General features: G+C 65.3%; 52 protein-coding genes and 2 pseudogenes (2 of these 54 only partly in view). 26 read left to right on the top strand and 28 right to left on the bottom strand.

The window, feature by feature from the left end:
* From ACW2Q0_RS16260 to ACW2Q0_RS16230, 7 genes are all read left to right on the top strand, one after another.
* A protein-coding gene (locus ACW2Q0_RS16260; RefSeq protein WP_457190857.1) for a carboxyl transferase domain-containing protein crosses the window boundary here: on the top strand, positions 1 to 176 show its 3' portion. It extends 1,426 nt beyond the left edge of the window; 176 of the gene's 1,602 nt are visible here — the last part of the coding sequence; the start codon falls outside the window, past its left edge; the stop codon is at positions 174 to 176.
* Positions 177 to 181: 5 nt separating this feature from the next.
* Entirely contained in the window at positions 182 to 2,215 is a 2,034-nt protein-coding gene (locus tag ACW2Q0_RS16255; protein WP_457190856.1) for an acetyl/propionyl/methylcrotonyl-CoA carboxylase subunit alpha, read from the top strand.
* Positions 2,212 to 3,372 carry an acyl-CoA dehydrogenase family protein gene (locus tag ACW2Q0_RS16250; RefSeq protein WP_457190854.1) on the top strand — a complete coding sequence of 387 codons (1,161 nt, stop codon included), beginning with the start codon at positions 2,212 to 2,214 and terminating at the stop codon, positions 3,370 to 3,372. The genes ACW2Q0_RS16255 and ACW2Q0_RS16250 overlap by 4 nt, the downstream gene beginning before the upstream one ends.
* Positions 3,369 to 3,863 (top strand): MaoC family dehydratase, encoded by a 495-nt coding sequence (locus tag ACW2Q0_RS16245; RefSeq protein WP_457190852.1) that lies wholly within the window; start codon positions 3,369 to 3,371, stop codon positions 3,861 to 3,863. Before ACW2Q0_RS16250 ends, ACW2Q0_RS16245 begins: the two co-directional genes overlap by 4 nt.
* The gene (locus ACW2Q0_RS16240; RefSeq protein ID WP_457190850.1) at positions 3,860 to 4,672 is read left to right on the top strand and encodes an HpcH/HpaI aldolase/citrate lyase family protein; all 813 of its coding nucleotides are present in this window, start codon (positions 3,860 to 3,862) and stop codon (positions 4,670 to 4,672) included. The genes ACW2Q0_RS16245 and ACW2Q0_RS16240 overlap by 4 nt, the downstream gene beginning before the upstream one ends.
* A 30-nt stretch (positions 4,673 to 4,702) precedes the next feature.
* Positions 4,703 to 6,643 carry an acetoacetate--CoA ligase gene (locus ACW2Q0_RS16235; RefSeq protein WP_457190848.1) on the top strand — a complete coding sequence of 647 codons (1,941 nt, stop codon included), beginning with the start codon at positions 4,703 to 4,705 and terminating at the stop codon, positions 6,641 to 6,643.
* 148 nt (positions 6,644 to 6,791) lie between these two features.
* The gene (locus tag ACW2Q0_RS16230) at positions 6,792 to 8,078 is read left to right on the top strand and encodes a TetR/AcrR family transcriptional regulator (protein WP_457190846.1); all 1,287 of its coding nucleotides are present in this window, start codon (positions 6,792 to 6,794) and stop codon (positions 8,076 to 8,078) included.
* A gap of 84 nt (positions 8,079 to 8,162) precedes the next feature.
* Here ACW2Q0_RS16230 and ACW2Q0_RS16225 read toward each other — a convergent pair whose 3' ends face one another.
* The 8 genes and pseudogenes from ACW2Q0_RS16225 to mftA form a co-directional block, all read right to left on the bottom strand.
* Positions 8,163 to 9,365, bottom strand: coding sequence for a lipase family protein (locus ACW2Q0_RS16225; protein WP_457190905.1), 1,203 nt, complete (start codon positions 9,363 to 9,365; stop codon positions 8,163 to 8,165).
* A gap of 393 nt (positions 9,366 to 9,758) precedes the next feature.
* On the bottom strand, positions 9,759 to 11,420 hold the full coding sequence (locus tag ACW2Q0_RS16220) for an amino acid adenylation domain-containing protein (protein WP_457190844.1): 1,662 nt from the start codon (positions 11,418 to 11,420) through the stop codon (positions 9,759 to 9,761).
* Positions 11,420 to 11,845, bottom strand: coding sequence for a hypothetical protein (locus tag ACW2Q0_RS16215; protein ID WP_457190842.1), 426 nt, complete (start codon positions 11,843 to 11,845; stop codon positions 11,420 to 11,422). The genes ACW2Q0_RS16220 and ACW2Q0_RS16215 overlap by 1 nt, the downstream gene beginning before the upstream one ends.
* 125 nt (positions 11,846 to 11,970) lie before the next feature.
* A pseudogene (locus ACW2Q0_RS16210) lies at positions 11,971 to 12,663 on the bottom strand (AMP-binding protein); the annotation flags it as partial.
* A gap of 404 nt (positions 12,664 to 13,067) precedes the next feature.
* Positions 13,068 to 14,495, bottom strand: coding sequence for a mycofactocin dehydrogenase MftG (gene mftG / locus ACW2Q0_RS16205; RefSeq protein WP_457190840.1), 1,428 nt, complete (start codon positions 14,493 to 14,495; stop codon positions 13,068 to 13,070).
* 42 nt (positions 14,496 to 14,537) lie between these two features.
* Entirely contained in the window at positions 14,538 to 15,938 is a 1,401-nt protein-coding gene (gene mftF / locus ACW2Q0_RS16200) for a mycofactocin biosynthesis glycosyltransferase MftF (protein WP_457190838.1), read from the bottom strand.
* A 229-nt stretch (positions 15,939 to 16,167) separates the two neighbouring features.
* A complete protein-coding gene (gene mftC / locus ACW2Q0_RS16195; RefSeq protein ID WP_457190836.1) occupies positions 16,168 to 17,694 on the bottom strand; it encodes a mycofactocin radical SAM maturase in 1,527 nt (508 codons plus the stop codon).
* Between the two features lie 14 nt (positions 17,695 to 17,708).
* Positions 17,709 to 17,807 carry a mycofactocin precursor MftA gene (gene mftA / locus ACW2Q0_RS16190; protein ID WP_364395564.1) on the bottom strand — a complete coding sequence of 33 codons (99 nt, stop codon included), beginning with the start codon at positions 17,805 to 17,807 and terminating at the stop codon, positions 17,709 to 17,711.
* A gap of 351 nt (positions 17,808 to 18,158) precedes the next feature.
* On the opposite strand from mftA, the gene mftR2 reads away from it, so the two are divergent.
* Together mftR2 and ACW2Q0_RS16180 are read left to right on the top strand one after the other, a co-directional pair.
* On the top strand, positions 18,159 to 18,797 hold the full coding sequence (gene mftR2 / locus ACW2Q0_RS16185) for a mycofactocin system transcriptional regulator MftR2 (protein ID WP_457190834.1): 639 nt from the start codon (positions 18,159 to 18,161) through the stop codon (positions 18,795 to 18,797).
* Positions 18,798 to 18,891: 94 nt separating this feature from the next.
* The gene (locus ACW2Q0_RS16180) at positions 18,892 to 19,947 is read left to right on the top strand and encodes a 2Fe-2S iron-sulfur cluster-binding protein (RefSeq protein WP_457190902.1); all 1,056 of its coding nucleotides are present in this window, start codon (positions 18,892 to 18,894) and stop codon (positions 19,945 to 19,947) included.
* Between the two features lie 19 nt (positions 19,948 to 19,966).
* Here the strand turns inward: ACW2Q0_RS16180 and ACW2Q0_RS16175 are convergent, their stop codons facing one another.
* Complete coding sequence (locus ACW2Q0_RS16175; protein WP_457190832.1) at positions 19,967 to 20,728, bottom strand: glutamate racemase; 762 nt, start codon at positions 20,726 to 20,728, stop codon at positions 19,967 to 19,969.
* 79 nt (positions 20,729 to 20,807) lie between these two features.
* The gene (locus ACW2Q0_RS16170; RefSeq protein ID WP_457190829.1) at positions 20,808 to 22,007 is read right to left on the bottom strand and encodes an NAD(P)/FAD-dependent oxidoreductase; all 1,200 of its coding nucleotides are present in this window, start codon (positions 22,005 to 22,007) and stop codon (positions 20,808 to 20,810) included.
* A gap of 234 nt (positions 22,008 to 22,241) precedes the next feature.
* Here ACW2Q0_RS16170 and ACW2Q0_RS16165 point away from each other — a divergent pair, with 234 nt between their 5' ends.
* Entirely contained in the window at positions 22,242 to 22,598 is a 357-nt protein-coding gene (locus ACW2Q0_RS16165; protein WP_457190827.1) for an SPW repeat domain-containing protein, read from the top strand.
* Between the two features lie 5 nt (positions 22,599 to 22,603).
* Positions 22,604 to 23,227, top strand: coding sequence for a TetR/AcrR family transcriptional regulator (locus ACW2Q0_RS16160; protein ID WP_457190825.1), 624 nt, complete (start codon positions 22,604 to 22,606; stop codon positions 23,225 to 23,227).
* 68 nt (positions 23,228 to 23,295) lie between these two features.
* Here ACW2Q0_RS16160 and ACW2Q0_RS16155 read toward each other — a convergent pair whose 3' ends face one another.
* The 8 genes from ACW2Q0_RS16155 to hppD form a co-directional block, all read right to left on the bottom strand.
* The gene (locus ACW2Q0_RS16155; protein ID WP_457190823.1) at positions 23,296 to 24,105 is read right to left on the bottom strand and encodes an alpha/beta fold hydrolase; all 810 of its coding nucleotides are present in this window, start codon (positions 24,103 to 24,105) and stop codon (positions 23,296 to 23,298) included.
* Between the two features lie 134 nt (positions 24,106 to 24,239).
* Complete coding sequence (tuf, locus tag ACW2Q0_RS16150) at positions 24,240 to 25,430, bottom strand: elongation factor Tu (RefSeq protein ID WP_457190821.1); 1,191 nt, start codon at positions 25,428 to 25,430, stop codon at positions 24,240 to 24,242.
* Between the two features lie 115 nt (positions 25,431 to 25,545).
* Positions 25,546 to 27,648 carry an elongation factor G gene (fusA, locus tag ACW2Q0_RS16145; protein WP_457190818.1) on the bottom strand — a complete coding sequence of 701 codons (2,103 nt, stop codon included), beginning with the start codon at positions 27,646 to 27,648 and terminating at the stop codon, positions 25,546 to 25,548.
* Positions 27,649 to 27,788: 140 nt separating this feature from the next.
* Positions 27,789 to 28,259 (bottom strand): 30S ribosomal protein S7, encoded by a 471-nt coding sequence (gene rpsG / locus ACW2Q0_RS16140; RefSeq protein ID WP_014353063.1) that lies wholly within the window; start codon positions 28,257 to 28,259, stop codon positions 27,789 to 27,791.
* A 1-nt stretch (position 28,260) separates the two neighbouring features.
* Positions 28,261 to 28,635 (bottom strand): 30S ribosomal protein S12, encoded by a 375-nt coding sequence (rpsL, locus tag ACW2Q0_RS16135; RefSeq protein WP_014353064.1) that lies wholly within the window; start codon positions 28,633 to 28,635, stop codon positions 28,261 to 28,263.
* Between the two features lie 449 nt (positions 28,636 to 29,084).
* Entirely contained in the window at positions 29,085 to 29,642 is a 558-nt protein-coding gene (locus tag ACW2Q0_RS16130; RefSeq protein WP_457190816.1) for a DUF3558 domain-containing protein, read from the bottom strand.
* 11 nt (positions 29,643 to 29,653) lie between these two features.
* Positions 29,654 to 30,181, bottom strand: a complete 528-nt coding sequence (locus tag ACW2Q0_RS16125) for a DUF3558 domain-containing protein (protein ID WP_457190814.1) — start codon at positions 30,179 to 30,181, stop codon at positions 29,654 to 29,656.
* 186 nt (positions 30,182 to 30,367) lie between these two features.
* Positions 30,368 to 31,576 (bottom strand): 4-hydroxyphenylpyruvate dioxygenase, encoded by a 1,209-nt coding sequence (hppD, locus tag ACW2Q0_RS16120; protein WP_457190812.1) that lies wholly within the window; start codon positions 31,574 to 31,576, stop codon positions 30,368 to 30,370.
* 159 nt (positions 31,577 to 31,735) lie between these two features.
* Between hppD and ACW2Q0_RS16115 the strand changes: the two genes are divergently transcribed.
* A complete protein-coding gene (locus ACW2Q0_RS16115) occupies positions 31,736 to 32,260 on the top strand; it encodes an Lrp/AsnC family transcriptional regulator (protein WP_457190810.1) in 525 nt (174 codons plus the stop codon).
* 419 nt (positions 32,261 to 32,679) lie between these two features.
* On the opposite strand, the gene ACW2Q0_RS16110 is transcribed toward ACW2Q0_RS16115, so the two are convergent.
* Entirely contained in the window at positions 32,680 to 33,654 is a 975-nt protein-coding gene (locus ACW2Q0_RS16110) for an NADPH:quinone oxidoreductase family protein (protein ID WP_457190808.1), read from the bottom strand.
* A 145-nt stretch (positions 33,655 to 33,799) separates the two neighbouring features.
* Here ACW2Q0_RS16110 and ACW2Q0_RS16105 point away from each other — a divergent pair, with 145 nt between their 5' ends.
* Both ACW2Q0_RS16105 and ACW2Q0_RS16100 read left to right on the top strand, forming a co-directional pair.
* Entirely contained in the window at positions 33,800 to 34,123 is a 324-nt protein-coding gene (locus ACW2Q0_RS16105) for a type VII secretion target (protein ID WP_457190806.1), read from the top strand.
* 17 nt (positions 34,124 to 34,140) lie between these two features.
* On the top strand, positions 34,141 to 35,271 hold the full coding sequence (locus ACW2Q0_RS16100) for a transglycosylase SLT domain-containing protein (RefSeq protein WP_457190804.1): 1,131 nt from the start codon (positions 34,141 to 34,143) through the stop codon (positions 35,269 to 35,271).
* 584 nt (positions 35,272 to 35,855) lie between these two features.
* Here ACW2Q0_RS16100 and ACW2Q0_RS16095 read toward each other — a convergent pair.
* Positions 35,856 to 36,053 (bottom strand): hypothetical protein, encoded by a 198-nt coding sequence (locus ACW2Q0_RS16095; RefSeq protein WP_457190802.1) that lies wholly within the window; start codon positions 36,051 to 36,053, stop codon positions 35,856 to 35,858.
* A 131-nt stretch (positions 36,054 to 36,184) separates the two neighbouring features.
* Here ACW2Q0_RS16095 and ACW2Q0_RS16090 point away from each other — a divergent pair, with 131 nt between their 5' ends.
* Positions 36,185 to 36,952, top strand: a complete 768-nt coding sequence (locus tag ACW2Q0_RS16090; RefSeq protein WP_457190800.1) for an acyl-[acyl-carrier-protein] thioesterase — start codon at positions 36,185 to 36,187, stop codon at positions 36,950 to 36,952.
* 42 nt (positions 36,953 to 36,994) lie between these two features.
* Here ACW2Q0_RS16090 and ACW2Q0_RS16085 read toward each other — a convergent pair whose 3' ends face one another.
* Positions 36,995 to 38,665, bottom strand: a complete 1,671-nt coding sequence (locus ACW2Q0_RS16085) for an FAD-dependent oxidoreductase (RefSeq protein WP_457190798.1) — start codon at positions 38,663 to 38,665, stop codon at positions 36,995 to 36,997.
* Between the two features lie 136 nt (positions 38,666 to 38,801).
* Here ACW2Q0_RS16085 and ACW2Q0_RS16080 point away from each other — a divergent pair, with 136 nt between their 5' ends.
* A complete protein-coding gene (locus tag ACW2Q0_RS16080) occupies positions 38,802 to 39,293 on the top strand; it encodes a SixA phosphatase family protein (RefSeq protein ID WP_457190796.1) in 492 nt (163 codons plus the stop codon).
* A 12-nt stretch (positions 39,294 to 39,305) separates the two neighbouring features.
* Here ACW2Q0_RS16080 and ACW2Q0_RS16075 read toward each other — a convergent pair whose 3' ends face one another.
* Positions 39,306 to 39,509 carry a hypothetical protein gene (locus ACW2Q0_RS16075; protein ID WP_364396495.1) on the bottom strand — a complete coding sequence of 68 codons (204 nt, stop codon included), beginning with the start codon at positions 39,507 to 39,509 and terminating at the stop codon, positions 39,306 to 39,308.
* A gap of 60 nt (positions 39,510 to 39,569) precedes the next feature.
* Between ACW2Q0_RS16075 and ACW2Q0_RS16070 the strand changes: the two genes are divergently transcribed.
* The 8 genes and pseudogenes from ACW2Q0_RS16070 to ACW2Q0_RS16035 all read left to right on the top strand — a co-directional run bounded on the left by ACW2Q0_RS16070 (position 39,570) and on the right by ACW2Q0_RS16035 (position 44,641).
* Entirely contained in the window at positions 39,570 to 39,938 is a 369-nt protein-coding gene (locus ACW2Q0_RS16070) for a VOC family protein (RefSeq protein WP_457190793.1), read from the top strand.
* Positions 39,939 to 40,259: 321 nt separating this feature from the next.
* Positions 40,260 to 40,679, top strand: coding sequence for a MerR family transcriptional regulator (locus ACW2Q0_RS16065; protein ID WP_457190791.1), 420 nt, complete (start codon positions 40,260 to 40,262; stop codon positions 40,677 to 40,679).
* Positions 40,676 to 41,683 (top strand): aldo/keto reductase, encoded by a 1,008-nt coding sequence (locus ACW2Q0_RS16060; RefSeq protein WP_457190789.1) that lies wholly within the window; start codon positions 40,676 to 40,678, stop codon positions 41,681 to 41,683. Before ACW2Q0_RS16065 ends, ACW2Q0_RS16060 begins: the two co-directional genes overlap by 4 nt.
* Before the next feature lie 29 nt (positions 41,684 to 41,712).
* Positions 41,713 to 42,006 carry a putative quinol monooxygenase gene (locus ACW2Q0_RS16055; RefSeq protein WP_457190787.1) on the top strand — a complete coding sequence of 98 codons (294 nt, stop codon included), beginning with the start codon at positions 41,713 to 41,715 and terminating at the stop codon, positions 42,004 to 42,006.
* Positions 42,007 to 42,078: 72 nt separating this feature from the next.
* Positions 42,079 to 42,537 (top strand): annotated as a pseudogene (locus tag ACW2Q0_RS16050) (carboxymuconolactone decarboxylase family protein); the annotation flags it as partial.
* 18 nt (positions 42,538 to 42,555) lie between these two features.
* Entirely contained in the window at positions 42,556 to 42,867 is a 312-nt protein-coding gene (locus ACW2Q0_RS16045) for a GNAT family N-acetyltransferase (protein WP_457190900.1), read from the top strand.
* Positions 42,864 to 43,853, top strand: a complete 990-nt coding sequence (locus ACW2Q0_RS16040; RefSeq protein WP_457190785.1) for a pirin family protein — start codon at positions 42,864 to 42,866, stop codon at positions 43,851 to 43,853. The genes ACW2Q0_RS16045 and ACW2Q0_RS16040 overlap by 4 nt, the downstream gene beginning before the upstream one ends.
* Positions 43,854 to 43,996: 143 nt before the next feature.
* Entirely contained in the window at positions 43,997 to 44,641 is a 645-nt protein-coding gene (locus ACW2Q0_RS16035; protein ID WP_457190783.1) for a hypothetical protein, read from the top strand.
* Here the strand turns inward: ACW2Q0_RS16035 and ACW2Q0_RS16030 are convergent.
* Positions 44,631 to 45,488, bottom strand: coding sequence for a helix-turn-helix transcriptional regulator (locus ACW2Q0_RS16030; protein WP_457190781.1), 858 nt, complete (start codon positions 45,486 to 45,488; stop codon positions 44,631 to 44,633). The two genes, ACW2Q0_RS16035 and ACW2Q0_RS16030, sit on opposite strands and share 11 nt — an antisense overlap.
* A gap of 100 nt (positions 45,489 to 45,588) precedes the next feature.
* On the opposite strand from ACW2Q0_RS16030, the gene ACW2Q0_RS16025 reads away from it, so the two are divergent.
* A complete protein-coding gene (locus ACW2Q0_RS16025) occupies positions 45,589 to 46,596 on the top strand; it encodes an aldo/keto reductase (protein WP_457190779.1) in 1,008 nt (335 codons plus the stop codon).
* Between the two features lie 14 nt (positions 46,597 to 46,610).
* On the opposite strand, the gene ACW2Q0_RS16020 is transcribed toward ACW2Q0_RS16025, so the two are convergent.
* Complete coding sequence (locus ACW2Q0_RS16020) at positions 46,611 to 46,928, bottom strand: CD225/dispanin family protein (protein ID WP_457190777.1); 318 nt, start codon at positions 46,926 to 46,928, stop codon at positions 46,611 to 46,613.
* A 229-nt stretch (positions 46,929 to 47,157) separates the two neighbouring features.
* Between ACW2Q0_RS16020 and ACW2Q0_RS16015 the strand changes: the two genes are divergently transcribed.
* Positions 47,158 to 47,844, top strand: coding sequence for a hypothetical protein (locus ACW2Q0_RS16015; RefSeq protein ID WP_457190775.1), 687 nt, complete (start codon positions 47,158 to 47,160; stop codon positions 47,842 to 47,844).
* Here the strand turns inward: ACW2Q0_RS16015 and ACW2Q0_RS16010 are convergent.
* The 4 genes from ACW2Q0_RS16010 to ACW2Q0_RS15995 form a co-directional block, all read right to left on the bottom strand.
* Positions 47,835 to 48,887 (bottom strand): glycerophosphodiester phosphodiesterase family protein, encoded by a 1,053-nt coding sequence (locus ACW2Q0_RS16010; protein ID WP_457190773.1) that lies wholly within the window; start codon positions 48,885 to 48,887, stop codon positions 47,835 to 47,837. The genes ACW2Q0_RS16015 and ACW2Q0_RS16010 overlap by 10 nt on opposite strands.
* A gap of 129 nt (positions 48,888 to 49,016) precedes the next feature.
* Positions 49,017 to 52,970: a DNA-directed RNA polymerase subunit beta' gene (locus ACW2Q0_RS16005; RefSeq protein ID WP_457190771.1), complete on the bottom strand. Its 3,954-nt coding sequence runs from the start codon at positions 52,968 to 52,970 to the stop codon at positions 49,017 to 49,019.
* 105 nt (positions 52,971 to 53,075) lie between these two features.
* Positions 53,076 to 56,603: a DNA-directed RNA polymerase subunit beta gene (gene rpoB, locus ACW2Q0_RS16000; RefSeq protein ID WP_457190769.1), complete on the bottom strand. Its 3,528-nt coding sequence runs from the start codon at positions 56,601 to 56,603 to the stop codon at positions 53,076 to 53,078.
* A 422-nt stretch (positions 56,604 to 57,025) separates the two neighbouring features.
* A protein-coding gene (locus ACW2Q0_RS15995; RefSeq protein WP_457190767.1) for a hypothetical protein crosses the window boundary here: on the bottom strand, positions 57,026 to 57,671 show its 3' portion. The gene runs 74 nt beyond the window's last position; only the last 646 of its 720 coding nucleotides appear in the window; the start codon falls outside the window, past its right edge — the gene reads right to left on this strand; it ends in the stop codon at positions 57,026 to 57,028.

Here is a 57,671-nt window from a genome sequence, read left to right as displayed (position 1 = left end):
AGGCGCCGATTCGACAACAGTACGAACATCAGGGCAATCCGTACTACTCGACCGCGCGGCTCTGGGACGACGGCGTCATCGACCCTGCCGATACCAGAACCATACTCGGACTTGCCCTTTCGGTGTGTGCGCAGGCACCGCTCGAACCGGTTTCCTACGGCGTCTTCCGGATGTGATCGCGATGATGAACAAATCCCATCCCATCGAATTCGACACCGTGCTCGTCGCCAATCGCGGCGAGATCGCGGTGCGGGTCATTCGCACGTTGCGCGCCATGGGGATTCGCTCCGTCGCGGTCTACAGCGATGCGGATGCGCAGGCCAGGCACGTGCGCGAGGCCGATACCGCGGTGCGCCTCGGACCGGCTCCGGCCCGGGAGAGTTATCTCGATATCACAAAGGTCGTCGACGCGGCGGTGCGTACCGGCGCCAAGGCCGTGCATCCGGGCTACGGATTCCTTTCCGAGAATGCCGCTTTCGCCTCCGCGCTCGCCGAGGCGGGCATTGTCTTCCTCGGACCGCCCGCCGAGGCGATCGAGATCATGGGCGACAAGATCGCGGCGAAGAACACCGTCGCCGCCTTCGATGTGCCCGTCGTCCCTGGTATCGCGCGTCCGGGCCTCACCGACGCCGAATTGATCGACGCCGCAACCGATATCGGCTATCCGGTGCTGGTCAAGCCGTCGGCGGGCGGCGGCGGTAAAGGTATGCGGCTGGTCGAGCAACCATCGGCATTGCCCGCCGCCCTGGCCGGTGCCCGGCGTGAGGCGGCCGCGGCATTCGGTGACGACACCCTGTTCCTGGAGCGGTTCGTCACCCGGCCACGCCATATCGAGGTGCAGATCCTCGCCGATCAATTCGGCCATGTGATCCACCTCGGTGAACGTGAGTGCAGCTTGCAACGGCGGCATCAAAAGGTCATCGAAGAGGCGCCGTCGCCACTGCTGGACGCCGCGACCCGGGCGCGCATCGGCGCGGCCGCGTGCAATACCGCACGCAGCGTCGACTACGTCGGTGCGGGCACGGTCGAATTCATCGTGTCCGCCGATCGGCCGGACGAGTTCTTCTTCATGGAGATGAATACCCGGCTGCAGGTGGAACATCCGGTCACCGAGCTGGTCACCGGGATCGACCTGGTGGAGTGCCAGGTGCGGATCGCGGCCGGGCAGAAGCTCGCGGTCGACCAGGATGAGCTGCGGCTCGTCGGGCACGCGATCGAGGCACGCGTTTATGCCGAGGATCCCGGTCGCGGCTTCCTGCCCACCGGTGGCACGGTGCTCGATCTGTCCGAACCCGAAGGCGCCGGCGTCCGGGTGGATTCGGGTCTGCGTATCGGTACTGTCGTCGGCAGCGACTACGATCCGATGCTCTCGAAGGTCATCGTGCACGCCGCCGACCGCCATACCGCGCTCGCGAAACTCGATCGGGCACTGAGCGATACCGTGCTGCTCGGTGTCACCAGCAATATCGAGTTCCTGCGCTTCCTGCTGGCCGATCGGGATGTCGCCGCTGGGAAGCTCGATACCGGACTGCTGGATCGTCGCGTCGGCGACTTCCGACCCGCCGCGGTCGGTGCTGACGAATTCATCGCGGCCGCCGCCTATCACTGGCTGCGGCGCTGGCCCGCGGCATCGAGCGATCCGTGGGATATCCCATCCGGGTGGCGCATCGGCGCACCGGCGCCGACCGCCATCCGGCTCGCCGGCGGTGACCGCACCGAGCACGTCTACCTGACCGGCTCCCCCGCTGCCGCCGCGGCGCACCTCGACAGCAGCGAATCGGTGTCGCTCACTGCCGACTTCACCGACGGAAGGCTCGTCCTGACACTGGACGGCCTGCGCCGGGAGTACCGCGTCGCCGAACACGACGGACAGCTCTGGGTCGCCGGACCGTCCGGTGTCGCGGTACTGCGCGAGGTTGCCGAGGTAAATGTCCGCGGCGGTGCCGAACACGTCGGCGACGCCGAAATCCGCAGCCCCATGCCGGGTTCGGTGATCGCGGTACCGGTGACCGATGGTGCCACCGTCGCCGCCGGAGCTCCGGTCGTGGTGGTCGAGGCCATGAAGATGGAGCACACGCTCACCGCACCGGTCGCGGGCACCGTCGAAGTCCTGGTCGAACCGGGCACCCAGGTCCGCCTCGACCAGCCCTTGGTGCGCATCACCGCGGCCCGCACCGAACCCGAAACCGCCGAGCGAGAAGGAATTTCCGCATGAGTGACTTTTTGGCCACCGGCACTCTGCCCGAGGACTATCGCGACCTCGCACTGACCGTGCGCGATTTCGCCGAGTCGGTGGTCGCCCCGGTGGCCGCCGAACACGACGCGAACCATACGTTTCCGTACGAGGTCGTCGCGGGCATGGCCGATATGGGCCTGTTCGGCCTGCCGTTTCCCGAGGAGTACGGCGGTATGGGCGGCGACTACTTCGCACTGTGCCTGGCGCTGGAGGAACTCGGCAAGGTCGATCAGAGTGTGGCGATCACGCTGGAGGCCGGTGTTTCGCTGGGTGCCATGCCCATCTACCGCTTCGGCAACGATAAGCAGAAGCAGCAATGGCTGCCGAAGTTGACCAGTGGCCGCGCCCTCGCCGCCTTCGGTCTCACCGAACCCGGCGCGGGCAGTGACGCGGGCGGCACCAGGACCACCGCGGTCGCCGATAGCGGCGAATGGGTCATCAATGGCAGCAAACAGTTCATCACCAACTCCGGCACCGACATCACCGAACTCGTGACGGTGACCGCGGTGACCGGACAGTCGGGCGGCACGAAGGAGATCTCGACCATCCTCGTACCCACCGACACCCCCGGCTTCGTGGCCGAACCCGCCTACAACAAGGTCGGCTGGAATGCCTCGGATACCCATCCGCTGAGCTTCACCGACGTCCGGGTGCCGCAGGAGAATCTGCTCGGCGAGCGCGGTCGCGGCTATGCCAACTTCCTGCGCATTCTCGACGAGGGCCGCATCGCCATCGCGGCGCTGTCAGTGGGCGCGGCCCAGGGCTGCGTCGACGCGAGCGTGCGCTACGCCAAGCAGCGCGAGGCCTTCGGTCAGGCCATCGGCCGCAACCAGGCCATTGCCTTCAAAATCGCCCGCATGGAGGCGCGCGCCCACGCCGCGCGGACCGCCTACTACGACGCCGCCGCGCTCATGCTGGCGGGCAAACCCTTCAAGAAGCAAGCCTCCATCGCCAAGCTGGTGGCCAGTGAGGCGGCCATGGACAATGCCCGCGACGCCACCCAGATCTTCGGCGGCTACGGCTTCATGAACGAATACGCCGTGGCCAGGCACTATCGCGACAGCAAGATCCTGGAGATCGGCGAGGGCACAACGGAGGTGCAGCTGATGCTGATCGGACGGGAGCTGGGCCTGTGACAGAGACCGAACCCCCACGCCGGGTGGTGCAGCGCGGCCTGTGGTTCGAGGAGTTCGAGACCGGCGTGGTGTACGAGCACCGGCCGGGCCGGACTATTACCGAGGCCGATAATGTCCTGTTCACCACGCTGACCATGAATACCCAGGCACTGCACCTGGACGCGGCCTTCAGCGATCAGCTGCCACCGTTCCATCAGCGGCTGGTGAATTCGATGTTCACCCTGTCCACCCTGATCGGTCTCTCGGTCGCGCAGCTGACCCAGGGCACGATCGTCGCCAACCTGGGCTTCTCCGAGATCGCCTTCCCGAAGCCGCTGTTCCACGGCGACACCATGTACGCCGAAACCGTGGTCACCGACAAGCGCGAATCGAAGAGCCGTCCCGGCGAGGGCATCGTCACCTTTTCCCACACGGCGCGCAATCAACACGGCGATATCGTGGCCACTGCGGTACGCAAGACGCTGGTACGCAAGGAACCGAGATCGGCATGAATTGGCAAATGCCCGGACCGGCGTGGCTGTTCTGCCCGGCCGATCGTCCCGAGCGCTTCGAAAAGGCCGCCGCGGCAGCCGATGTGGTGATCATCGATCTCGAGGACGGCGTCGCGGCCGGCGATAAGTCCAGCGCACGCAAGGCGCTCGTCGAGACCCCGCTGGATCCCGACACCACTGTGGTGCGGATCAATGCCGTCGGCACCGATGAGCACGAGCTGGATCTCGCGGCCTTGGCGCGGACCGAATATCGGCGAATCATGCTGCCGAAGGCCGAATCCGCCGAACAGCTCGGCGCACTCGCCGACTACGAGGTGATCGTGCTGATCGAATCGCCGCTCGGCGCCATGGCGGTCGGACGCACGGTATCGGCGCGCAATGCGATCGGGGGCATGTGGGGTGCGGAGGATCTGGTCGCCGGGCTCGGTGGCAACTCCAGTCGCCATGCCGATGGCAGCTATCGCGATGTGGCACGCCATGTTCGGTCGACCACGCTGCTCGCGGCCAAGGCGTACGGCAAGTTCGCGCTCGACTCGGTGTACCTGGACATCCGCGATCTCGACGGATTGCGGGCCGAAGCACTGGATGCGGTCGCGATCGGCTTCGACGCCAAGGTGGCGATCCATCCCAACCAGGTGCCGGTCATCCGGCGAGCGTACGCACCGTCGGAGAACGAAATCGCCTGGGCCCGTCGGGTTCTCGATGAAGTTCCGAACCATCGGGGCGTCTTCGCGTTCGAGGGTCGCATGGTCGACGCCCCGGTGCTGCGCCATGCCGAGCAGATCGTGCGACGCGCGAACCACACCTGATTTCCGAAGACTCAACCAGGAGGTAATGCGGTGCAACCACAATGGGTGCCGACCGAATCAGACATCGCGAAGGCGCGAATCACCGACTTCGCCGGGTTCGTGGCCGCACGCACCGGAACGTCCGCGCCGGATTACCGGTCATTGTGGCAGTGGTCGGTCGACGATCTGCCCGGCTTCTGGGGTGCGCTGTGGGATTACTTCGAGCTCGGCCCGATCGCCGGCGAGGTGCTGGCAAGCGCCGAAATGCCGGGCGCGCAGTGGTTTCCGGGCACCCGGCTGAACTATGTCGATCAGGTGGTACGACAGTTCCGCACCGATCGGCCCGCCATCATCGCGGTAACCGAGGACGCCTCGATACGCGAGGTGTCTTGGAGTGAATTGATCGACAGCACAGCGGCATTCGCGCGCACCCTGCGCGCGCTCGGGGTGCGGCCCGGCGATCGGGTGGCCGGATATCTGCCGAATATTCCGGAGGCGGTGATCGCCTTTCTGGCCACCGCGAGCATCGGTGCGGTGTGGAGCGCCTGCGGTCAGGACTATTCGCCCAAGGCAGCACTGGACCGGCTCGGTCAGCTCGAACCCACCGTGCTGATCACCGCCGACGGCTACCGGTTCGGCGGCAAGACACATGACAAGCGCGACGATATCGCGGCGCTGCGGGCCGGACTCGACACCGTCGAGACGACGGTCGCCGTCTCCCAGCTGGGCCTGCCGGTTCCGGACGCACTGGCATGGACCGAGGCGGTCACCGATACCGAGGCCGTTGTCATCGAAACGGAGACGGTCGATTTCGACCATCCGCTGTGGATCGTCTTCTCCTCCGGCACCACCGGACTACCCAAGGGGATCGTGCACGGGCACGGCGGCGTGGTGCTCGAACATCTCAAAGCCGTTGCGCTGCAGGCGGATATCGGTGCCGACGACACCTTCTTCTGGTACACCAGCCCGAGCTGGATGATGTGGAACTTCCAGATCGCGGGACTGCTGGTCGGTGCGACCATTGTCTGCTACGACGGCAGTCCCACCTATCCCGCCCCGGATGCACTGTGGCACATCGCATCTCAGGTCGGCGCGACCGTCCTAGGCACCAGTCCCGGGTACGTCCTCGCCTGCATCAAGGCGGGTGCGGTGCCGCGCACCGATCACGATCTCACCGCACTCCGACAGGTCGGCATCACCGGCTCGTCACTGCCGCCCGCATCGGCGGTCTGGTTGGGCGACAATGTCGGTGACCATGTGCAGGTCGCCTCGATCAGTGGTGGCACCGATGTGGTCTCCGCCTTCATCGGCGGCGCGCGAACCGTACCCACCTGGCCCGGTGAGCTCTCCGCGCCCTATCTGGGTGTCGCGCTGGAAGCCTTCGACGCCGACGGCAAGCCGGTCCGCGACGAGGTCGGCGAACTCGTCATCACCAAACCCATGCCGTCCATGCCGGTGCGCTTCTGGCGGGACCCGGACGGAATCCGTTACCACGACGCGTATTTCGATATGTTCCCCGGCATCTGGCGGCACGGCGACTGGATCACCATCACCGACCGCGGCAGCATCGTAGTGCACGGCCGCTCCGACTCGACCCTGAACCGGCACGGCATCCGTATGGGCAGCGCAGATATCTACCAATCCGTCGAGCGCCTCCCCGAAATCACCGAGGCCCTCGTCATCGGCGCCGAACAACCCGACGGCGGCTACTGGATGCCGCTTTTCGTCACCCTCGCCCCCGACACCGATCTCACCGACGACCTCAAAACCCGCATCAACACCACCATCCGCACCGAGGTCTCCCCCCGTCACGTCCCCGACGAAATCATCGTCGCCCCCGGCATTCCCCACACCCGCACCGGCAAGAAACTCGAGGTGCCCGTCAAAAAGCTCTTCCAGGGCGCCGACCCCACCCGCGTCGTCGAACGCAGCGCGGTCGACAATCCGGACCTGCTCGATTGGTACGCCGCCGTTCGCCCGGCCCAGAACTGAACCGGCACACCGGCCGTGGATGCCAGGACAACGTGCCCGAGCCGGCTCCGGAACCGAAGCGCTCACCTCGAAACGGTTCCGGGCGCCACCTGGGAAAACAGACCGACCTAGACAGCTGGGGCGGTCGGGTTGTCGATACCATGGCGGCATGAGTGTCGACAATCGCCGTACGGCGCGTAAGGCGGTCAGCGGCGATTCGGCACCGCGCGAGATTCGGCGCAGGCCGAAGAATCGGCGGGCTCAGATCGCGGCGGCCTCGGCGGCCGCGTTCGGTGCGCTGGGCTATCACGGCGTGAGCATGGAGGACATCGCGTCCGGGCTCGGCATCAGTTCGGCGGCACTGTATCGGCACTATCCGAGCAAGTACGCGCTGTTCCGCGAGGAATTGCTGCGGGTGGGCCGGGCCATAAAGGCATCGGTCGAGCTGCCGGAGGCGGCGCAGGGCCGGGGGATGGCAGCCGAAGTCGACGGGATGGGTGAACTCCAGACGCCGCAGCGGCGGCTGCGTCAGGTGCTCGACGCGCTGATCGGCGTCACGATCGAGAATCGACCGACCGTCACCCTGGTGCGCTGGGAGGGCCGCTATCTCGAACCGGAGGATCTGGCGGTCCTCACCGACCAGCAGCTCGCCGTCGTCGGCGCGATCGGTGTCCAATTGGCCACATTGCGACCGGAACTCGCCGATGACGAGCTGCGGGTGCTGCGCGCCGCCATGCTCAGCGCGATCACCAGCATTGCCGATCACCATGCCAGCCTGCCCGCGAAATCCCTGGCCCGGCTGTTGAGTTCGGCCTGTTGGTCGATCGTGCCGGCTCAGCTGCCCGCCCTGGAAGCCGATGCCGAACTGCCGGTCGCGGCGGAGATTCCGGATTCGTTCAAACATGAGCTGTTGCTGCGCAAGGCCGTCGAGCTCTTCCACGATCGCGGCTACCCGAATGTCAGCGTCGAGGAAATCGCCACCGCCGCAGGGCTTTCCGCCGCATCGGCGGTGTACCGGTTCTATCGGGGCAAGAGCGATCTGCTCGCGGCCGCGTTCAGACGGGCCGCCGACCGGGTTTCCGGTGCCATCGGCCCGGCGGTGGCGGCGGCGGCCGATTCGGAAGCGGCGCTGACCACACTGATCGAACAGTACGTCGAGGGTTCCTTCGCCGAACCCGAGCTGACCTTCGTGTATTACACGGAGTTCCAACATGTTCCGAGCGACGAGCGCGCCGTGCTGCGAAATATCCAGCGGCTCAGCGTCGAAGAGTGGGCGCGGCTGCTGCGTGAAGTGCGGCCGGAGCTCTCACCCGCCGAGGCCCGCTTCCTGATCCACGCGGCCTTCGCGTTGGTGGTCGATCTGGGGCACACCTTCAGCACCGAACCGATCGCCTCCCCGGCCCGGGTTCGATTGCTCATGCAGCTCGTCCTGTTCGGCCGCCCGGCCCGCTCGTAGTCCGCGACCGTACTTCTGCGCCTCTTGGGCCGCTGATCGCGGTTCGGCCGCCGAGGTCTCGGACGGTCGAACCGCGGTCCCCTCTCAGCAGGCCACCGGCGCGGGCTCGCCGCGCATCCGGCCCTGCAGCCACCCCAGGACCTCGGGGGCGCCCTGTACCGCCGCGGTCAAATGCTCGGGCGCGGACACTTCCAGCGTCTGCAACCGCACCCCGGCACTGCACCAGTGGCGGTCGGTGTCGGTGATGGAGTCGACCGGAATCAGCGGGTCGGTCGGCGAATGCCACTCGAACATCGGTATTTGCGGCACCCCGGGATAGAGTTCCAGGCTGTTCTCCTCCACCACCGACCGAGCGACGCGACTGTTGACGAACGAAGTGCTGGTGACGAAATCGCCGGCACTGCCGTTGGCGCCCACGGCGAGGATTTCGTTGGTGCAGCTGTTGGCCATGGCGCCGCGGAGCGCGAGGCCGCGCTCGTTGAGATACGCGCTGGTCTGCATCTGATCCGGGTACTCCCGCTCCAGACCGATCGCCGCGGCCATGACCAGTCCGAACGCCGGGTGCGGCTGGAAGCCCAGCCCCTCCGCCAGCGATATCAGGTTCTCCGGGACGCCGCCGAGGGCCGCGCCCTGCAGCTGCAGCTCGGGCGCGTACGACGGCTGCAACAGTGCCGCCCATCCGGTCGCCAATCCGCCGCCGGAGTACCCGGCCAGCGCCACTGGGCTGTGCTGTACGGCGAGATCCGGCAGGCGTTTCACCGCCCGGATTCCGTCCAATACGATCTGGCCACCCAAACGCGCTGCGCCGAGGGCGAACTGCGGTCCGAGATGATCCGGCAGCGCGATAGTCCACCCCTGCTGCAGCACCGCATTCAACATCGACACCGACGCCCCGAGATTGAAATCGCCGCTGTAGAGCGTGTGCGATACCGCGCACTGCGTACCGAGCGAATTGATGAAATGCTGATACGACAGCAACGGCGCGTCGGGCTGATGCAGGAGTGGGGTAATTACCGTGGTGGTCGCCGCGATCGGCCCACCGTGCGAGTCGGTGGACCGGAACTTGACCAGCGTGGCGGTGGCGCCGGGGAACAGCGGCACCGGCGGCAATGCCCGCACGTCGAGTACGTCACCGGGGCTGTGCGCGCCCAGATCCGCCGGTGCGGCGTAGAACGGATCCGGATCGGGCACCGGATACAGCGGCGCCGCGGTCGCCGTCGTCGCCGACAGCAGCGCGAGTGCCACACCCCCGAATACACCGAGGGCACGGGTCCAACCGCGGCGCATGCCGCCGAGGAAAAGCAGAAATAGACGAGCCACGAGGTTGACCTCCACTGGTTGTGCGGGGCATCCGTCGACTAGCCAGGTGCATTCTTAGCAACCGGTGGCAAACTTACAGCGACATACCGTGTGGGGAGCGGAATACGACGAAAATTGGCATTGCTAATGATCAAATTCGTTCGGCTTCGGGTGCGGCGTCGTTCCGAACCGCGCCCCGAGCCACTCCTGGGCTAGGACCGGAGTGGTATGGCTAACGGGGAGCTCACCTCGTTGACGAGCCAGCGGCCGTTACCTTTGCCAAGTGCACCACCATGGAGCCATGGGTGACGCCACGCTCGCCCCCATGTAGCCGACCGATGATCGCCGCCCGCATGCCGGTGCGGCAGCGCCGCGGCCTGCTCATTTGCCCAGCAGCGCCGCTTCGACCTCGCCGTATTCGATGCGCGGCCCGCGCAGCTTCACCTGAAAGTCGATGCGGCCCAGATATTCCAATTCGTCCGGGCCGCCATTGCCATCGGTGCGCCGGCGAACCAGGTCACCGGTGCGGTACATCCGGTCACCCGGCGCGCCCTCGGGATTGGCCACGAAGCGCTCGGCCGTCAGTCCAGGACGCGCCACATAGCCGCGGGCCAACTGCACACCGGCGAGATACAGCTCACCGACCACGCCACTGGCCACCGGCCGCAGATTGTCATCCAGCACCAGCAATTCGGTGTCGTCGGCCGGCGCGCCGATGGGCACCGTCGTGCTGTCGGCGGCGGTGACTTCGTGGGCGGTGACATCGACGGCGGCCTCGGTGGGGCCGTACAGGTTGTGCAGTGTCGCGCCGCTGATATCGCGGAAGGCCGCCGCGGTAGGGGCCGGTAGCGCCGCACCGGAGGCGAATACCAGGCGCAGCGTCCGTGCCGCGGCTGCTATCCGCGGTTCGGCCGCGAGTACCGCGAGCATGGACGGCACGAAATGCGCGACGGTGACGCGACGTTCGGCGATTGTGCGCGCCAGATAGGCCGGATCACGATGACCATCCGGGGCCGCGATCACCAGCCGCGCACCGACCTGCAACGGCCAGAAGAACTCCCACACCGAGACGTCGACGGTGCACGGCGTCTTGTGTAGCACCACATCGTCGCCGCGTAGTCGATACCGCCGCTGCCGCCACCGCAGATTCGCCAGGATCGAACGATGCGATACCGCAACACCTTTCGGATGTCCCGCCGATGCGGAAGTGAAGATGACGTAGGCGGTGTTGTCCGGCGACAGCCGCGGTCGATCATCGCCGAGCGACGCCCCGGTCTCGGCGATGTCGAATTCATCTATCCGTAGTACCCGGATATCCGGTCCGAGTTCGGGCTGGTCGCGGGTCGTGGTGAGTACCAGGACCGGTGCGGCGATCTCGAGCACGTAACCGATGCGCTCGGCCGGATGCTCCGGATCGATCGGCACATAAGCGCCGCCCGCCCTGAGAATCGCGTACATGCCGACCAGCAGGTCGAACGAGCGGCGCACGGCCAGCCCGACCAGGCTGTCCGGGCCGACTCCGCGGTCGATCAACCGTCGCGCGAGGGCGTTCACCCGCGCGTCGAATTCCGCGTAGGTCAGTGTCGCACCGGCGAATTCCAAGGCCACCGCATCCGGCGTCCGACGTACCTGCTCCTCGAATTCGCTGACCAAGGTTTCCATCGGCGCGAATATCGAGGGCAGCACGTGGGCCGCCGTGGTCAGCGCATCATCGAGCAGTTGCTCGAGCGCAGCACCGAGTGTGCCGTCTTCCGACTCGAGCAGGGCGGGTAGTTGACCGGGGGCCACGACCGATACCAGTGCGTCGGCACCGAGACCGCCACCCATGGCCTCGTCCAGTGCCGTGATCTCGGTGGCCAGCCCACCGTAGGTGATCGTGGTGCCGTTGCGCCGCAGGGCGACCCGCTCCGGGTCCAATTGCGCGACCTTATCGATCAGGATGGGTAAGTCGTCGAGTCCGTATGCCCGGCGCAGAGCCGAATGATCATATGCGGCAACGCGATTGCCGAGTTCGCCGACCGCGACCGGTTCTGCCTGGGACATCAGCTATTCCTTCCGATTCGAGTTCCGACCCCGAGTTGGCGAGCACCGCCCACGCCTCGATGCGCAGGACCGCACCATCCCCCATCCACCTGTGCCGCATCGAGCGTCCGCCACACCTGCATCTCGAACGCGGCCAGCAGGGTGGCGGTGCGGCTCGACGACTCGGCGATACCGCATTCGATCGCCCGCTGCTGATCCGCCACATCCCGCAGCGGCAGATCCCCCACCGCCGGCTCGGCATCGACCACGCCTGCGCGCAGCAGGCGAACCAGCGACTCGGCACAGTCCGCGATGGTGGCTTCGTCGAATAGATCAGTGGCGTAGCTGAATTCCGCCCGGATCCCCGCCGGTGCCGGACCTTCCTCGAGTCCGGCACCGGCGAAGTCTTCGGTGACCATGAGTTGATGAAGATCGAATGTGGTCACTCCGGTCTCCAGCCTACTGGTGCAGGCCGACAAATCGGGGAGTTCGAATGCGATGTCCGCAGCATTGTCGAAAGCGAGCGATACCTGGAACAGCGGATGCCGCGCCGGCGTGCGCGGCGCGCATCGATCTGCTGCAGCACCGAATCGACGGTCCCGAGCACGGCTTCGATCGCACCGGGCTCGATCCGTAGCCCGCGCGAGGTCACCTGGAAATCGGAACGACCCAGGTACTCCAGTTCACCGTGGCTGGTCCGGCGGACCAGATCACCGGTGCGGTAAATCCTGATCGCCGACCCGAACGGGTCCGCGACGAACCGATCGGCGGTGAGCCCAGGACGGCCCAGATAACCACGGGTGAGCTGTACCCCCGACAGATACAGCTCACCCGCAGCCCCGACCGGTACCGGCCACAGCCGCGAATCGGGCGCGTAACGCCGGGTATTGAAGACCGGCGCGCCGATCGGCACGGAGAGAGTACCGGTATCGGTATCGGTCACTTCATAGAAGGTGACCTCGACCGCCGCCTCCGTACCGTACAGGTCGTGCAGCCGCACACCGGTCAGCACCCGCAGTCGCCGCGCCAGCGCGGCGGGCAGCGCCGCACCGGACGCGAGGACCGTCCGCAGTGCGATACGACCGGCGCACTCCGTCTGCGCCAGAATGACTTTCAGTATGGACGGTACGAAATATGCTGTCGTTGAACCATATTCGTCGATCTCCACCCGCAAATTGACCGGATCCCGATGACCGTCGCGCTCGGCGAGCCACCCCGACACATCGCTCGTGGCGGGCGCCTTCTGCAGCACGACATCGTCGGCTACCCCTTCCGGTCGCGCCCCACCCAACTCCGTACCGCGCACCCAGAGCCTCCTAATTCGGCGTAAGAAGCAGGCCGAACTCCTTCGGGCAGCACGAATAAGCCACTGCGGCAACACTGTTCAGTGTTGTCACATGGCTTCGACTCCACCACACGATGATTCGGCGAACGCGCGGGCAGCACGACACCCGCGCGGGATCGAAACAGATTGCGCCCCACTCGCGCCTAGCTCTTGATCGCTCCTCCAACGTCGCTGCCGCGGTGCAAGCGCCGCGGCGGTGTCAGCTACATCACACGGATGTGATCCACAGTGCGAACATTAGGCGCTTCGTTAATAAAAAGAAACTCTTTGCACTAAAAAATTTGGTCGGGCGTCCAACGCACTCAGCTGGAGTGAAGAAACACCTATGTGAGGTATTCGGCGACGCGTTCGGCAATCAATACCGCCGTCGCGTGCGGACCACGACTCAGTGGCACCGGAACAACGGAAAGATCCACCACGGACAGACCGGTCGTACCGTGCACGTTGCACCGCTCGTCGACCACCGCGCGCGCATCGTCGGCAGCACCCATTCGGCAGGTGCCCGACAGATGCTGCGAAGTAGCCGGATTCGCGAACAGCCACGCGTCATCGGGTTTCGATTCCGGCGGGCGCATCGTCGGTATCGCGTGCAATATCTCGCGCGCCGCGCCGACCGCCTCTCGTAACCGAATCCGATCCGCGGCCTCCGATAAGTAGCGGTAATCGATATGCGGCGACACGGCCGGGTCGGCGGAGCGGAGTCGGAGCACACCCGCGGAATGCGGGCGCATGAGCGCCACACCCAAACGATGGGTGTACGGGGTAAACGTTACGGCGTACGGACGGATTTCGACATCGTCGAGTTCCAGCACGTATTCCAGCGGGACGCCTTCGGCGGTCGTATACGGCGGGTCGAGGCGGAAGTCGATGCCGATCTCGGGGTGATCACTGACCCAGCCGCCGACCGGCGCGGGATGCACCACCGCAATATCCAGCGCCCGAAGCTGCTCCAGATCGCCGATACCCGAGCGCAGCAACAGCGCCGCGGATTCGATTGCGCCCGCGCACAACACGATGCGATTCGCATCGAGTGTGCCCGGCCGGCCCTCGTGCACGTAGTCCACCCCGATGGCGCGCGTGCCGTGGAAGCGGATGCGGGTCACCAGCGTCGCACCGGTCACCGTGAGATTCGGCCGCGCGAGCGCGGGCACGAGATACGCCGATCCGGTGTCGACCCGCCTGCCGTGCTCGATATTGCACGGCACCGGCCCGAAACCATCCGCGGGACCGGCACCGGGCAGTGCGTTCAAGTCAGGTATCAGTAGCAGGCCGAGTGCCGTACATGCCGAGGCGAATTCGCAGCTCACGGGGCCGGGCGCAGCCGCGCGACGCACTGGAATCGGTCCGGTCGTGCCGTGCCCTGGCCGGTCGCCGAAATCATGGTCGTGCTCGAGTCTGCGATAGGCGGGCAGGACCGCATCGAAGGACCACCCGCCGAGTTCCTTGCTCCACGCGTCGAAATCCGCCGCCGTCGCCCGCACGAAATAGCCGCCGTTGACCGCACCCGACCCACCGATCACCTTGCCGCGCACAATATCCCCGGTAACCCCACCTGCCAGAGTGACGGAATACCGCCACACCCACGGTGATTCGGGCCCGATCGGCATCCGATTCGCATCGAGCAGCGCCGCCGGATCGATCACCACCGGACCCGCTTCCAACAGCCGCACCCGATGGTCCGGGTCCGCGCTCAGCCGGGCCGCCAGCACACAGCCGGCCGTACCACCACCGATGATCAAGGTGTCGATCATCTACATCAGCTCATCGGGTGGTATAGCCATTACACATTCGATTCAGCTCCGGGGCGTGCTCGGTTTGAGCGATTCCAGGCTGCGCGCGCGGAATGCGCCCAGCCACAGGCCGGTTCCGTAGGCGATATCGTCCATCCGCTTGTAGACCAGGTAGCGCAACGGGTCGAGTCCGCCCGCGTCACGATGGGTGAACCAGTCGGCCAGCCCGTCCGCGACCGCCATGGTGACCGCGATGCGCCGGATGCGCCGGGACAGAACCATCGCCAGCATGGTGACCGGCCAATAGTGCCGGCACATGGCCGAAGCGAGTCGCCAGATACCCGCGAAATAACCGCGCGACAGATAGATCGCCGCGATCCGGGTCGGGTTGTCCAGTCCGGTGAAGACCCGGCGTAGTCGGGTCAGCGCGGTCACCAAGGTGATGAGTCCGCCGAGCAGTCCCCACTTCGTCAGCGTGGCGAACAGTATGGTCGCGACGACCGTCCAGAACGGCACCGACAGTGGGGTAACCATGCCCGCGTGCCGCTCGCCGAGCGGCGCGGCTCCGGTACCGTAGAACAGCTTGCGACCGAACCAGGCGCGGAACGAGATTCGATGATCGTGTGCGACATGCGCCGCCGGCTCATAGCGCAGCCGCCAACCGGCCCGCTCCAGCCGCCAGCATAGATCGACGTCCTCGGCCACCTGCATCGACTCGTCGAACCCGTCTTGCGCGAGCAGTGCCCGGCGGCGCACCAGCAGGGCCGCGCTCGGCACATACGACACCAGTCCGCGCGAGTGCACGGCCGATTCGCGCCGTCCGAGATCGAGCGAGGATCGGGTGTGTTCATAGCGCGCGAGCGCGTTCGACTCCGGATCCAGCGCGACGATCCGCGGCGCGACCAGCGCGACCTCCGGATCGCTGAAGTGCCCGAGCATCACCTCGAGCCAGCCGCTGCGCGGAACCACATCCGAGTCCAGGAAGGCGACGAAGTCGGTTGTCGCGGCACGCAATCCGGCATTTCGGGCGGCCGCCGGGCCCTGCGGGTGGTCATGGCGCAGTACGGTCACCCGGCAGCGGGTGCCACGGTTGGGCGGGATCTGGACGGGCTGATCCGAGCCGTCGTCGACGACGATCACATTGTGTCCGCGCAACGCCGCGAGCAATCGGGCGAGCCCATCGGCATTGTTGTGCAGTGGCACGATCACGGTCACGTCGTCGAGGGACGGCAGCAACCGGGGGCGCGGATTACCGACGCCGGAGTCGAGCAGCCGTCTGGCAACAACAGCGGACTTCGGGCCGTCGACCTCGAGGTACCCGTCGCCGATCATCTCGGCGGCCTCCGGGGCAAGTCGCAGCAACCGGGCGGGCGAACCCCCGATCAAGATGCGTCCCCCGGAGTATGCGCGTACCCGTGGATCGATCCGCACCCCGAATCCGTCGGGTAGGCGATCGTGGCGCATTCCTGGCATGGTAGGCGGAGATTCACACATTGGCATCATCAGTCCGGAAAAAAGACGGAATTCCGCACGAATTCGCCCGGGTAGCGCGAGAACTCCCGCGACTCGCGCCTTCGGCGGGTCGCGAGCGACTCGCCGAAGACAGCTGGCAACACGATGGCAATCATCAATTCGCCATTCGACAGCACTGGTCGATCAACGGGATAGCGCATGACTGGTTATCGGCTCGGCATCAGTTCAGCGGACTCTCGTCGCAGGCGCGGGCGGGGCGCCGCTGCGGCCGAGATACCGACAGTGTCAGCGGAATCGGGCCTGACTTGCGCGATCCGGGTCGGCTCGGCGCAATGCGCCGGGAGTGGTCCACCGACGAGCGCGGGATCATCCGCCCGGCATCGGCGAGCGCTGCCTCGCCGTAGCCCTGGACACATTCCGGGTCCGGTCCGTCGGCGGGCAGGCCGGTGAAGAACTTCGCGGCCATGCAGCCGCCGCGGCAGGAGTCGTAGTGGGTACAGGCGGAGCAGGCACCGCCACCACTGGGCTCACGCAGGTCGGCGAAGAGCTCCGATTCCTGCCACACGCTGCGGAAACCGCCTTCCGTCAGCACATTTCCAGCGCGGAACTCGTCGTGAATGGCGAAGGGGCAGGCATAGACGTCGCCGACCGGATCCACCAGGCAGACCACCCGGCCCGCACCGCACATATTCAATCCGGGCAGTGCCTGACCGAAGGCGGATAGATGGAAGAACGAATCACCGGTGAGCACGCCCTGGCCATTGCGCACCAACCAGTCGTAAAGCACCCGTTGCTGTTGCGGCAGCGGATGCAGTTCGTCCCACACATCGGCGCCGCGCCCCGACGGCCGCAGCCGCGTCAAACGCAGTGTGGCACCGTACCTGTCGGCAATCGCCTTGAACTCGTCGAGCTGGGCGATATTGTGCCGGGTCGCGACGACGGAGAGTTTGGCGTCCGCGAATCCCGCGGCCGCCAGATTCTCCAGCGCCCGGATCGCCATCGCATAGGAACCCGGTCCGCGCACCGCGTCGTTGATCTCGGCGTCGGCGCCGTCCAATGAAATCTGCACGTCCACGTAGTCACTGGCGGCCAGGCGGGCGGCGACCTCCGGCGTGATACGAACACCGTTGGTGGAGAACTTCACTCCGACATGGTGTGCGGTCGCGTAGTCGATGAGTTCCCAGAAGTCCGGGCGCACAGTGGGTTCCCCGCCGCCGATATTCACGTAGAAGATCTGCATGCGCTCGAACTCGTCTATGAGCGCCTTGCACTGCTCGGTGCTCAGCTCGCGTGGATCGCGGCGACCCGAGGACGACAGGCAGTGCACACAGGACAGATTGCAGGCGTAGGTCAACTCCCACGTCAGGCAGATCGGTGCGGCCAAACCGGCTTCGAACCTATCGATCAGGCGACCACCGGTGACGGTGGACGGCTGACCGGCCAGTGGCAGCGGCGCGACAGCGGGTACCGCAGCGCTGCCCCGCGCGGCCTGTCTGATCATGTCGGAGTCGGCCAGCTGATCCAACGCCCGGACGTACTGTCCGGCGTGATCATCGCTGACGCCCGCCGCATACAGTGCCGCGCGCGCCGAGATATGGGCCGGCAGCGACCGCACGATCTCGAGTATCCGCGGACTCTTCAGAAACGAGAGCTTGCGCGTGCCGAAGTGGTAGAGCAGCGCGCCGAAGGACTCCGGCCGCAGCGCCACCCGCGGATGCAGTTCCCATCGTGTGTCGAGATCGAGCATGGTCGCCGCGCCCGTCAGTAGACGCCGCACATACCGTCGATGGAGACCTCCTCGATGAGGGTCTCCTCGACCAGCGGCGCTTCCTCGACCGCCCGGGACTCGGCCGCCCCGATCCGTCCGGTGTTGTCGGTATCGATGTGTCCGATGGATCCGTACTCCGGCATGCCGACCTCCGTGATGTGACCGAGTTCCCACGCGGCCACTGGTGTAGCCGCCATCACACAATAACGTCACAAGCTGACAAAATGGAACGGAAATGTTCGAGACCCGTTCGAAGGCCGCTCGGACGCACACCGGACCAGGTCGTGGCCGCGCGCTCTAGACTGCGGGTGGCAAGCATTTGAACAGGACATGACGGGGCGATTCGGCCCGCAGTGGTAGAGGTGGCATGGGAGTCGGAAGAATGCAGACGAGCGGGGGCGGAGTTACCCCGCGGTGCGAGCTCGAGTGCCGGAGGCGCCAGCTTGCGTAATCACGGAGACCCCGAGAGCACCGCGAATCGAACACTATCGGAGTCCGAGATTGTCGAGGCCGCGTTGCGGGTGGTACGTGAGGACGGCGTGGAGAAGTTGTCGATGCGACGACTCTCCCGCGAGCTCGGCGTTTCCCCGATGGCGCCGTACTACTACGTCGCGGATAAGCGCGAGCTGCTCGATCTCGTCGCCACCGCGGCGCTGACCGGCGTTCGTAAACCACTGGCCGATTCCGGACCGTGGCAGCACCGGCTGCGCGATTTGATCGACCAGATCGATGAGAAGCTGCGCAAGCATCCCGGCCTCGGCGATGTGCTGATCGAACAGATGCTGGGAAAACAGCTCGACCTGATCGCCGCGATCATGGAAATCCTGTTCGAGGCCGGTTTCAACGACCGCGATGTGCTCGCCGGGTACACGACGATCCACACCTACCTGTTCGGCCGCCGCCGGGTGAACCCGAGGGAACCGCAGCCACTGACGGATTTCGCGCTGCCCGAGGCGGTGGCGCGGGCCACCCGATACCTGCCCGAACTGCGCGGAAAGTACGCCTACGACTTCGGCATGGAGGTGCTGATCGCGGGTCTGGAAGCCCAGCTTGTCCGTCAACCCGGCCCCGACGTACGATGAAACTGAAACACGTTCTAGTTTTGGTTCGGCTCGAGAGGACGACAGTGTGAGCGAGCGTAGCGAAGGAACCGAAGGCACAGCACCTTCGGTGGTCATGACCACCGTCGAGGTTCCACACGGTTCGCGTTCGGTCGTGCTGCGGGTCGCCGCGGTCATCGCCGAGACCTCGGACACCTGTTCGCTGGTCTTCGACGTCCCGGACGAGTCGCGCGAACGCTTCAGCTATCAGCCGGGCCAGTTCCTCACCCTGCGCATCCCCAGCGAGCTGACCGGCTCGGTGGCCAGGTGCTATTCGCTGGCCAGCTCGCCGTACACCGACGACAAGCCCAAGGTGACCGTCAAGCGCACGGCGGGCGGCTACGGGTCGAACTGGGTGTGCGACAACGTCGAAGCGGGCGACGCGATCGAAGTACTGCCGCCCTCGGGCGTTTTCACGCCGAAGGATCTCGACGACGATCTGCTGCTGTTCGGCGCGGGCAGCGGCATCACGCCGGTGATGTCCATCCTGAAATCGGCGCTGGCACGCGGCTGCGGCCGAATCGTTTTGGTGTACGCCAATCGCGATCCCGAGTCGGTGATCTTCGCCGGCGAGCTGCGCGAATTGGCCGAGAAGCATCCGCAACGGTTCACCGTGATCCACTGGCTGGAGTACCTGCAGGGACTGCCCACCGCCGACGGTCTGGCCGCCCTGGTCGCACCGTACACGAGCTACCACGCCTTCCTGTGCGGCCCCAAGCCGTTCATGGACCGGGTACACGACGCACTCGCCCAGCTCGACGTGCCCCGCTCACGCACCCACGCCGAGGTGTTCAATTCCCTTGCCGGAGATCCGTTCGCGGATCAGGCGCCGGTCGAGGTGACCGAGCAGGAACAGGCCGAGGCGGCCACCGTCGAGGTCGAACTCGACGGTACGGTGCACGAGCTGAAGTGGCCGCGCAAGCAGACCCTGGTCGACATCATGCTGTCGCAGGGTCTCGATGTGCCGTACTCCTGTCAGGAGGGCGAATGCGGATCCTGCGCGTGCACGGTACTCGAGGGCAAGGTCGACATGGACAATGCCGAAATCCTCGATCCCGAGGACATCGAGAACGGCTACATCCTCGGCTGCCAGGCACATCCGGTCACCGATCACCTGCGCATCCAATTCTGAGCTCGGTGCCGGGCCCGTCCTACCCCTGCGCTCCGAGAATCCGCCCCGACTCGAAGGCCGCCGCGCTGGAGGGCAATGTGCCGGGCCGACCACTGTTGCGCACCCGCACCTCGCCATTGCCGGTGGTCGGCCTGCCGAGTGCCTCCATCCGCCGAATCGTCTGCGCCGCAACGGCTTGCGCACTGTCGAACAGTCGCACCCGGTCCGGCAGCGCGGCCACGATGGCATCGACGACCAGCGGATAGTGGGTACAGCCGAGCACCACACCCTCCACATCGTCGGGCGTCTGTTCGGCCGCGCGCGCGATCGAATCACGGGCCGCGACCAGGTCACCGCGATCGATGGAATCCGCCAAACCGTGGCAGGCGATGCCGACCACCTTCGCATCGCCGCCGAAGCGGGCGATCAGATCGGCCTGATATCGGCTGGCGGTGGTCGCCGCGGTGGCCCACACCGCGACCGATTTGCATACCGCCGCGGCGGGTTTGATCGCGGGGACCGTGCCGATCACCGGGATATCCGGCCCGACCTCGGCGCGCACCTCATCCAAGGCGGTGACGCTGGCCGTATTGCACGGCAGCACGAGGACTTCCGCGCCGAGCCGGACCGAGCTGCGCGCTGCGTCGACCACCCGGTCGGTCACCCACTGTTCCGGCTTGGGACCCCACGGCGCGCCATCCGGGTCCAGCTGGAGTAGCAGGTCGACATCGGGCCGCAGCTTGCGCAGCCAGGCGGCCGTGGGCAGCAACCCCAGCCCGGAATCGATGAGCGCGACGATCACCCGACCACCGTATTACAACCGATAACCGCGCCCTATTCGGCCGCCGAGCTGGCTGTTTCGCGCGACCTGGGCAATATCGCTACGACTGGGTGGCCGCGAGCAGATCCGCGATCGGCGCTCCCGTCGCGATCTTCGCACGGACCTTCATCACCTGACCGGTCATACCGGCGCCGACCACCCCGGTCAGATTGCCCTGCTGCGAGTAGTAGGCAAGGAATTTGCGGCCGTCGTCGGCGACGACGTGGATTTCGTCGTCCGCGCGCGGGGTACCGAGCGCCTGAATCTTCACGTCGTACTGATCGCTCCAGAAGTACGGCACCCGCGCCGCGGTCGGCGGTTCGGCGCCGAGCAGCGCGCACGCCAGCAGCCGCGCCTGCTCACCGGCATTGGTCCAGTGCTCGACGCGCTCGCGCTGCCCGGTCGCGTGCAGCCAGGCGGCCACATCGCCGACCGCCCACACCCCCTCGACCGAGGTGCGCCCCACCTCGTCCGCGAGGACACCGCCCCCGGCCGACGGCTCGCCGAGTGCGATACCGGAATCGGCGAGCCATTCGGTCACCGGTCGGGAACCGACACCGATGACCACCAGATCGGCGGCCACCTCGCTGCCGTCGGAGAGCCGGGCCCCGCGCACGTGATCGTTATCGGCGAGCAAGGTGTCCAAGCCCGTTTCGCAGCGCAGATCGACGCCCTCGTCGCGATGCATTCGAGCGACCAGCGCACCGATCTCGGCACCGAGCACTGAGGCCAGCGGCGTCGGCTGCGGTTCGATGAGGACAACGTCGACGCCGCTGGCCCGGAAGCTCGCCGCGAGTTCACAACCGATGAATCCGGCTCCGACCACCAGGACCGTGTGAGCGCCGGACAATTCCTCGCGCAGCGCGGCGGCGTCGGCATGGCCGCGCAGCACATGCACGCCCCGCAGATCGGGCAGTCCGGGCAGGCGGCGCGGCCGCAGGCCCGTCGCGATGATCAACTCGCCGTAGTCGAGCGTGCCACCGTCGGCCAGGCGCACCTGGCGCACAGCGGTGTCGACGCCGACCGCCTCGGTACTCAGCCGCAGGTCGATCTGCTTCTCGTCGAAGAATTCGGCCGGGCGCAACGTGGTGTCGTCGGTTTCGCCGCGCACGAACTGCTTGGACAGCGGCGGGCGATCGTAGGGCAACCGCGACTCTTCGCCGACGAGGATCAACTCACCCCTGTACCCGGCGCGGCGCAATTCCTCCGCCGTACGCAAACCGGCCAGACCAGCTCCGATGATCACAATCGGCCCGTTCATCCGGCTATCCCTTCGGTAGTGCCTGGCGCGCACCGGGTCGAGTTGGCATCCACCACTGAGCGTGACACTAAGACCGACCCTAACGTTTGCTTGGTCGCACATCGCCGTGCGGGCCTTCACTGCGCACCATCAGGACCTATCGGTGCGCAATCGTATCCCTAACTATATTGATCGGTCGGTCAATCAGAGTTAGATCTGAGTCAGGAGAACAATTCAGAGCCTGAGGAGGCACATATGTTCACCGAAAGTCGCGCACAGGACTTCTTGGCCGTTGTACTGGGCGTCTTCACCGCGCTGTCACCCCTGTGGGTGGACACGAACGACAACGCCAGGTGGACGCTGATCGTTCTGGGCGTGCTCATCGCCCTCACCGGCTTGGCGCAGATGTATCGGGCGACCCTGACGGCCGCTGACTACGCGATGGGCCTTTTCGGCGCACTGCTGTTCGTTTCCCCGTGGGCGATGAACTTCACCGACTACCGCGGCGCATCCTGGACCGCATGGATAGTGGGCGTGGTGACGGTGGTGGTCGCGGTCGCGGCGCTGCCGGCGATGTCGGCCCGGTTGCACGATATGGCGCCGCACCACTGATGCAGATGCCGAGACCTCGGCGCGGCGGGCGTCGTCGTAGCGCGAAAGTCGACGGCGACGCCCGTCAGCTCATTCTCGATGCCGCGGAACGACTGTTCGCGGCGCAGGGATTCGATGCGACCGCGACAGCGGCCATCGCCGAGGGCGCCGGTGTTCCCAAGGGTCTGGTCTTCTACTACTTCCCCACCAAGGACTCGATTCTGTCCGCGCTGATGGCCGAGCGGGTGCCCGCCCAGCCGATCGCCGATATCGGCACCGTGATCACACCGGGCGATCCGGCGGCCAGCCTGATCAATCTCGATGCCGCGCTCAATCTGCGCGATCACCGTTCGTCGGTGCTGCGCGTGATCATGTGGCGCGAGGCCGATACCCATCCCGACGTGCGCCGCCAATTGCGCCGGCTGCGCGATCAACTGCTCGACGTCACCGCCCGGGTGCTGCAGGCCAGCGCGCCCGTCCCGGTGCAGCCCGGCACGCTGCGCGCATGTGCCGCGGCCTGGGTTTCGGCGATGTTCGCCATCGCCAGCAGCGATCGACTGCACGCGCTCGACGGGCTCCCGCTGCCGACCGCGGATGAAATCTGTAACGTCGCCCAGGTCGTCGCAGCGGGTATGACGCAGCTCGGCTGAGCACCGAAATCTGAAAGACTCGCATTCTCAATGCGGGTCTACGATGCGTGTCCGGCACCGAGGAACTGCTAGTCGGCGAGGAAGGCGACAGCATCGGGGGCGAGCCGCTTCACAACCCCGATATGCGTGGTGTCCGGATAAATGATCAACCGCGAGTTCGGGATGCCATCGGCGGTGCGGCGGAAGGTCTCCGTGCTGTAGGCGCCGTCACGGTCGCCGCCGAGGACCAGCGTCGGCGCGACGATATCGCCGAGCCGCCCGCCGAGGTCGAACCCATCCTCGGCGCGGATGAAGGCCAGCGTGTCCGCCGGATTCTTCGGGCGCGCAAGGGGATCGGCCAACCAGAAACCCGCCGCAGCGATGCGCTGCGCGATCGACGATGTAGAGCCGACGGCGGCCATATGGTGCAGTGCGCGTTTACCCGCGTAGGCCGCCTCGCCGTAGGCCAGTTGCGCCGCGCGGGCGGCGTCTTCCAGGGTGTAGCCGGACGAAGCGATGATCAGTCGGCGCACCGCGTCAGGTCGGTCCGCCGCGAGCTGCAGCGCCAGCGATCCCCCCGAGGAGACGCCGAGAACGTCGACAGGCGTATTGAATTCGGCCCACAGCGCATCCGCATGCTCGGCGGCGATATCGGCCATCGTCGTCCCCTCGGCCATACCGGGCGCACGGTTCACCGCATACACCCGAAAATGTGCCGCAAGCGGTGCCAACGTCTTGATTTCGGCCTGACGCATCCACCCGGTCGGATTCGCGTGATCCGGCGTGAACCACCGCAGAAACACCAGTGGCCGCCCCGCGCCGAGCGCGAGATACGGCATCCCGTGTACCAACGTCCCCTCAGTAACGTCCAGTGCGGTGGACAGCGCCGAACTTCTCATCGCATCCTCCGATCATCCGGTCTTTACCCTCCTTTGCCGGACGTTAACCCCGCCTGCGAATCGAATTCCCTCCCGAAACGCCGAACGGCGCCGCCCCTTTCGGGGCGACGCCGTTGGAAAAGCGATTCAGTGAATCACTTGATGATCTTCGTGACGCGACCGGCGCCGACGGTGCGGCCACCCTCGCGGATCGCGAAGCGCAGACCCTCGTCCATGGCGACCGGCTGAATCAGCTTGACGGACATCTCGGTGTTGTCACCGGGCATGACCATCTCGGTGCCCTCGGGCAGGGACACAACGCCCGTCACGTCCGTGGTACGGAAGTAGAACTGCGGACGGTAGTTGTTGAAGAACGGGGTGTGGCGGCCACCCTCGTCCTTGGACAGGATGTAGGCCTGACCCTCGAACTCGGTGTGCGGGGTGGTGGTGCCCGGCTTCACGACGACCTGGCCACGCTCGACATCTTCGCGCTTGATACCACGAACCAGCAGACCGACGTTGTCACCGGCCTGGCCCTGGTCGAGCAGCTTGCGGAACATCTCGATACCGGTAACGGTGGTCTTGGTGCTCTTCTCGCGGATGCCGACGATCTCGACTTCCTCGTTCACGTTGATGATGCCACGCTCGACACGACCGGTGACGACGGTGCCACGACCGGTGATCGTGAAGACGTCCTCGACCGGCATCAGGAACGGCTTGTCGGTCTCACGAACCGGGTCCGGGATGGACTCGTCGACCGCGTTCATCAACTCGACGATCGCCTCGGTCCACTTCGGGTCGCCCTCGAGCGCCTTCAGACCGGAAACGCGCACGACCGGCGCTTCCTCGTCGAACTCCTGGGCGGCCAGCAGCTCGCGGACCTCCATCTCGACGAGCTCGAGGATTTCCTCGTCGTCGACCATGTCCGACTTGTTCAGCGCGACCAGGATGTAGGGCACGCCGACCTGACGAGCGAGCAGCACGTGCTCACGGGTCTGCGGCATCGGGCCGTCGGTCGCGGCGACCACGAGGATGGCACCGTCCATCTGCGCCGCACCGGTGATCATGTTCTTGATGTAGTCGGCGTGACCCGGCGCGTCGACGTGGGCGTAGTGGCGCTTCTCCGTCTGGTACTCGACGTGGGAGATGTTGATCGTGATACCACGAGCCTTCTCCTCCGGCGCCTTGTCGATCTGATCGAACGCGAACGCCGCGTTCAGATCCGGGTACTTGTCAGCCAGCACCTTGGTGATCGCTGCGGTCAGCGTGGTCTTGCCGTGGTCGACGTGACCGATGGTGCCGATGTTGACGTGCGGCTTCGTCCGCTCGAACTTCGCCTTCGCCACTTGGTGTCCTCCTGGACTTGTTGGTGCGTGCAGTTGCAGCAGTGCGGTTTACATATTGGGGGTCGTGCATGACTCCCGGCTGATCGGGGCAAGTCTTGCACCTGCCCCGATCGGACTATTCGCCGGTCGCCTTGGCGATGATCTCCTTCGACACGTTGGCCGGAACCTCCGCGTACGAATCGAACACCATGGAGTAGTTCGCCCGGCCCTGGGTCTTCGACCGCAGATCACCGATGTAACCGAACATCTCCGAGAGCGGAACCAGCGCCTTGACGACACGGGCACCACTGCGTTCCTCCATGGCCTGGATCTGGCCACGGCGGGAATTCAGGTCGCCGATCACATCGCCCATGTAATCCTCGGGCGTGATGACCTCGACCGCCATCAGCGGTTCGAGGATCACCGGACCGGCCTTACGGGCCGCTTCCTTCAGGGCCTGCGAGCCGGCGATCTTGAAGGCCATTTCCGACGAGTCGACGTCGTGGTACGCGCCGTCGAGCAGCGTGACCTTCAGGTTCACCAGCGGGTAGCCCGCGAGCACACCGTACTGCATGGCGTCCTGCGCACCCGCGTCCACCGAAGGGATGTATTCGCGGGGCACGCGGCCACCGGTGACCTTGTTCTCGAACTCGTAGGTCGCGCCGTCCTCGCCGACGAACGGCTCGAGGGCGATGATGACCTTGGCGAACTGGCCGGAGCCACCCGTCTGCTTCTTGTGGGTGAACTCGAGCTTCTCGACCGGCTTGGTGATCGTCTCGCGGTAGGCCACCTGCGGCTTGCCGACGTTCGCCTCGACCTTGAACTCGCGCCGCATGCGGTCGACGAGGATGTCGAGGTGCAACTCGCCCATACCGCCGATGACGGTCTGGCCGGTCTCCTGGTCGAGCTTGACCGAGAAGGTCGGGTCCTCTTCGGACAGACGCTGGATCGCGGTGCCCAGCTTCTCCTGGTCGGACTTGGTCTTCGGCTCGATGGAGACCTCGATGACCGGGTCCGGGAAGGTCATGGACTCGAGCACGATCTGGTTCTGCGGATCGCACAGGGTGTCACCGGTGGTGGTGTCCTTCAGGCCGATGACCGCGTAGATGTGACCCGCGCCGGCCTCGGTGACCGGGTTCTCCTTGTTGGAGTGCATCTGGAACAGCTTGCCCAGGCGCTCCTTCTTGCCCTTGGTCGAGTTGATGACCTGGGCACCGGAGTCGACCTTGCCCGAGTACACGCGGACGTAGGTCAGCTTGCCGAAGAAGGGGTGCACGGCGATCTTGAACGCCAGCGCCGCGAACGGCTCGCTGGTGTTCGCGTCACGGTGGATGATCTCCTCTTCCTTGCCCGGGACGTGGCCGTCGGTGCCACCATCGTCCAGCGGGGTCGGCAGGTAGTCGATCACGGCGTCGAGCATGGGCTGCACGCCCTTGTTCTTGAACGCCGAACCGCACAGAATCGGGTAGAGCTCGGAGTTGACCGTCATCTTGCGGATGGCGCCCTTGATCTCCTCGATCGAGAGGTCTTCGCCGCCGAAGAACTTCTCCAGCAGCGCCTCATCCGATTCGGCGACGGTCTCGAGCAGCTCCTGACGGTACTGCTCGGCCTTCTCCGCGAGGTCGGCCGGGATCTCTTCGATCTCGTACTTCTCGCCGAGCTTGGTCTCGCCCTTCCAGACCTTGGCATTCATCTCGACCAGGTCGACGATGCCCTCGAAGGTGTCCTCGGCGCCGATCGGGAGCTGGATGACCAACGGCTTGGCGCCGAGACGGTCCTTGATGGTCTGCACGGTGAAGTAGAAGTCCGCACCGAGCTTGTCCATCTTGTTGACGAAGCAGATCCGAGGCACGTTGTACTTATCGGCCTGACGCCACACCTGCTCGGACTGCGGCTCGACACCTTCCTTACCGTCGAACACCGCAACGGCGCCGTCGAGCACGCGCAGCGACCGCTCCACCTCGACGGTGAAGTCGACGTGCCCGGGGGTGTCGATGATGTTGATCTGGTTGTTGTTCCAGAAGCATGTGGTGGCCGCGGAGGTGATGGTGATACCACGCTCCTGCTCCTGCTCCATCCAGTCCATGGTGGCGGCGCCATCGTGGACTTCACCGATCTTGTAGGTGATGCCGGTGTAGAAGAGGATGCGTTCAGTTGTGGTCGTCTTGCCCGCATCAATGTGGGCCATGATGCCGATGTTGCGGACCTTGTTCAGGTCGGTGAGCACGTCCTGTGCCACGGAAATCTTCCCCGCTCGTAGCTAGTTGGGATTTTCGGGGACGACCCGGTGGTCGTCTCTATGTCAACGCCGGAAGCGGCAGGTTAGTGCCGCATTCCGACTCTGCCTCCCGACCCAGAAAACGACGGGCCGGGCAGACGTCACCAGCGGTAGTGCGCGAAGGCCCGGTTGGATTCGGCCATCTTGTGGGTGTCCTCACGGCGCTTCACCGAAGCACCGAGACCGTTGCTGGCGTCGAGCAGTTCGTTGGCGAGGCGCTCGACCATCGTCTTCTCGCGCCGGGCGCGCGAGAAGTTGACCAGCCAGCGCAGCGCCAGGGTGTTGGCGCGGCCGGGACGAACCTCGACCGGCACCTGGTAGGTGGCACCACCGACGCGGCGAGGCTTCACCTCGAGCGACGGCTTGACATTGTCGAGCGCGCGCTTGAGGGTGACGACCGGATCGGTGCCGGTCTTCTCGCGCGCCTGCTCCAGCGCGCCGTAGACGATGCGCTCGGCGGTGGACTTCTTGCCGTCCAGCAGGATCTTGTTGACCAGCTGAGTAACCAGCGGCGAACCGTAGACCGGGTCGTTGATCAGCGGACGCTTGGGTGCGGGGCCCTTGCGTGGCATATCAGCTCTTCTCCTTCTTGGCGCCGTAACGGCTGCGGGCCTGCTTGCGGTTCTTCACACCCTGGGTGTCGAGCGAGCCACGGATGATCTTGTAGCGGACACCCGGAAGGTCCTTCACACGACCGCCGCGGACGAGCACCATCGAGTGCTCCTGCAGGTTGTGGCCCTCACCCGGGATGTAGGCCGTGACCTCGACCGCGCTGGTCAGGCGAACACGCGCGACCTTGCGCAGCGCGGAGTTCGGCTTCTTCGGGGTGGTGGTGTACACGCGGGTGCACACGCCACGACGCTGCGGGCTCCCCTTGAGGGCCGCGGTCTTGGTCTTGGCGACCTTGTCGCGACGACCCTTACGGACCAGCTGGTTGATGGTTGGCATAGACCGGCTTTCCTTAATTAGTTAACGCGGTGTCTGGAACTTCATGTCTGTGTTCAATTCGCGATGCTCGTGGGGCCCTTCGTGGTCACGCTCCGCTACCTCCTTCGGGCCCGTCACTCCCATCGCCGTGTTCAATTAGCAGCGCTCTCGGGACCCTCCGTGGTCACGCAAGCTGCCGCCTCCGGGTCCGTCGTTCACGCTGCGGTCATCGAGCTTTCACTCGCACGTCCGGCCGCGTTTCTCGCGTCCCGAGGTCGGGCGTGTCGCACGCAAGAAATATCCCCAATTCCGGGCACGCCGGAAAGGTCAGCCGCTCTCGCTGGCCTAAGTTTGCGCACGAACTTGCCCGCATGCTTCCGGGCACAGCGATCCACGATACCCGTGGACGCGACACAGCGTCAAAGTGGGGGTCGGTTGACACCTCCCACGGACCGCAACGACCTGCCAGGTTACCGCGCCAGATTCAGCGTCAGCTCGACCAATTTCTGGGCACCGGCGCACGGATCGGGATGGCCGCCGGGACGGTAGTTGATCCACCAGCCGATGATGCCGGTGTCGGCCGCGCCCGCACTCACCCCGCACGAGTCGGGATCGTTCGGACGTGTCGTCTTCAGCCCACGCCGCCCCTGCACGGTGATGTTCTCGGTGTTGTAGCCGAGCTTGTCGTTATTGGATTTCTCGTTGTTCAGCGAGCCTTCCTCGTACCAGTTGAGCGTCACCATGGCCGTGCCGCCCGGCGCGTCCTCGACATCCCACATGCACACCGCGCCGTTGAAGGATGGGGACACGACCGTCGCATTGCCGACCGCCGCACCGATCTGGTCGAGTCCGACCACCTCGCATTCGCGCAGCAGCTTGTCGAAATGGGTATTGATCGTGGTAGTTCCGCTGCCACCCGCCGGATGCGCCGAACCCTTGACGGTTTTGCCACAGCCACTCGCGGACAGCGTGACCGCGAGCACCGCGGCGGTCACGGCCGCGACGCGCAGACCAGGACGTGAACTCATCCGCATTCCCCTCACTGCAGCCGCTGCACGGTCAACTCGGCCAGCTTGCGGGTCCGATCACACGGATTGCCCTGCTCGGAGAACAGTCCGTAGGACATCGACCATTCGAAGAAATCGTCATTGAGCTGCACTGCCAGATCGCAGACCGAACCGTTGGGATCCAGTGCCTGGAAACCCTTGCGGCCACCGACATCGATGGTGTCCGGATTGCGCCCGACATTGGATACCCAGGCTTTCTCGCGGTCGATCGGACTACCCCGATAGGACGCGAAAGTGACACTCGGCGAAGCGAGTCCAGCGGATTGGAAGTTGCACCCGACCGAATTCCGGTACACCCGAGCGAGTTGGGGCAGCCCGGCGATATCGCGCACCTCTTGATCGGTGACATGACCGCATTCACCGACGAACGGCCCGAGCGCCGCGACCTTCGGCGGCGGGCGCAGCGGGGAGTTCGAGGAATCGGAGTCCCCGTCCGAGCCGCAGGCCGACAACGTCAATACCAAGGCCAGACCGGTGATGATCGCCGACGGGATCCGCATGCCGTGAACTCTACTGAGTTTTTGGCCGCGCGGGCGCGGCGTGTTCGCGTCTCTGTCTGCGTGCAGCGCCTTCGGCGCTGCGTGTTCGCGGCCCGGAATGTCGGTATCGCGGAGCGATTCGATGGGGGGTGGCGGTTGGGCGACGGGGTGGTCGAGTCCGTGCGCACCTCGCCGCTTACCGGGCGCTTACAGGTTTCCTCTCGCCGCTTGTTCGCGCTCTATCGCCTGGAACAGTGCCTTGAAATTGCCCTTACCGAAGCCGAGTGAGCCGTGGCGTTCGATGAGTTCGAAGAAGACCGTCGGGCGGTCGGTGAGCGGTTTGGTGAAGATCTGCAGCAGGTACCCGTCCTCGTCGCGGTCGATCAGAATGCCGCGGCGCTGCAGCTCCCGCACCGGGACGCGGACGTGACCGATGCGGGCCCGCAGTTCGGGATCGGAGTAGTAGGTGTCCGGCGTTTCGAGGAATTCGACGCCCTCGCGGCGCAATACGTCGACGCATTCGAGGATGTCGCCGGTGGCCAGCGCGATGTGCTGTACGCCTGGGCCGCGGTAGAACTCGAGGTATTCGTCGATCTGCGAGCGCTTCTTACCGATCGCGGGTTCATTGAGCGGGAACTTCACCCGGTGATTGCCATTGGCCACCACCTTGCTCATCAGCGCCGAGTATTCGGTCGCGATATCGTCGCCGACGAATTCGGCCATATTCGTGAATCCCATGACGCGGCGGTAGAACTCGACCCACTCGTCCATCATGCCGAGCTCGACATTGCCCACGACATGGTCGATGGCCTGGAACAGCCTGGTCGGGGTGCCGACACGGGGCTGATAGCCGGAGCGACGGGCGACATATCCCGGCAGGTACGGACCGTAATACCCGGAGCGGTCGATCAGCGTATGCCTGGTCTCGCCGTAGGTGGCCAGGGCCGCCGAGCGGACCGTTCCGAATTCGTCTGTGTCATCGTGTGGTTCGACGAGGATCGTCGCGCCGTGCGTGCGCGCCCACGCGATACAGCGGTCCACATCCGGAACCTCGAGCGCGATATCGACAATGCCGTCCCCGTGCCGATCATGATGCGCGACCAGCGGGCTGTCCGGGGCGACCGCACCGGTGATGACGAATCTGGCCGCACCGCTGCGCAGCACATAGGCCTTGCGATCGCGGTTGCCGGTCTCCGGGCCCGAGTAGGCCTCCAGGCGCATACCGAAAGCGGATTGCATGAAATGCGCGGTCTGGGTCGCGTTGCCGACCACCCAGACCAATGCGTCCCAGCCGATGACCGGGAACGGATCCACGCTGTCGTCGTGATCGACCAGTCCAACCAGGCGGCGCAACTCACCGTCGGTGGGCAGCGGGCCGCTCTGTCGTTGGCTATCCGGCAGGTGCTCGATGGTCATGATCCAAGGAAATCGCCGCCCCTTCGGATAGGCAACATCATCGCTTTTGGTTAGCCACAATGGCGAAATCGGCTAGCACATCACCCCTGATGCTGGACAATTTGAATAGCATCACAAGTGACCTGCACCACGCCGATCGCGTCCTGAAGGGAGGCCGTCATGTCGCGTACGCCCGCGAAACTGGATGAACTCGATCTCGCTATCCTCACCGCGATGCACGAGTATCAGAAGGCAGGCATTCTCGAACTGTCCCGGCGCACCCGGGTCGCCAGGGCCACCGTCCAGTCGCGGATCGGTCGGATGGAGGAGTCGGGCGTCATCTGCTCCTATGATCCGCGGATCGACGTCACCGCAGCGGGTTTCGATGTGCAGGCCTTCGTCACCTTGGAGATCGCTCAGGGTGCGCTGGATACGGTGGCGGCCGAACTCGACGCGATTCCCGGTGTGCTGGAAGCATATGCGACCACCGGCTCCGGCGATGTGCTGTGCCGGATCGGCGCGGATTCCCATGCCGGACTGCAGGCGGTGTTGCTGAGCATCGACCGGACGAGTTCGGTGGTGCGCTCGCACAGTGTGATCGTGCTGTCGACGGTAGTTGCGCACCGGACGCTGCCGCTGTTGCGCACACTGACACCGACCGGAACCACCAAAGCGCCCGCGTACCGGGACAACTCGGAGCGCTGACCCCATCTAGGCTCGTACATCCAGTGTCACCGGAGTACGAGATTTCGATGAGCGAGCCTGCCGAATCCACCACCGCAACACTCCATGCCCGCGCCACATGGGCGGAATTGCCCGCGGTACGGGTCGGACGTCGAGCACGTTCGACGTAGTGCCGGATGGTCAGGGCCGCGGACCGGCCCCCAAGTCCAGTATTTCGGCGCTCGGCCGCTTGTCGGCCTCCAGGAATGCGGCCAGAGCGTTGGCTTCGGCGTCCACTGCGTCGCGCTCCGCGACCGTAGAAACCCGCGAGGAAGCCGTCGACCAGGATCGGTGACACCGCGGTGGCGAATGCGCGCAGGGGTGGGGCCGTGCCAACGGGGACGATTCTGGCTCGGGCGCCGTTCGTCGACCGGTCGGGATTCGTGCGCGGCGGCTCGTGGTCAGCGCAGGGTGACGACTACCTTGCCGGTGGCGGTGCGGTTGTCGAGGGAGGCCACGGCCTCGGCGGCGCGCTCCAGCGGGTAGAGCACCGGCTCGGGCGGTGCGATCTTGCCGGAAGCGAGCAGGGGCTCGACCTCTTCCCACTGCTCGGTCAGGTAGCCGGGATGGGTCATCATCCATTCACCCCAGGCCGCACCGATCACCTCGACATTCTTGAGCAGCAGTCGATTCACCTTGACCGTAGGGATTTCACCGGCGGTGAAGCCGACCACCAGCAGGCGGCCCGCCCGAGCGAGGCTGCGGATGCTGTCGGTGAACCGATCGCCGCCGACCGGATCGAGCACGATATCGACACCGCGGCCGCCGGTCAGCTCCTTGACGGCCGCCAGCCAACCATCGGTCAGCACCACATCGGTGGCGCCGTTGGCACGCGCGACCGCCGCCTTCTCCTCGGTGCTCACCACCGCGATGACCCGGCCCGCACCCAGCGCGGCCGCCATCCGCAGCGTCGAGGTGCCGATGCCGCCGGCGGCGCCGTGCACCAGCACGGTCTCCCCCTCGGCCAGCCTGCCGCGGTTGCGCAGGCAGAAGTGCACGGTCAGATCGTTGAACAGGATTCCAGCCCCCGCTTGCAGAGATACGTTGTCCGGCAACCGGAAAACCATCTGCGTCGGCGTGACCGCCACCTCGGCGATAGCATTGCCGAGAATCGTCAGCGCGACCACCCGATCTCCCGTCGCTACGTGCGCGCCCTCCGGCGCTTCCCGCACGATTCCCGCGATCTCGCCGCCGACGACGAACGGCAGTTCGGGCTTCATCTGGTACAGACCCCGCGTCATCAACACATCGGGAAAAGCCACCCCGGCCGCGTGCACGTCGATGACCACGCTCCCGGAATTCGGCGCGGGCTCCGGAATCTCGACGATCTCGATCGCTTCCGGCCCCTCCAGCTTGCTGACCTGGGCTGCGCGCATATGCCGACCTCTCTGTCCACTCGGCGACACCCACATCATCACCGATGTCCTGACCAACCTAATCGCCCCGCCCGGCCCCTGCCCACACCACCTCTTTTTGTTATGCTGACCGCGACCTGAGGTGGGGACGAAGGGGGAGTTTTTCGTGGTAGAGCAGATGGATCCGGGTACATTTCGGGTCGACGTCGGCGCGCTACAGACATTCGCCAAGAATCTCGGCGATGAGGCGGGCAGCATCGAGAGGCTCAATGCCGGTGACGGTTTCAGCGTCGCGGCGAACGCACTGCCCGGCACGCAGTTCGGAACCGCCGTGCAACCAGCCACCGATGCCGTCAACCGCAACCTGATCCGAATCGGCGAGCGCCTCGAAAAGATCGCCTCGATGACCCACAACGCCGCGGGCGCCTTCGAAGTCGCCGAGACCGACTTCACGAACAACCTGAAGACGATCGGTCTGCAACTGCCATGACCCTCAGTCTCGATGATGTGGCGAAGTGGGAGCCGGAGCTCCTCACCACTGCCGGAAACAACGCGCTGAAGATTTCGACGGATCTCGATGCCGCGGTCCGCAAAGGAACAGAAGACACCGCGAAGCTCGGAACCGACAAGGTCTGGTCCGGTGCCGCGGCCGCGGCGGCCAACACGCGAATGGGAACCGAGCAGACCCGCGCCTCCGAAGTCAGTACGCGATTGCACGAACTTCAGACGGCGTTTCAGGCCGAGGTGGGTCGACTGCAGTACCTCAAGGACGAGATCGTCAAGCTGCGCAACACAATCCAGACCGCCTCGCCGGTTCCGGCGGACGGCCAGGGTCTCATCACCGGCTTCCCGGTGAACCCCGACGGAACCATCGATCCCGCAACCCGGATCGCCGAGTTACTCGGTCCATTGTCCAGCCAGGACAACCAAAACGCCGACACCCAAAACCTCACGATACGTGCCCAGACCGACGCCGCGAACTGGTCGAACCAGATCACCTGCAAACTGAAGGAAGCGGAGCAGGCAGCCAACGACGCAAAAGTCAAGGTGGACACCGCCGTACAGAACCTGGAGAAGGCCTTCGACGGCCTCGGTGACCCGAATCTCGCTGCGTCACAGCCCCGGAGCACCAGCACGACACCGGCCACCACCACAATCTCCAACTCGAGCAAGCCCAGCTATGTGTCGGGCAACCACGCCGGCAGTGGCTCCGCAACCTCCTCCGGCAGCTCGCATTCGGGCAGCGCGACGTCCTACAACGTCCCCACCACCATGCCCACCGGCGATCAAAAGAAGTGGATCGAGGAAGCCATCAAGGCGCTGCGCGAAAAGGGCTACAACATCAGCGACGGCGACGCCGCGATCATCGCCGCCATCATCGAGAAGGAATCCGGCGGCGACCCCAACGCGATCAATCTCTGGGACAGCAATGCCGCGGCGGGCATTCCATCGAAGGGCCTGATGCAGACCATCGACCCGACCTTCAACGCTTACAAATTGCCCGGACACGACGACATCTGGAACCCGGTCGACAACATCATCGCCGGATCTCGGTACGCGATAGAGAGATACGGTTCGTTGAGCAACGTTCCAGGCATCGTTGCCATGAGTCAGCAGAAAGGCTACGTCGGCTACTGATCAGTGCGACCCAATCCTACGGATTACTGGGTGTTCGCCAGCACCGCGTACTGAGCGACAACCCGTTGTTGCGCGTCGTACGACTGCGCGCTCTCGAGGTCGCGGTGCACCATGCCCGCGCGGTGGGCCTCCAAAAGCACCGAGGCCAGGGCCCGCCGTGAGCAAACGGAGTCCGCCCAATGGCATCGGGCCGAATTGGTCGACGGCGGCGCGTAGGGATGGGCCCGGGACGAACACCGAGGCCAGCCATGGTTCGGCGGCATCGGGATCGGCATCCATGACCGCAGCCGTATATGCGCCGGTGACGCGCTGTGATGCCGGGACTTCGAGGCGGAAGCGGGCGCGGAATTCCGGGTTCTGCGCCAGGTGGCGGTGAATCATTTTGACTGCGACGAGTCGTCCCGTCCGGAGATCGACCGAGCAGCACCCGCCCATCGCCCGCTGCCCGACAACGGCGATCAAGCGGTGGCGACCCGCCATGCGCGGATCGTGCGGCCCCAGTGGTGTCAAACCTCGCCCGTCCCCTCGGTCCTCCCGGGCATCGTACCGGCAGGATCGCCGGGCGCCCGCCCGTGGCCGAACGTTCAGGCGAAACTCTGGTCGCGTTCGGCGAGGGCGGTACGGAGTTCGGCGATGGCGGTGGGACCGACGCCGTGCAGTGCGACAAGATCACGTTCGGTCCATGCCGACAGGTCGGCCAGGCGGTGGATTCCGGCGGCGGCCAGGGCGCGTTCGGCCGGTTTGCCGAGTTCGGCGGGCAGATCCGTATCAGATATGGCCACATACTGCCCTGGCGGCACGCCAGCTGTGGGTAGAGGCGGCTCGACGCGAGTGTGTGACGTACGCCCCGTAAAGTCGTCTCAGAACAGCAGCGTAAAAGAACGCGGCACACCGTGCAGCGCGAGGAGCACCAGTGTCACTCGATCAGCCACTCGCCCCGCTTCCCCAGGAGGGCATGGGGTTTGCGTCGGCGTGGCCCATCCGGGCGGGCGATGTAGATCCGTACAACCGCTTGCGGTTCGACGCCGTCGCACGTTATCTGCAGGATATTGCGTGGGAACAGCTGCAACAGACGAATCTGCATACCACCGATCCGAGCTGGATCGTCCGTCGCACGGTCATCGACGTCATCCGTCCGATCCTGTGGCCCGACGAGGTGCGGCTGTTGCGGTGGTGCTCGAGCATGTCGACCCGGTGGACCAATATGCGGGTGCGCATCACCAGCGCGAACGGCGGATTGATCGAGACCGAGGGCTTCTGGATCAATATCAGCGAGTCCAACAATATGCCCGCCAGGATCAGCGACGACGGCCTCGCCTACCTGGCACAGACCACCAATGAGCACCGGCTGCGCTGGCGGCCGTATCTCACCGACGCCACCCCGCCGGAATCGGATACCGATATGCCGTTCCCGGTTCGAGCCACCGATATCGACCAGTACAACCACGTCAACAACGCCTGTTACTGGCAGGCGGTGGAACAGTTCCTGGTCGACTACCCCAAGCTGGTCGCGGGGCCGTATCGCGCGGTGATCGAGTATGTCGCACCGGTGCTGGCACGTCAGCATGTCACCGTGCGTAGCCGCTACGAACCGGGCGACGGTTCCGGCCGGCCGGTGCTGCGGTTGTGGTTCGTGGTCGGCGGCACCACCACGACCGTCGTGCGCATCATGCCGCTGTAGGTAAAACCGGCTCCGATCACCTGGAACGAAGCCGGTCCCTGCTCAGCCGCGCGCGGCCTTGAGCAGATCCTCCCGGGTGGTCAACTTGACCCGCGGCCGGCCCGACGCCTTACCCGCGGACCTCTCCGCCGAATCGATCGCCTTCCAGCCCTCACGGTCGACCAGATCGGCCTGCCGCTGTGCGAGCAGCGCCTTCAGCGCGGCCCGATCCGCCTGTGGCACACCGAGTTTGCCTGCGGTGAAGTCGGCGATGAGCTGCTCGACGGTCTCCTCGGAGTCGACGCGGTTGGAGCCGATGACACCGCGCGGACCACGCTTGATCCAGCCGCTCACATACACACCGGGCAGCGGAACACCGTCCGCACCGATTACCCGGCCGTGCTCATTGGGCACGACCGCACGACGCTCGTCGAAGGGCAGATCCCGGATCGGTTCGCCCTTGTAGCCGATGGAACGCAAAACCAGTCCGGCGTCCAGGGTTTCGCTACGATCGGTCGCGCGCGCCACCAGTTGGCCATTCTCGCTGACCAATTCGTTGTGCGAGAACTCCACCGACTCGACGCGATCGGCACCGTGCAGTGCCGTCGGCGAGACCAGATAGCGGAAGACGATCCGCTTATGCCCCGGGTTGCGACGCCCGACCGCGTACTCCTTCGCGAGGGTGTACTTCAGCTCCAGCGACGGCTCGACTTCGGGATCGTCCAGCAGTGCCTGGCTGCCCGGGTCGAGCGCCAGGTCGGCCTCCTCGACGACGACGTCGACGCCCTTCAGATGCGTCAATGCCAGGAACTCCGGCGAGGTGTAGGCGGCCTGCAGCGGACCGCGCCGACCGAGCACGACGACCTCGCGGATATTGCTGCCGCGCAACGCATCGAGGGCGTGATCGGCAATATCGGTCTTGGCGAGTTCGTCCGGGTCCACCGTCAGCACGCGGGCGACATCGAGCGCCACATTGCCGTTGCCGACGATCACCGCGCGCTCGCCGGACAGGTCGAATTTGCGATCCGCGTAGTCCGGATGGCCGTTGTACCAGGCGACGAATTCGGTCGCGGAATGGCTGCCCGGTAGATCCTCGCCCGGCACACCCAGCCGCCGGTCGGAGGACGCGCCGACAGCGTAGATAACCGCGTGGTGGTGGGCCAGCAGTTCCGCGTGGGTGATGTGCGAGCCGACCTCCACATTGAGGTAGTACTGCAGTGTCTCGCGCCGGAAGGCGGACTCGAACAGCCCGGATACCGTCTTGGTGACCGGGTGGTCGGGGGCGACACCCGCACGCACCAGACCCCACGGCGTCGGCAGCCGATCGAACATCTCGATCTCGACATCGCAGCGGCGCAGCAACTCGTCGGCCGCGTAACAGGCCGCCGGCCCTGCGCCGACGATCGCGACGCGCAGCGTGCCGAGCTCCTTGGGCGGACGCGCGGGCGTGACGATCGGATCGAAGTTCGATTCGAGTGGATGCCGTTGGAAGTAGGCGGCGTTGATGTCCCGGAACCTGGCCAGCGACGCGGTCAGATCGTCCTCGGAGAAGATGGCCTCCACCGGGCACGCGTCGACGCAGGCACCGCAGTCGATACAGGTGTCGGGGTCGATGTAGAGCATCTCGGTCGTCGCGAATTCCGGCTGCTCCGGGGTGGGACGAATGCAATCAACCGGGCACTCTGTGACGCAGCTGGCGTCGTTGCAACAACGCTGCGTGATTACGTAGGCCATATTGTGCAGATCCTCGAAAATGTAGCTGGGCTGGTAGCCACCCAAGGGGTCGGGAGCGTCATCGTGATGTGATGCCGCTTTCAGTTTGCCTCGAGTGTGTTCGAGGCCTCACCTCTGGAGGGCTTACGGTATCTCCATGGTGCGGACTCTTATCCTCATGCGGCACGGTAAGTCGGCCTATCCCGACGGTATCTCCGATCACGAGCGCCCGCTTGCTCGGCGTGGTAAGCGCGAGGCCGGACTTGCCGGTCAGTGGTTACGCGCGACCCAGCCGCCGATCGATGCGGTACGGTGCTCGACCGCTACCCGCACGCGGGAGACGCTGGCCGCCACTAGGGTTACCGCGCCGGTGATCTACGAGGCGGGCATATACGAGGCCTCGCCGCGCACGCTCATCGAATTGGTCCAGCTCAGCGATGACGATGTCACGACGCTGCTGATCATCGGACATGCGCCTGGATTGCCGTGGACGGCATGGGAGTTGGCGAGCAATCACGATTCCGAACCGGCGATCGAGCTCAGCCGGAAGTTCCCCACGTCGGCGCTGGCGGTACTCGAATTCGACCGGCCGTGGGCGCAGGTGGACGAGGGCACCGGTGATCTGGTGCGCTTCCACATCCCGCGCTGATCGCGGGTGCGGTCAGCGCAGTAGCTTGCCGCCGACGACCACGACGACGCCGAGGACGACGAGCAGCACGAACGCGGCGAATCCGCCGAGCAGCCACCACACGACGCCCAGCGCCAGCACGAACGGTGCCACCGCGATAGCGGTGATCACCGGGCTTTCTTTGACCGTCGCCCAGGCCGAGCGCGCCCTGATCCGGTCGATGTCCTTACCTGGCATGTCACCAGAGTAGGTGCGAAAACTCGTTCTCGCCGTCGAGCCGGGTGGGATGCTCAGCAGATGGATTGGAAAATCGAACTCGTCGCGATTCCGGTGACCGATGTGGACCGCGCCAAAGACTTCTACACCAAGATCGGCTTCAATGCCGACCACGACCACCGCGTCAGCGAGAGTCTGCGCTTCGTCCAACTGACCCCGCCCGGTTCCGGCTGCTCCATCTGTATCGGCGAGGGCATCACCGAAGCCGCACCGGGCAGCGTCGAAGGCATGCAAATGGTTGTCGCGAGCGCCGAGGACGCCTACCAGCAGCTGATCGCGGCGGGTGTGGAGGCCACCCCGGTGAAGGATATGGGCTGGGGCCTGTTCACCTTCTTCGCCGACCCCGACGGCAACAAATGGGCCGTTCAGGAGTTGCCCAAGCGCGAATAAGGCCGCGGTACCGGCTCACGTCGATCATCGCGGCGCAGCAGACGCGCGGCGATGACCACGTTCGGTCCACGTCAGCCCAGCTGATCCAGCCGAATCGTCAGCGGACACGGTGAATTGGTCGTGAAGTCGCCGGCCACCTCGCCAATATCGACGTAACCGAGTTCATCGGTGAGCATGAAAGCGAGCAGACCGTGATTCGGCAGAATTGAGGCTTGCTTGGAGTGTGCTCCAGGTGGCTAACGTCGGTTGTGTTCATCGAGAAGGGCGAGTGCAGTGTGTGGAGCCGTAGGTCAGGTTGTCAGTGTTCAGCAAGTCGCCGATATGGATCGGGAAAAGCCGCAGTATTCGATCGGCGAGGCGGCCGATCGGTCGGGCCTGAGTCGCGACACACTGCGCTGGTACGAGCGGATCGGTCTGATGAACTACATCGGGCGCGATCACGCCGGGAAGCGGCGGTTCAGCAATCGCGATCTGGAGTGGTTGGCGTTGATCGGCAGGTTGCGCACCACCGGGATGTCGGTCGCGGACATGGTCCGCTATGCCGAATTGGTCCGGGAGGGAGAATCCACCGTGCCCGAGCGGCTGCAGATGTTCCGCGATACCCGCGCGGAGGTGCTAGCGAAGATGGACGAACTTCGTCAGACACTGGCCGTACTCGAATACAAGATCGACCTGTACGAGGGCAATACCGCGGTGAAACCGGCCGCACTCACGAAACCATGCGAAGGGACCAAAATATGAGCTCACTTCCGAGTGCGGCCTTGGGCGCCAGCGGCATCCAGGTGGGAACCCAGGGCCTGGGCTGTATGGGCATCAGCGATTCCTATGGCCCGTCGGATCTCACCGAAGCGCGGGCAACCCTCGATCGCGCACTGGAACTCGGCGTCACCCTGTTCGATACGGCCGATATGTATGGATCGGGTCACAACGAAGAATTCCTGAGCGATTTCGTACGCGCCAACCGCGACCGGGTGGTCCTCGCGACCAAATTCGGCATCGTCCGCAAGGCCGACGACCCCACCTATGTCGGCATCGACAACTCACCCGAGTACATCCGCAGCGCGGTCGATGCCAGCCTGCGCCGCCTCGGCGTCGACACCATCGACCTGTACTACATGCACCGTCGCGATCCCGCGGTACCGATCGAGGAATCGGTCGGTGCGATGGCGGAACTCGTCGTGCAGGGCAAGGTTCGCGCGCTCGGACTGTCGGAGGTGACCGGCAAAGAGCTGCGCGTAGCCCACGCGGTCCATCCGATCGCGGCCGTGCAGTCCGAATGGTCGTTGTTCTCCCGGGATGTCGAGCGCAGCGCGGTACCCACCGCCGCCGAACTCGGCGTGACATTCGTGCCGTACTCGCCGCTCGGTCGCGGATTCCTCACCGGATCCTTCACCGGGGCAGACGAGTTGGACGGCCGGGACTTCCGGCACTTTCAGCCGCGCTTCTCCGGCGAGAACGCCGCACACAACACCGAATTGCTCGCCCCGCTCCGCGCCATCGCGGAGACGCGCGGAATCACCCTCGCACAAGTGGCATTGGCCTGGGTGCATGCCCAGGCGGGTGTGCACGGACTCACGGTGGTCCCCATTCCGGGCACCCGCAGCCGCACCCGGCTCGCCGATAACGTGGCGGCGGCGACCATTTCGCTGACCGCCGACGAGCTCGCCACGCTGGCCCCGATCGCCGACAAGGTGGCCGGAGACCGGTACGCGGATATGGCGTTCACTTCGGTCGGCCGGGAATGACCGGTCGCGCAGCAGATCAGGAGTCATCGGTGTCCACCTTGACGCTCAATTGCCGGTTCACCGCCAAGCCCGGTCACGAGACCGAACTGCGCGAGACGCTGGAGGATATGGTCGCGCCGACACTCGCCGAGGCCGGCTGTATCGCCTACGAGCTGTATCTGCACCCGAGCGATCCGAGCCGCGTGGTGCTAGTCGAGGAGTGGGTCGACGAGGCAGCGCTCGCGGCGCATTTCGATACCCCGCATCTGAAGGAGTGCGCGGCCATTCTGGCGGAGATCCTGATCGAGCCGCTGCGAGTCCGGCGGTTCCACGAGATCGCCTGAATGCACAGGAGCCCAGCACAGCACGGCATCCGGACCTCAGTCCGGATGCCGTGCTGTTCTACTATCCGGACCATGGAGTCATCCGGCAGGCGCGTGTTCCTCGATAAGCAGACCCCCGAAGCGTTTCGAGCGCTGAACACCGTGGCCAGCACGGTCCGCGCGGCCGGTGCCGAGGCCGGACTCGACCGCAGGCTCATCGAACTGATCAACCTGCGCATCTCACAGATCAACGGCTGTGCCTACTGCCTGGACGTGCACCATCGCGCGGCCGTCGCGGCCGGGGCCACCGAGCGCGAAATCGCCGTGCTGTCCGCGTGGCGGCGCACCGGACTGTTCGCGCCGCAGGAGCGGGCCGCGCTGGCACTGGCCGAACTCACCACCACGCTGCCGGACGAGGACACGATGGACCGTGAGTACGCTCTGGCACGGGAGCAGCTATCGGATGAGCAGGTCTCGGCGATCCTCTGGGTCGCCACCACGATCGGCGCGTTCAACCGCGTATCGATCCTCAGCAAGCACCCGGTACGCCCGACGAAGGAGAAGTCGACCATGACCGAATCGGCGGCAGCGAGCGAGGTCGTTCGCAATGACGAGAAACAACGCTACGAGGTGTTCTACGGCGGCGAACTGGCCGGATTCAGCGAGTACGAGGAGCGCGGCGACGAGACGGTGTTCATCCACACCGAGATCGATGGCGCGTTTTCCGGGAAGGGCCTCGGCACCGTGCTGGCCGGGAAAGCGGTCGACGATGTGATCGCCCGCGGCGGGGTGATCCGGCCACTGTGCCCGTTCATCAAGTCCTACCTGGAAAAGCATCCGCAGTACGACGCGCATGTGGTCGGCAAGGGCGTCACTCGATGAGTGATTGGGATCCGCATCCGGCGGAAGCGGTCTGCGAGGCGACACCGGGTCCCGGTCCGGTCGCGCAGCTCTATCCGGCGCGCGAGGTCCCGCTCGGCGGCGTGCGCGGCGTTTACGTGGAACGTGTACTGCCGCAACGTGATCTGCCGACCGTCGGCGCCTGGTGCTTCCTCGATCACTTCGGCTCGCCGACAGTGACCAAGACCGGTGCGCCACCGGATATCGATCCGCATCCACATATCGGATTGCAGACGGTGACCTGGCCGTTCGACGGACGCATCCGCCACCGCGATACGGTCGGTTCCGATGTGGAGATCGAGCCGGGACAGCTGAATCTGATGACCTCCGGCCGCGGCATCGCACATTCCGAATACGGCGTCACCGGGGCGCACGCCGGACACGGCCTGCAACTGTGGATCGCGCTGCCCGGCAACAGCCTCGGGATCGATCCGCATTTCGAACAGCACCGTGAGCTGCCGGTCCACCACGCAGCGGGGTTGCGAGCCGTCGTACTGATCGGCACATTCGCTGGGCTCACCTCCCCCGCCAAGGCGTACACACCGATTGTCGGCGCGGATGTGCGGATCGAACCGGGCGCCGACACCACCATCGCCCTGGACGCCGATTTCGAGCACGCGCTGCTGGTGATCGAGGGCGATGTCACCGTCGATGGCACCGAACTCACCGCGGGCCCACTGCTCTACCTGGGCACCGGCCGCGACGAACTGCGGCTCAGCAGCGGCCCGGGCGCGCATTTCGCGCTCATCGGCGGCGAGCCGTTCGGCGAGGAATTGGTGATGTGGTGGAACTTCGTCGGCCGCAGCCATGCGGACATCGAAGCGGCCCGAAACGATTGGGAGAACCACGATGTCGAGCGTTTCGCCGATATCGCGGGCCACACACCGCAGCAGCGCATTCCGGCCCCGCCACTGCCTGGTCTGCATCTCGTGCCGCGCAAACGCCGCATCGGTTCGGCCAGGAACTGAATCACCAAGCACCGCAAAACAATCGGAATATCTCCTGATGCGCTGGGATCAACGGCGGAAACCCCTCGACATCCGGTCACGAAACGGTATCTTCTTCGCAACAAACCGGACATTCCACACCGGTGGTCGAATGAAGGAGCACGATGAGGATCTCCAGAATCACCGCGACGGCACTGCTTGCGCTCGCGGCCACCACGATCGGCACCGGTGTCGTACCCGCCGAACCCACACCGCCCGTATCGAATACGACCGCCGAAGCACCGCTCGATCTGCAGGGCTTCTTCCAGAACATCGGCTATCGCGTCGCGGCGGCGGAGGACCGGCACGCCGTGGTGACGACCATTTCGGAGGGCCGCTGGGACCTGATCCGCGACAACAAGGTCATCTCGCTGACCGATCACAACGGCCAGGTGGTCGCCGCGCTGCCGACCGCGCTGAATATCGGCGGCCATCGGATCAATCTGATGCCCGCCATCGATGACGTGGGCTCCAAGCTCTCGCTCACTCCGATCAGCACGAGCGACGATCCAGTGCGGGAGGTGAGCACCCAGCAGCGCTTCTTCGATCAGGTCGAGAAGTCCATGCCGCATGTGCTGACCGGAGCCGCGATCGGTGCCGCCATCGGATTCGTACTCGGATTCCCGCTCGGCCTCTTCGTCTTCGACGTCGTCACCGTGCCGATCACGACCGTGGTCGGCGGGGCCATCGGCGCGTTCGCCGGACTTTCCACCGGTGGTGGCGAACCAGCCGTCCAAGCGGCGATGGATTACTTCGATCTCAATCCCTGAGCGAACCGTGGGGTGACAAGCGCTGTGTCCCGATGACGCGCAAGAGTTCCAGCTTCTCCGCGGCATCGGTGCCCGGGCGCGGCATATAGACGAGTAGACGCTGTGCCGCGTTCGGGGTCAGCAGGATTTCGCAGACCGTATCGATCGCACCGATCTCGGGGTGCAGAATCCGCTTCATATCCGAAGCCCGCACCGCCACCGCGTGTTCGTGCCACAACTGCTCGAATTCCGTACTCGCGGCACGCAACCGGCTCACGTATTCGGTGACGTCGGGATCGCCGGATCGGCGCGCCGTGGTGGCGCGCAGATCCGCGACATGGTTGCGGCCCAGCCGCTCCCAGTCGTCCTCCGGGAAGATCGAACGCGACCGCGGATCGGTGAACCAGCGCCAGGCATAGAACCGATCCCAACCGCGCCGATTCGTGTGGTCGCCGAGGAGCAGGGTGTGCATTCGGTTCTGCACCAGCACCTCACCGAGATCGGTGATGACCGTGGCCGCGGTGTCGTCCAGTTTCGCGAGCACATGCATGATCCCGGGACCGACATGTTTGTCGGCCGAATCGCGTCCGGGCGGTGCGTGGTCGCACAGGTGATACAGGTGGTCGCGCTCGTCATTGCCGAAGCGCAGCGCCCGCGCCAGCGACGCGAGCACCTGGGTGGAAGGGCGCGGGCCGCGGGACTGCTCGAGGCGGGTGTAATAGTCGGTGGACATGCCCGCCAGCAGTGCCACCTCGTCGCGGCGCAGGCCCGGTGTCCGTCGGCGCACCCCCGGTGGCAGCCCGACATCCCCGGGCGTCAACTGTTCGCGACGCCTACGCAGGAAATCGGCCAGTTCGGGTCGGTCCATAGCACCACTGTCCCGTAATACGCGCGGGCCAGCCAGGGATCACCGATCCCCCGATAAGCGATCTCTGCCGCCGCCCGCGCTCAGGGGCCAAGCTGATCCCATGACGATATCGAAGCTCACCACCGAACTCGGCACTACCGGCCCGGCGGTCAGTCGCATCGGGCTCGGCGCCATGGGCATGTCCGGCACGTACGGCGCCACCGACGACGCCGAATCGATTGCCACCATCCACGCCGCACTGGACTCCGGCGCCAACCTCATCGACACCGGCGATTTCTATGGCGCCGGTCATAACGAGATGCTGATCGGCAAGGCCATCGCCGAGCGTCCCCGCGAGGACATGGTGCTCAGCGTGAAGTTCGGCGCGCTGCGCGGACCGGGTGGCACCTGGGGCGGTATCGACAATCGCCCCGTCGCACTGCGCAACTTCCTCACCTACAGCCTGCGGCGGCTCGGCGTGGATTACATCGATATCTACCGGCCCGCACGCTTGGATCCGAATGTCGCGATCGAGGAGACAATCGGCGCCATGGCCGCACTCGTCGAAGCGGGCTATATCCGGCACATCGGCCTGTCGGAGGTCGGCGTCGAAACCATTCGCCGCGCCGCCGCCGTGCATCCGATCGCCGATCTACAGATCGAATATTCGCTGATCTCGCGGGGTATCGAGGCCGAAATCCTGCCCACGGTCAGGGAACTCGGCATCGGCATCACGGCCTATGGTGTGCTGTCGCGCGGTCTGCTCAGCGACTCGGTCCGTCCGGGTGCGACCTTCGCGCCGACCGATTTCCGCGCCCACAGCCCGCGCTTCCGGGGTGAGAATCTCGATCAGAATGTGAAATTGGTCGACGCTCTCGCGAAAATCGCGGCGAACAAGGACGTTTCGGTCGCGCAGCTGGCCATCGGCTGGGTGCTGACCCGGGGCGCGGATATTGTGCCGATCATCGGCGCCCGCACGCGCCAGCGCTGGTCGGACTCCCTCGCAGCGGTGGATATCCAGCTCAGCGCCGACGAACTGGCGAGTATCGAGGCCGCGGTGCCTGCGAATCAGATCGCGGGCGAGCGTTATGCCGAGGCGCAGATGGCGCTACTCGACAGCGAGCGCTGAAATCTGGTGCGGGGTCAGGAAGACGATTGGGTGAGCGTGACGACCAGGTAGCCGAGCCCCAGCACCACACACAGCACATTCGCGACCATGGCGGCGATCGCCCAACCTCTCGCCTGCTTCGACGCATCCATCGCACCCGCGACATCACCCGCGATCCACTTCGAATGCACCTGGGCACCGAAGACGATCGCGACCAGCCCGAGCGCGCTTCCCACCAGACAGGTGAGCGTCCCGATAATCGTGGCGACGACCGCGAAGCCCAGATGTGCCGGTGGCTCGAATTGCGGCTGAGCCGGCGGATAGCCATAGCCGGGCTGATGTCCATACGTCATGGGTGTGATCCCGTCTCGAAGTCGGCGGGCCCGGCATTTCGGGCCGTACCAGCCTACGAACCCAACAGCGCACTGCGCACACCGCCGACAGCTGATCGCGCGATCGGCTCACCTTGGGCACAATTGACAGCGGTGGCGCATCTATCGCGATGGGATATTGCATGACGACGTTGGCGCGCAGAGCTGACGGAAAGCCGATGTATCCGCGGCCGATCGGGCGGTAGGGCCGATGTACGACCCGACCTCCGATATCGATCGGATCATCGCGCAGCAGGTGGGTTGGTCCACGGTCGACGACCATCTGCTGTACACCTGCGGTGTCATCGACTTCCTGCTGCACGACCGGCTCACCGAACTGCCGACCCGCGCGACCATGGTCCGCACCGAATCCGACGAAATATGCCTGGCCGAAGGGCCTGCCGTCTGGTTCCGGTGGCGGGCGGTCGGGAACGGAACCTGGAATCGCAACAGCGTGACCGCAGTCGGGTCGTTGTCGTTTGTCGCGGCGGCACATATCGGTAATGCCATGGCGAACCGCTCACGCCGCCGCCAGGCCGAGGCCGGACTACGGCCGCGCTGGGTGGCCGAACGCCCCGGCTCGGTCATGGTTTCGGACCGGCGGATGTACTGCTACAACGTCGATCATTCGTTCTCGGTGCATTGGGCGAGTCTGGAAATGGTGGATATGCCCGGTCCCGACCGGCTGGTCGGCCGCTATCCGGACCGAAATGGCAATCAGCATTTCCTGCAGGTCCAAAGCCCATGGGCCGTACTGATTTTCGCACTCGCGGCACATACGCAGTTCCCGAGCCATCCCCTCCTGCAGTCAGGCAACTGGCTACCGGCGGGGTTCGAGGAGAAATGCCACATCGCAGGCAAAACCTGTCCCCGAGTGCGTCATAGGAATCAGCGGTGATACGCCCTCGGCATCCGGTAGCCGCGTTCGGCGAGGACGGTGCGCAGCAGGTCCGGACGGTTGGTGATCAGGCCGTCCACGCCGAGATCTATCTGCGCGGCCATGGTGGCGGGATCGTCCACCGTCCACGGCACCACCGTCATACCGCGCTCGTGGGCGGCGCGGACCAGTTCGGCAGTCGTGAAGGGCGTGTAGCCCGGATCCTCGACCGTGCCGTCCTGCGGACTGCCGTGCACCGGTGACAGCACATTCGCGCCGAACGATGCCGCGGCCGCGACATATTTCTCCGGCAGCGTGCCAGGAAAGTCATCGATATCGATCCCACCCAACCACGGCGACGCCCCCGGCTCACCCGCCTGCAGAAATTGCTGCCCATTGGTCAGCGCGACGATCGGCAACTCCGGTGCCACCTGTCGCATCCGCATCAGCGCACCCCAATCGAAACTCTGTATGGTCACCCGGTTTTCGAAATGCGCCCGACGCACTTCCGCAGCGACCACCTGCACGAATTGCTCCCGCGGCGCAGTCTGTTCCGGAGCTGCGGCCTCCACCTTCGCCTCGACATTCAACATCACATCATCGGCTCGATAGGCCCGCACCAGATCGAATACCTCCGACAGCTTCGGTATTCGCTCGCCCGGCACGGCGCGCTGATCCGGAAATGCGGCCAATCGCTTCGAGCCGCAATCGATCGTCCGCACCTGAGCCAACGTCAGATTCCGAATGAGCTGCGTACCAGTCACATACGGGAATTTCGGATCGCCGGGAAACGCGGGGGCGGTGTCGATACATTTCTCCGGACTCGGGTCCCGATCATGCGTGACCACCGCAAAACCATCCGCTGTAATCTGCACATCCAATTCCAATGTGCTGACCCCCAACTCCAGTGCATTCGCGAACGCCGCCAACGTGTTCTCCACAACCAGCCCGGCCCCACCCCGATGCGCCTGCACATCAAACGCGCGCCCCGGCCCATCCGCCGACGCCACCCCAGCGACGGCCAGCACCACCCCGACGACCAAACCCGCCGCACACCACCGCATGCACCTCATCATGGCAAACCCCACCCCACCGGCAAATAGCCATCTTCCGACGGCCCTGATCACACCTGAAGGCGCGCATTATGCGAACGGCCCCCGCTCCAAGAGCGGGGGCCGTTCGCTGTTACCGGGTCAGCGGTAGTCGCTGAAACCGTAATCGTCGAGCGGGACCGCGGCACCGGTGGTGGTGCCGAAGCTGTCCGGCGAGTAGTAGGTGTCGTCGTAGGACGGCACCGCGTACGCCGCGGCACGAGCCTCTTCGGTCGGCTGGACCTGGATGTTGCGGTAGCGGTTGATACCGGTACCGGCCGGGATCAGCTTGCCGATGATCACGTTTTCCTTCAGACCGATGAGCTTGTCCGAGCGGCAGTTGATCGCCGCGTCGGTCAGGACTCGGGTGGTCTCCTGGAAGGATGCCGCCGACAGCCACGAATCGGTCGCGAGCGACGCCTTCGTGATACCCATCAGCACCGGGCGACCCGCCGCGGGCTCATTGCCCTCGGCGACGACGCGACGGTTGGAGGCCTCGAACTCGGAACGCTCAGTGAGCGAACCGGGCAGGAACTCCGTGGCACCGGAATCGATGATCGTCACGCGACGCAGCATCTGGCGCACGATGACCTCGATGTGCTTGTCGTGGATCGACACACCCTGCGAGCGGTAGACCTCCTGGACCTCGTGGACCAGGTGGATCTGCACCTGACGGGGGCCCATCACGCGCAGCACCTCATGCGGATCCGCCGCGCCTTCCAGCAACTGCTGGCCGACCTCGACGTGGTCACCGTCGGAGAGCAGACGCTCGGTGCCGTCGTCGTGCTTGAACACGCGCAGCCGCTGCCGCTTCGAGAGCTTGTCGTAGACAACCTCTTCGCCACCGTCATCCGGGATGATGGTGATCTTGTAGAAGCGATCGTCGTCCTCGAGCCGCACCCGACCCGAGACCTCCGCGATCGGCGCCTTGCCCTTGGGCACACGAGCCTCGAAGAGCTCCTGCACACGGGGCAGACCGCCGGTGATGTCGTCACCCGCGACACCACCCTGGTGGAAGGTACGCATGGTCAGCTGGGTACCGGGCTCACCGATGGACTGCGCGGCGACGATACCGACGGCCTCACCGATATCGACCAGCTTGCCGGTCGCCATGGAACGGCCGTAGCAGATCGCGCACACACCGGTGCCGGTGGTGCAGGTCAGCACGGAGCGGACCTTCACATCGGTGATGCCGGCGTCGAGCAGTGCCTCGATGGCCGGGTCGCCGAGGTCGGCGCCCTTCTCCACGATGACATTGCCGTTCGCGTCGATCGCGTTGGCCGCGAGCGTCCGCGCGTAGGCGGAGGTCTCCACGTGCGCGTCCCGGATCAGCGAGCCGTCGAGCTGCTTCTCCGCGATCGGCACCAGGATGCCGCGCTCGGTACCACAGTCGTGCTCGCGCACGATGACGTCCTGCGAGACGTCCACCAGACGCCGGGTCAGGTAACCCGAGTCGGCGGTACGCAGCGCGGTGTCGGCCAGACCCTTACGGGCACCGTGGGTGTTGATGAAGTACTCCAGCACCGTCAGGCCCTCACGGAAGGAGGACTTGATCGGCCGCGGGATGAACTCACCCTTCGGGTTGGTAACCAGGCCCTTCATACCGGCAAGGGTACGAGTCTGGGTGAAGTTACCGGTCGCGCCCGAGTCGACGATCGTGATGATCGGGTTGTCGGCCGGGTAGTGCGAACGCAGCGCCTTACCGACCTCTTCGGTCGCTTCCTGCCAGATCTTGACCAGGGCGTTGTTGCGCTCCTGGTGGTCGAGAGCACCACGCTGGTACTTCTTCTCGATCTGATCGGACTGCGCCTCGTAGCGCTCCATGATCTCGGCCTTCTCCGGCGGAACGAGCACGTCCGACATCGAGACCGTCACGCCGGAACGGGTGGCCCAGTAGAAGCCCGCGTCCTTCAGCTTGTCGACGGTCTGCGCGACCACGATCATCGGGTAGCGCTCGGCCAGATCGTTGATGATCGTGGCCTGACGCTTCTTCGGCATCTGCTCGTTGATGAACGCGTAGTCCGCCGGGAGCAGTTCGTTGAACAGCACGCGACCGAGGGTGGTCTCGGCGATCCAGGCGTCGCCGCGGCTCCAGCCGTCCGGGAACAGCTCCACTTCGACGGCCTTCGGCGGGCGCTGATCGGTGAGCCGCACCTTGATCAGCGAACGCACGGTGAGCTCACCGCGGTCCACCGCCATCTGCGCCTCGGCGGGCGAGGAGTACACGCCCTGCTCCGGTGCGTCCTTGGTGGCCGCCTGGTACTCGCCCCGCGCGCCCTCTTCCAGGCGGGTCAGGTAGTACAGGCCGGTCACCATGTCCAGACGCGGCATGGCCAGCGGACGACCCGAGGCGGGCGACAGGATGTTGTTCGAGGACAGCATCAGGATGCGGGCCTCGGCCTGCGCCTCCGCGGACAGCGGCAGGTGCACGGCCATCTGGTCACCGTCGAAGTCGGCGTTGAACGCCTCACAGACCAGCGGGTGCAGCTGGATGGCCTTACCTTCCACCAGCTGCGGCTCGAAGGCCTGGATGCCGAGGCGGTGCAGGGTTGGCGCACGGTTCAGCAGCACCGGGTGTTCGGCGATGACCTCTTCGAGGACATCCCACACCTGCGGCCGCTGCCGCTCGACCATCCGCTTGGCGGACTTGATGTTCTGCGCGTGGTTCAAGTCGACCAGACGCTTCATCACGAACGGCTTGAACAGCTCCAGTGCCATCAGCTTGGGCAGACCGCACTGGTGCAGCTTCAGCTGCGGACCGACCACGATGACCGAACGGCCCGAGTAGTCGACGCGCTTGCCGAGCAGGTTCTGGCGGAAACGACCCTGCTTACCCTTGAGCAGATCGGACAGCGACTTCAGCGGGCGATTACCCGGTCCGGTGACCGGGCGGCCGCGGCGGCCGTTGTCGAACAGCGCGTCCACGGACTCCTGCAGCATCCGCTTCTCGTTGTTGACGATGATCTCGGGCGCGCCCAGATCGATCAGTCGCTTGAGGCGGTTGTTGCGGTTGATCACGCGGCGGTACAGGTCGTTCAGGTCGGAGGTGGCGAAGCGGCCACCGTCGAGCTGAACCATCGGGCGCAGCTCCGGCGGGATCACCGGAACGGCGTCGAGCACCATACCCATGGGCGAGTTGCCATTGGCCTGGAAGGCCGCGACAACCTTGAGCCGCTTGAGCGCGCGCAGCTTCTTCTGGCCCTTACCGCTGCGGATGGTCTCGCGCAGCGACTCGGCCTCGGCGTCGATGTCGAAGTTCTCCATCAGCTTCTGGATGGACTCCGCACCCATGGCGCCGGTGAAGTACTCGCCGTAGCGATCGATCAGCTCGCGGTAGAGCACCTCATCGACGATGAGCTGCTTGACCGACAGCTTCGTGAAGGTGTTCCAGATCTCGTCGAGCCGGTCCAGCTCACGCTGGGCGCGGTCGCGCAGCTGACGCATTTCGCGCTCGCCGCCATCCTTGACCTTGCGGCGGACATCGGACTTGGCACCCTCGGCCTCGAGCTCGGCCAGATCGGCCTCGAGCTTCTGGGCGCGGGCCTCGAGATCTGCGTCGCGCTGATCGGCGACCGCCTTCTTTTCGACCTCCATCTCGGCCTCGAGCGTGGAGAGCTCGTTATGACGCAGCTCCTCGTCGACCCCGACGATGACGTACGCGGCGAAGTAGATGATCTTTTCCAGATCCTTCGGCGCCAGGTCGAGCAGGTACCCGAGGCGCGAAGGCACACCCTTGAAGTACCAGATGTGGGTAACCGGAGCGGCCAGCTCGATATGGCCCATCCGCTCACGGCGCACCTTGGCGCGAGTAACCTCGACGCCACAGCGCTCACAGATGATGCCCTTGAAGCGGACACGCTTGTACTTACCGCAGTAGCACTCCCAGTCCCGGGTGGGACCGAAGATCTTCTCGCAGAACAGGCCGTCCTTCTCCGGCTTGAGCGTGCGGTAGTTGATGGTCTCCGGCTTCTTCACCTCGCCGTAGGACCACTGGCGGATGTCTTCGGCGGTGGCCAGACCGATCCGGAGTTCATCGAAGAAGTTGACGTCTAGCACGTAACTTCCTTTCCCCTATTCGGGTCGAATTCGAGCAAAAGTTCACTAGTTGGTCGAGCGCGGAGGCCGGATGTCGTCGGCGTGCACGCCATCCGGCCCTACCGCCTAGTTCGCCAGATCGTCGACGGTCGCGGCTTCGTTCCTGGACAAGTTGATGCCCAGGTTCGCGGCCGCACGCTCCAGATCCTCATCATCGCCGTCGCGCATCTCGATCGCCGCGCCGTCCGAAGACAGCACCTCGACGTTGAGGCACAGCGACTGGAGCTCCTTCAGGAGCACCTTGAACGACTCCGGAATGCCCGGCTCCGGAATGTTTTCGCCCTTGACGATCGCCTCGTACACCTTCACGCGACCGACCACGTCGTCGGACTTGATGGTGAGCAGTTCCTGCAGTGTGTAGGCGGCGCCGTAGGCCTGCATGGCCCAGCACTCCATCTCGCCGAAGCGCTGACCACCGAACTGCGCCTTACCACCGAGCGGCTGCTGGGTGATCATCGAGTACGGACCGGTCGAACGGGCGTGGATCTTGTCGTCGACCAGGTGGTGCAGCTTCAGGATGTACATGTAGCCGACCGCGACCGGGTACGGGAAGGGCTCACCGGAACGTCCGTCGAACAGCGTCGCCTTGCCGTTGTCGTCGACCATGCGCTCACCATCGCGGTTCGGCAAGGTCGAGGCGAGCAGACCGGTCAGCTCCTCCTCGCGAGCGCCGTCGAACACCGGGGTGGCGATGTTGGAATCGGCCGGGGCCGCCAGCATCTCCTCCGGCAGCGCCTTGGCCCAGTCCGGGCGGGAACCATCCGATGCGCCGACATCCCAGCCCGCCTTGCCGATCCACCCGAGGTGGGTCTCCAAGATCTGGCCGATATTCATACGACGCGGCACACCATGGGTGTTCAGAATGATGTCCACCGGGGTGCCGTCGGGCATGAACGGCATGTCCTCGGTCGGGAGGATCTTGCCGATAACACCCTTGTTGCCGTGCCGACCGGCCAGCTTGTCGCCGTCCTGGATCTTGCGCTTCTGCGCCACATACACGCGGACCAGCTCGTTGACGCCCGGAGGCAGATCGTCGTCGTCCTCACGCGAGAACACGCGGATGCCGATGACCTTGCCCGACTCACCGTGCGGCACCTTCAGCGAGGTGTCGCGCACCTCGCGCGCCTTCTCACCGAAGATCGCACGCAGCAGCCGCTCCTCCGGAGTCAGCTCGGTCTCACCCTTCGGGGTCACCTTGCCGACCAGGATGTCGCCGTCGCGCACCTCGGCGCCGATACGCACGATACCGCGCTCGTCCAGGTCCGCGAGAACCTCGTCGGAGACGTTCGGGATATCCCGGGTGATCTCCTCGGCACCGAGCTTGGTGTCACGGGCGTCGATTTCGTGCTCCTCGATGTGGATCGAGGTGAGCACGTCCTCCTCCACGAGGCGCTGCGACAGGATGATCGCGTCCTCGTAGTTGTGGCCTTCCCACGGCATGATCGCCACGAGCAGGTTCTTACCGAGCGCCATCTCACCGTTCTCGGTGCACGGACCATCGGCGAGCACCTGACCGGACTCGACCCGCTGTCCCTCGTCCACGATCGGCCGCTGGTTGGCGCAGGTGCCCTGGTTCGAGCGCGCGAACTTGCGCATCCGGTAGCTCTTGCGGGAGCCGTCGTCGGCCATCACAGTGACGTAATCGGCCGAAACCTCTTCCACCACACCGGACTTCTCGTTCACCACGACGTCACCGGCGTCGACCGCCGCGCGCAGCTCCATGCCGGTGCCCACGATCGGGGATTCGGAACGGATCAGCGGCACGGCCTGGCGCTGCATGTTCGCACCCATAAGGGCACGGTTGGCGTCGTCGTGCTCGAGGAACGGGATCATCGCGGTCGCGACCGAAACCATCTGGCGCGGCGAAACGTCCATGTAGTCGACCTCGGAGGCGGGGACGAGTTCGTTCTCGTCATTGCCCCGGCGGCAGAGCACGCGCTCCTCGATGAAGCGGCCGTCGGCGTCGACCGGCGAGTTGGCCTGCGCACGGACGTGGCGGTCCTCTTCGTCGGCGGTGAGGTACTTGACCTCATCGGTGACCACACCGTCGACCACCTTGCGGTAAGGCGTCTCGATGAAACCGAACGGGTTGACCCGCGCGTACACCGACAGCGAACCGATCAGACCGATATTCGGGCCTTCCGGGGTCTCGATCGGGCACATGCGGCCGTAGTGCGAGGTGTGCACGTCACGGACTTCCAGACCGGCGCGCTCGCGGGACAGACCACCCGGGCCCAGCGCCGAGAGGCGACGCTTGTGGGTCAGGCCCGACAGCGGGTTGTTCTGGTCCATGAACTGCGACAGCTGCGAGGTTCCGAAGAACTCCTTGATCGCGGCCACGACGGGGCGGATGTTGATCAGGGTCTGCGGCGTGATGGCCTCGACGTCCTGGGTGGTCATCCGCTCGCGGACCACGCGCTCCATGCGGGACAGGCCGACCCGGATCTGGTTCTGGATCAGCTCGCCGACGGTGCGCAGGCGACGGTTGCCGAAGTGGTCGATATCGTCGACCTCGACCGGTACCTCTTCGCCACCCGGCGCGGTCATCGCCCGATCACCGGCGTGCAGACGCACCAGGTACTCGATCGTGGTGACGATGTCTTCCTTGGTGAGCACCGATGCGGTAATCGGCTCGCCCAGGTGGATGCCGAGCTTCTTATTGATCTTGTAACGACCGACGCGCGCCAGGTCGTAGCGCTTCTCCTTGAAGAACAGGTTCTCCAGCAGGGTCTGCGCGGACTCCTTGGTCGGCGGCTCACCCGGACGCAGCTTGCGGTAGATATCCAGCAGCGCCTCGTCCTGACCGGCGGTGTTGTCCTTCTCCAGGGTCGACATCATGATCTCGGAGAAGCCGAAGCGCTCGACGATCTCCTCGGTGGTCCAACCCAGTGCCTTCAGCAGGACAGTGACCGGCTGCCGACGCTTGCGGTCGATGCGCACACCGACGGTATCGCGCTTGTCGACGTCGAACTCCAGCCACGCACCGCGCGACGGGATGACCCGCACACTGTGCAGATCCTTTTCCGTGCCCTTGTCGACCGTGTGATCGAAGTAGACACCCGGCGAACGCACCAGCTGCGATACGACCACGCGCTCGGTGCCGTTGATGATGAATGTGCCCTTATCGGTCATCATCGGGAAATCACCCATGAAGACCGTCTGGCTCTTGATCTCACCGGTGTTGTTGTTGATGAACTCCGCGGTCACGAACAACGGCGCCGCGTAGGTCATGTCCTTGTCTTTGCACTCGTCGATGGAGGCCTTGACCTCCTCGAAACGAGGATCCGAGAAAGACAGGGACATGGAGCCGGAGAAGTCCTCGATCGGCGAGAGCTCCTCGAGCACCTCCTCCAGACCACCCGTTAGTCCGCCGTCGCCGCGAGCCGCGGCTTTTTCACGCCATGAAGGCGAGCCGATCAACCATGCAAATGAGTCGGTCTGTAGATCGAGAAGTCCGGGCACCTCGAGGGGCTCACGGATCTTCGCGAAAGACACCCGCAACGGGGCTCCGGGGGTAGTGCTCCCTACACGGCCAGCCGTGGTGGCAACTGCCTTGGTCTGGGTGGAGACTGCCAAGATGCGTCCTTCCAGCACCTCACGCGCGTCGCGTGGTGGTCCGCGACCGTCGCTTGTCTGCTACGAATTCCGCTGGATACAACCCGAACGAAACCCGAACAGGCAACAACGGAAGTAACACCGGAAGGTGGAACTTACGTGTGCAAATCGAGGTATGGACAGGAGGCAGCCAGCGCAACGTCCAACCGTACACCTATACGCAAGGTGGTGTCAAAGTACCACCGGAACCAGCCGCCGTGTGGCGGCACGCCGTGACCGTTATGACCGTGTGCCATGCCCGAATCGCTGGCTGCGTCGGGTAGCCACGGGGCTCATGAAGCCACTGTGACAGCTGCCGCTGTTGTGAATAGCGTGACGGGTCCGGCCAAACTCGTCAAGTGGCGGCCCAGACCAGGTGATCGGGCCAGATCCCCTGCCCCGCTGGGCTTATGCCGCCGAAATCACTGATCGACGATAGCCGCGGCCAGCCACTTGCCGTCCACTTTCTGCATTTTCAGCACGATCGGGCCGGAGGCGCTCTGCTGGGCGACACCGTTCTTGTTGGCGCTGACCACGAAGTTCACCAGCAACTCGGCCCGATCGTCGGTGAGCAAGGTCACCCCGATCGGTTCGGCGAGAGCATCCGCGCTGGTCTGCGCCTGTTTCAGGGCGGCGAGATTGGTATCGGCGTACTTGTCGAAATCGGCCAGCATCCGCCCGGTGATGACCCCGTGCACGGCTTCCTTGTAGCCGTCGAGCTTGTTCACGTCATAGGCGTAGATGGTCTTCAACGCGTGCGAGGCGGCCGCGGTCACCTCTTCGGTGGCCTTGCTGTCCACATAGGCCACATTCGAATCGTCGATGCCGGGACGCAAGGCAGCGACCGTGGCGAATGCGCCCAGCAGCACGGCGACGAGAAGGATGGCCGCGACCACACCCCAACCCGCCGTCGGACGCAACCGCCGCGCCCACGGCCGTGACGGCCCGGCGGGCTCTGGAGTCGGGGTGGGCGATTCCGCGACCCTGGCGACCCCGGCGACCTTGGTACGGCGCTTCGTGGTCGTTTCCTCGGCCACGCGGGTGCCGCGGCGCGTAGTGCCGGACCCG

It is taken from the genome of Nocardia citri (genome assembly GCF_054065835.1).
The sequence above is the reverse complement of the archived record's forward strand: the minus strand, read 5'-3'. Positions and strand labels throughout refer to the sequence as shown.

Coding starts and splice junctions, on each gene's coding strand:
- ACW2Q0_RS16255 (WP_457190856.1), top strand. CDS start 182: ATGATGAACAAATCCCATCCCATCGAATTCGACACCGTGCTCGTCGCC.
- ACW2Q0_RS16250 (WP_457190854.1), top strand. CDS start 2,212: ATGAGTGACTTTTTGGCCACCGGCACTCTGCCCGAGGACTATCGCGAC.
- ACW2Q0_RS16240 (WP_457190850.1), top strand. CDS start 3,860: ATGAATTGGCAAATGCCCGGACCGGCGTGGCTGTTCTGCCCGGCCGAT.
- ACW2Q0_RS16230 (WP_457190846.1), top strand. CDS start 6,792: ATGAGTGTCGACAATCGCCGTACGGCGCGTAAGGCGGTCAGCGGCGAT.
- ACW2Q0_RS16225 (WP_457190905.1), bottom strand. CDS start 9,365: ATGCGCCGCGGTTGGACCCGTGCCCTCGGTGTATTCGGGGGTGTGGCA.
- ACW2Q0_RS16220 (WP_457190844.1), bottom strand. CDS start 11,420: ATGTCCCAGGCAGAACCGGTCGCGGTCGGCGAACTCGGCAATCGCGTT.
- mftG (WP_457190840.1), bottom strand. CDS start 14,495: ATGATCGACACCTTGATCATCGGTGGTGGTACGGCCGGCTGTGTGCTG.
- mftF (WP_457190838.1), bottom strand. CDS start 15,938: ATGCGCCACGATCGCCTACCCGACGGATTCGGGGTGCGGATCGATCCA.
- mftC (WP_457190836.1), bottom strand. CDS start 17,694: ATGCTCGATCTCGACACACGATGGGAACTGCATCCGCGGGTGGCGCTG.
- ACW2Q0_RS16180 (WP_457190902.1), top strand. CDS start 18,892: ATGACCACCGTCGAGGTTCCACACGGTTCGCGTTCGGTCGTGCTGCGG.
- ACW2Q0_RS16170 (WP_457190829.1), bottom strand. CDS start 22,007: ATGAACGGGCCGATTGTGATCATCGGAGCTGGTCTGGCCGGTTTGCGT.
- ACW2Q0_RS16165 (WP_457190827.1), top strand. CDS start 22,242: ATGTTCACCGAAAGTCGCGCACAGGACTTCTTGGCCGTTGTACTGGGC.
- ACW2Q0_RS16160 (WP_457190825.1), top strand. CDS start 22,604: ATGCCGAGACCTCGGCGCGGCGGGCGTCGTCGTAGCGCGAAAGTCGAC.
- ACW2Q0_RS16155 (WP_457190823.1), bottom strand. CDS start 24,105: ATGAGAAGTTCGGCGCTGTCCACCGCACTGGACGTTACTGAGGGGACG.
- rpsG (WP_014353063.1), bottom strand. CDS start 28,259: ATGCCACGCAAGGGCCCCGCACCCAAGCGTCCGCTGATCAACGACCCG.
- rpsL (WP_014353064.1), bottom strand. CDS start 28,635: ATGCCAACCATCAACCAGCTGGTCCGTAAGGGTCGTCGCGACAAGGTC.
- ACW2Q0_RS16130 (WP_457190816.1), bottom strand. CDS start 29,642: ATGAGTTCACGTCCTGGTCTGCGCGTCGCGGCCGTGACCGCCGCGGTG.
- ACW2Q0_RS16125 (WP_457190814.1), bottom strand. CDS start 30,181: ATGCGGATCCCGTCGGCGATCATCACCGGTCTGGCCTTGGTATTGACG.
- hppD (WP_457190812.1), bottom strand. CDS start 31,576: ATGACCATCGAGCACCTGCCGGATAGCCAACGACAGAGCGGCCCGCTG.
- ACW2Q0_RS16115 (WP_457190810.1), top strand. CDS start 31,736: ATGTCGCGTACGCCCGCGAAACTGGATGAACTCGATCTCGCTATCCTC.
- ACW2Q0_RS16110 (WP_457190808.1), bottom strand. CDS start 33,654: ATGCGCGCAGCCCAGGTCAGCAAGCTGGAGGGGCCGGAAGCGATCGAG.
- ACW2Q0_RS16085 (WP_457190798.1), bottom strand. CDS start 38,665: ATGGCCTACGTAATCACGCAGCGTTGTTGCAACGACGCCAGCTGCGTC.
- ACW2Q0_RS16080 (WP_457190796.1), top strand. CDS start 38,802: ATGGTGCGGACTCTTATCCTCATGCGGCACGGTAAGTCGGCCTATCCC.
- ACW2Q0_RS16075 (WP_364396495.1), bottom strand. CDS start 39,509: ATGCCAGGTAAGGACATCGACCGGATCAGGGCGCGCTCGGCCTGGGCG.
- ACW2Q0_RS16070 (WP_457190793.1), top strand. CDS start 39,570: ATGGATTGGAAAATCGAACTCGTCGCGATTCCGGTGACCGATGTGGAC.
- ACW2Q0_RS16065 (WP_457190791.1), top strand. CDS start 40,260: ATGGATCGGGAAAAGCCGCAGTATTCGATCGGCGAGGCGGCCGATCGG.
- ACW2Q0_RS16060 (WP_457190789.1), top strand. CDS start 40,676: ATGAGCTCACTTCCGAGTGCGGCCTTGGGCGCCAGCGGCATCCAGGTG.
- ACW2Q0_RS16045 (WP_457190900.1), top strand. CDS start 42,556: ATGACCGAATCGGCGGCAGCGAGCGAGGTCGTTCGCAATGACGAGAAA.
- ACW2Q0_RS16040 (WP_457190785.1), top strand. CDS start 42,864: ATGAGTGATTGGGATCCGCATCCGGCGGAAGCGGTCTGCGAGGCGACA.
- ACW2Q0_RS16035 (WP_457190783.1), top strand. CDS start 43,997: ATGAGGATCTCCAGAATCACCGCGACGGCACTGCTTGCGCTCGCGGCC.
- ACW2Q0_RS16030 (WP_457190781.1), bottom strand. CDS start 45,488: ATGGACCGACCCGAACTGGCCGATTTCCTGCGTAGGCGTCGCGAACAG.
- ACW2Q0_RS16025 (WP_457190779.1), top strand. CDS start 45,589: ATGACGATATCGAAGCTCACCACCGAACTCGGCACTACCGGCCCGGCG.
- ACW2Q0_RS16020 (WP_457190777.1), bottom strand. CDS start 46,928: ATGACGTATGGACATCAGCCCGGCTATGGCTATCCGCCGGCTCAGCCG.
- ACW2Q0_RS16015 (WP_457190775.1), top strand. CDS start 47,158: ATGTACGACCCGACCTCCGATATCGATCGGATCATCGCGCAGCAGGTG.
- ACW2Q0_RS16010 (WP_457190773.1), bottom strand. CDS start 48,887: ATGCGGTGGTGTGCGGCGGGTTTGGTCGTCGGGGTGGTGCTGGCCGTC.